The sequence below is a fragment of the Leptolyngbya sp. DQ-M1 genome, assembly GCF_039962505.1.
Taxonomy (GTDB): domain Bacteria; phylum Cyanobacteriota; class Cyanobacteriia; order Leptolyngbyales; family Leptolyngbyaceae; genus Leptolyngbya.
The window spans coordinates 1-57,671 of the sequence record NZ_JAMPLJ010000007.1 but is presented as its reverse complement, the minus strand read 5'-3'; the positions used below and the strand labels follow the sequence as shown (position 1 = coordinate 57,671).

General features: G+C 47.3%; 42 protein-coding genes and 4 pseudogenes (1 of these 46 running past the window's edge). 34 read left to right on the top strand and 12 right to left on the bottom strand.

Annotated features, from left to right (window positions below; all coding sequences use genetic code 11):
* From NC981_RS19980 to NC981_RS19930, 11 genes are all read left to right on the top strand, one after another.
* Positions 1 to 2,115, top strand: partial view of an NHLP bacteriocin export ABC transporter permease/ATPase subunit gene (locus tag NC981_RS19980; protein WP_348244543.1) — the 3' portion only. The gene continues 780 nt to the left of window position 1, outside the view; the window shows 2,115 of its 2,895 coding nt (coding positions 781–2,895); the start codon falls outside the window, past its left edge; it ends in the stop codon at positions 2,113 to 2,115.
* 4 nt (positions 2,116 to 2,119) lie between these two features.
* Entirely contained in the window at positions 2,120 to 2,920 is an 801-nt protein-coding gene (locus NC981_RS19975) for a helix-turn-helix domain-containing protein (RefSeq protein WP_348244542.1), read from the top strand.
* Positions 2,921 to 2,997: 77 nt separating this feature from the next.
* A complete protein-coding gene (locus tag NC981_RS19970) occupies positions 2,998 to 3,660 on the top strand; it encodes an NHLP leader peptide family RiPP precursor (RefSeq protein WP_190375283.1) in 663 nt (220 codons plus the stop codon).
* 134 nt (positions 3,661 to 3,794) lie between these two features.
* Positions 3,795 to 4,988, top strand: coding sequence for a radical SAM family RiPP maturation amino acid epimerase (locus NC981_RS19965; RefSeq protein ID WP_348244541.1), 1,194 nt, complete (start codon positions 3,795 to 3,797; stop codon positions 4,986 to 4,988).
* A 6-nt stretch (positions 4,989 to 4,994) separates the two neighbouring features.
* Positions 4,995 to 8,309, top strand: coding sequence for a type 2 lanthipeptide synthetase LanM (lanM, locus tag NC981_RS19960; protein WP_348244540.1), 3,315 nt, complete (start codon positions 4,995 to 4,997; stop codon positions 8,307 to 8,309).
* The gene (locus NC981_RS19955) at positions 8,306 to 9,025 is read left to right on the top strand and encodes a hypothetical protein (protein WP_348244539.1); all 720 of its coding nucleotides are present in this window, start codon (positions 8,306 to 8,308) and stop codon (positions 9,023 to 9,025) included. Before lanM ends, NC981_RS19955 begins: the two co-directional genes overlap by 4 nt.
* 19 nt (positions 9,026 to 9,044) lie before the next feature.
* Entirely contained in the window at positions 9,045 to 9,590 is a 546-nt protein-coding gene (locus NC981_RS19950; RefSeq protein ID WP_348244538.1) for an aspartyl/asparaginyl beta-hydroxylase domain-containing protein, read from the top strand.
* Between the two features lie 8 nt (positions 9,591 to 9,598).
* Positions 9,599 to 10,483: a GNAT family N-acetyltransferase gene (locus NC981_RS19945; RefSeq protein ID WP_348244537.1), complete on the top strand. Its 885-nt coding sequence runs from the start codon at positions 9,599 to 9,601 to the stop codon at positions 10,481 to 10,483.
* Positions 10,480 to 11,256, top strand: coding sequence for a hypothetical protein (locus NC981_RS19940; protein WP_348244536.1), 777 nt, complete (start codon positions 10,480 to 10,482; stop codon positions 11,254 to 11,256). Before NC981_RS19945 ends, NC981_RS19940 begins: the two co-directional genes overlap by 4 nt.
* Positions 11,257 to 11,261: 5 nt before the next feature.
* Complete coding sequence (locus NC981_RS19935; RefSeq protein ID WP_348244535.1) at positions 11,262 to 12,149, top strand: GNAT family N-acetyltransferase; 888 nt, start codon at positions 11,262 to 11,264, stop codon at positions 12,147 to 12,149.
* Positions 12,146 to 13,207, top strand: a complete 1,062-nt coding sequence (locus NC981_RS19930) for a cupin-like domain-containing protein (RefSeq protein WP_348244534.1) — start codon at positions 12,146 to 12,148, stop codon at positions 13,205 to 13,207. Before NC981_RS19935 ends, NC981_RS19930 begins: the two co-directional genes overlap by 4 nt.
* 68 nt (positions 13,208 to 13,275) lie before the next feature.
* Here the strand turns inward: NC981_RS19930 and NC981_RS19925 are convergent, their stop codons facing one another.
* Entirely contained in the window at positions 13,276 to 14,265 is a 990-nt protein-coding gene (locus tag NC981_RS19925) for a cyclic nucleotide-binding domain-containing protein (RefSeq protein WP_348244533.1), read from the bottom strand.
* A gap of 337 nt (positions 14,266 to 14,602) precedes the next feature.
* Positions 14,603 to 16,345, bottom strand: coding sequence for a ShlB/FhaC/HecB family hemolysin secretion/activation protein (locus tag NC981_RS19920; protein ID WP_348244532.1), 1,743 nt, complete (start codon positions 16,343 to 16,345; stop codon positions 14,603 to 14,605).
* Between the two features lie 346 nt (positions 16,346 to 16,691).
* On the opposite strand from NC981_RS19920, the gene NC981_RS19915 reads away from it, so the two are divergent.
* The 4 genes from NC981_RS19915 (at position 16,692) to NC981_RS19900 (ending at position 24,708) form a co-directional block, all read left to right on the top strand.
* Entirely contained in the window at positions 16,692 to 20,588 is a 3,897-nt protein-coding gene (locus NC981_RS19915) for a CHAT domain-containing protein (protein WP_348244531.1), read from the top strand.
* A 161-nt stretch (positions 20,589 to 20,749) separates the two neighbouring features.
* Positions 20,750 to 21,520, top strand: a complete 771-nt coding sequence (locus NC981_RS19910) for a DUF928 domain-containing protein (protein WP_348244530.1) — start codon at positions 20,750 to 20,752, stop codon at positions 21,518 to 21,520.
* A gap of 106 nt (positions 21,521 to 21,626) precedes the next feature.
* Entirely contained in the window at positions 21,627 to 22,406 is a 780-nt protein-coding gene (locus NC981_RS19905; RefSeq protein WP_348244529.1) for an MBL fold metallo-hydrolase, read from the top strand.
* 25 nt (positions 22,407 to 22,431) lie between these two features.
* Positions 22,432 to 24,708 (top strand): adenylate/guanylate cyclase domain-containing protein, encoded by a 2,277-nt coding sequence (locus NC981_RS19900; RefSeq protein ID WP_348244528.1) that lies wholly within the window; start codon positions 22,432 to 22,434, stop codon positions 24,706 to 24,708.
* Between the two features lie 598 nt (positions 24,709 to 25,306).
* Here NC981_RS19900 and NC981_RS19895 read toward each other — a convergent pair.
* From NC981_RS19895 to NC981_RS19880, 4 genes and pseudogenes are all read right to left on the bottom strand, one after another.
* Complete coding sequence (locus NC981_RS19895; RefSeq protein ID WP_348244527.1) at positions 25,307 to 26,293, bottom strand: homocysteine S-methyltransferase family protein; 987 nt, start codon at positions 26,291 to 26,293, stop codon at positions 25,307 to 25,309.
* A 565-nt stretch (positions 26,294 to 26,858) separates the two neighbouring features.
* Positions 26,859 to 27,443 (bottom strand): transposase family protein, encoded by a 585-nt coding sequence (locus NC981_RS19890; protein WP_348244526.1) that lies wholly within the window; start codon positions 27,441 to 27,443, stop codon positions 26,859 to 26,861.
* A 43-nt stretch (positions 27,444 to 27,486) separates the two neighbouring features.
* Positions 27,487 to 28,149 carry a hypothetical protein gene (locus tag NC981_RS19885; RefSeq protein WP_348244525.1) on the bottom strand — a complete coding sequence of 221 codons (663 nt, stop codon included), beginning with the start codon at positions 28,147 to 28,149 and terminating at the stop codon, positions 27,487 to 27,489.
* Between the two features lie 65 nt (positions 28,150 to 28,214).
* Positions 28,215 to 28,475 (bottom strand): annotated as a pseudogene (locus NC981_RS19880) (IS6 family transposase); the annotation flags it as partial.
* 408 nt (positions 28,476 to 28,883) lie between these two features.
* On the opposite strand from NC981_RS19880, the gene NC981_RS19875 reads away from it, so the two are divergent.
* Positions 28,884 to 31,112: an ATP-binding protein gene (locus NC981_RS19875; RefSeq protein WP_348244524.1), complete on the top strand. Its 2,229-nt coding sequence runs from the start codon at positions 28,884 to 28,886 to the stop codon at positions 31,110 to 31,112.
* Positions 31,113 to 31,191: 79 nt separating this feature from the next.
* Here the strand turns inward: NC981_RS19875 and NC981_RS19870 are convergent, their stop codons facing one another.
* From NC981_RS19870 to NC981_RS19855, 4 genes and pseudogenes are all read right to left on the bottom strand, one after another.
* Positions 31,192 to 31,713, bottom strand: coding sequence for an SET domain-containing protein (locus NC981_RS19870; RefSeq protein WP_348244523.1), 522 nt, complete (start codon positions 31,711 to 31,713; stop codon positions 31,192 to 31,194).
* Between the two features lie 240 nt (positions 31,714 to 31,953).
* On the bottom strand, positions 31,954 to 32,811 hold the full coding sequence (locus tag NC981_RS19865) for a hypothetical protein (protein ID WP_348244522.1): 858 nt from the start codon (positions 32,809 to 32,811) through the stop codon (positions 31,954 to 31,956).
* A gap of 727 nt (positions 32,812 to 33,538) precedes the next feature.
* Positions 33,539 to 33,637: pseudogene (locus tag NC981_RS19860) on the bottom strand (IS6 family transposase); the annotation flags it as partial.
* Positions 33,638 to 33,999: 362 nt separating this feature from the next.
* A pseudogene (locus NC981_RS19855) lies at positions 34,000 to 34,095 on the bottom strand (IS5/IS1182 family transposase); the annotation flags it as partial.
* A gap of 194 nt (positions 34,096 to 34,289) precedes the next feature.
* Here NC981_RS19855 and NC981_RS19850 point away from each other — a divergent pair.
* Both NC981_RS19850 and NC981_RS19845 read left to right on the top strand, forming a co-directional pair.
* Complete coding sequence (locus NC981_RS19850; RefSeq protein WP_348244521.1) at positions 34,290 to 36,251, top strand: adenylate/guanylate cyclase domain-containing protein; 1,962 nt, start codon at positions 34,290 to 34,292, stop codon at positions 36,249 to 36,251.
* Between the two features lie 87 nt (positions 36,252 to 36,338).
* Positions 36,339 to 37,115: a DUF928 domain-containing protein gene (locus NC981_RS19845; RefSeq protein WP_348244520.1), complete on the top strand. Its 777-nt coding sequence runs from the start codon at positions 36,339 to 36,341 to the stop codon at positions 37,113 to 37,115.
* Position 37,116: 1 nt separating this feature from the next.
* Here the strand turns inward: NC981_RS19845 and NC981_RS19840 are convergent, their stop codons facing one another.
* Positions 37,117 to 37,518 (bottom strand): hypothetical protein, encoded by a 402-nt coding sequence (locus NC981_RS19840; protein ID WP_348244519.1) that lies wholly within the window; start codon positions 37,516 to 37,518, stop codon positions 37,117 to 37,119.
* A 456-nt stretch (positions 37,519 to 37,974) separates the two neighbouring features.
* Here NC981_RS19840 and NC981_RS19835 point away from each other — a divergent pair, with 456 nt between their 5' ends.
* The 3 genes from NC981_RS19835 to NC981_RS19825 all read left to right on the top strand — a co-directional run bounded on the left by NC981_RS19835 (position 37,975) and on the right by NC981_RS19825 (position 41,082).
* Positions 37,975 to 38,208: a DUF928 domain-containing protein gene (locus NC981_RS19835; protein ID WP_348244518.1), complete on the top strand. Its 234-nt coding sequence runs from the start codon at positions 37,975 to 37,977 to the stop codon at positions 38,206 to 38,208.
* A gap of 110 nt (positions 38,209 to 38,318) precedes the next feature.
* Positions 38,319 to 38,843, top strand: coding sequence for a tetratricopeptide repeat protein (locus NC981_RS19830; protein ID WP_348244517.1), 525 nt, complete (start codon positions 38,319 to 38,321; stop codon positions 38,841 to 38,843).
* 88 nt (positions 38,844 to 38,931) lie between these two features.
* On the top strand, positions 38,932 to 41,082 hold the full coding sequence (locus tag NC981_RS19825) for a CHAT domain-containing tetratricopeptide repeat protein (RefSeq protein WP_348244656.1): 2,151 nt from the start codon (positions 38,932 to 38,934) through the stop codon (positions 41,080 to 41,082).
* A 467-nt stretch (positions 41,083 to 41,549) separates the two neighbouring features.
* Here the strand turns inward: NC981_RS19825 and NC981_RS19820 are convergent, their stop codons facing one another.
* The gene (locus NC981_RS19820) at positions 41,550 to 42,419 is read right to left on the bottom strand and encodes an alpha/beta hydrolase (RefSeq protein WP_348244516.1); all 870 of its coding nucleotides are present in this window, start codon (positions 42,417 to 42,419) and stop codon (positions 41,550 to 41,552) included.
* 80 nt (positions 42,420 to 42,499) lie between these two features.
* Here NC981_RS19820 and NC981_RS19815 point away from each other — a divergent pair.
* The 13 genes and pseudogenes from NC981_RS19815 to NC981_RS19755 form a co-directional block, all read left to right on the top strand.
* Positions 42,500 to 43,758 (top strand): annotated as a pseudogene (locus NC981_RS19815) (IS256 family transposase).
* A 428-nt stretch (positions 43,759 to 44,186) separates the two neighbouring features.
* Entirely contained in the window at positions 44,187 to 44,972 is a 786-nt protein-coding gene (locus NC981_RS19810; RefSeq protein WP_348244515.1) for a Coq4 family protein, read from the top strand.
* A complete protein-coding gene (locus NC981_RS19805) occupies positions 44,969 to 46,705 on the top strand; it encodes a fatty acyl-AMP ligase (protein ID WP_348244514.1) in 1,737 nt (578 codons plus the stop codon). The genes NC981_RS19810 and NC981_RS19805 overlap by 4 nt, the downstream gene beginning before the upstream one ends.
* 109 nt (positions 46,706 to 46,814) lie before the next feature.
* Positions 46,815 to 47,669, top strand: coding sequence for an acyl-CoA desaturase (locus NC981_RS19800; protein WP_348244513.1), 855 nt, complete (start codon positions 46,815 to 46,817; stop codon positions 47,667 to 47,669).
* A 79-nt stretch (positions 47,670 to 47,748) separates the two neighbouring features.
* Positions 47,749 to 48,018 carry an acyl carrier protein gene (locus NC981_RS19795; RefSeq protein WP_348244512.1) on the top strand — a complete coding sequence of 90 codons (270 nt, stop codon included), beginning with the start codon at positions 47,749 to 47,751 and terminating at the stop codon, positions 48,016 to 48,018.
* Positions 48,019 to 48,126: 108 nt separating this feature from the next.
* Entirely contained in the window at positions 48,127 to 49,020 is an 894-nt protein-coding gene (locus NC981_RS19790; RefSeq protein ID WP_348244511.1) for a cyclopropane-fatty-acyl-phospholipid synthase family protein, read from the top strand.
* Positions 49,021 to 49,156: 136 nt separating this feature from the next.
* Positions 49,157 to 49,627, top strand: coding sequence for a lipocalin-like domain-containing protein (locus NC981_RS19785; protein WP_348244510.1), 471 nt, complete (start codon positions 49,157 to 49,159; stop codon positions 49,625 to 49,627).
* Between the two features lie 122 nt (positions 49,628 to 49,749).
* Entirely contained in the window at positions 49,750 to 50,820 is a 1,071-nt protein-coding gene (locus NC981_RS19780; protein WP_348244509.1) for a fatty acid desaturase, read from the top strand.
* Positions 50,821 to 50,864: 44 nt separating this feature from the next.
* Positions 50,865 to 52,226 (top strand): NAD(P)-binding domain-containing protein, encoded by a 1,362-nt coding sequence (locus NC981_RS19775; protein WP_348244508.1) that lies wholly within the window; start codon positions 50,865 to 50,867, stop codon positions 52,224 to 52,226.
* 28 nt (positions 52,227 to 52,254) lie between these two features.
* Positions 52,255 to 53,859, top strand: coding sequence for a DUF4070 domain-containing protein (locus tag NC981_RS19770; protein WP_348244507.1), 1,605 nt, complete (start codon positions 52,255 to 52,257; stop codon positions 53,857 to 53,859).
* A gap of 109 nt (positions 53,860 to 53,968) precedes the next feature.
* Complete coding sequence (locus NC981_RS19765) at positions 53,969 to 54,847, top strand: SDR family oxidoreductase (protein ID WP_348244506.1); 879 nt, start codon at positions 53,969 to 53,971, stop codon at positions 54,845 to 54,847.
* On the top strand, positions 54,835 to 55,653 hold the full coding sequence (locus tag NC981_RS19760) for an SGNH/GDSL hydrolase family protein (RefSeq protein WP_348244505.1): 819 nt from the start codon (positions 54,835 to 54,837) through the stop codon (positions 55,651 to 55,653). The genes NC981_RS19765 and NC981_RS19760 overlap by 13 nt, the downstream gene beginning before the upstream one ends.
* A gap of 609 nt (positions 55,654 to 56,262) precedes the next feature.
* Positions 56,263 to 57,671, top strand: a 1,409-nt coding sequence (locus tag NC981_RS19755; RefSeq protein ID WP_348244504.1) for an FAD-dependent protein, incomplete at its 3' end; no start/stop codon positions are given.

The window sequence follows — 57,671 nt, the reverse complement described above, 5'->3', positions numbered from 1 at the left end:
ATCCCGAAACAGAAGCGGTCTTTTTTTGAAGGCGATGCCTTACTGATTGCGATGGGTGCAATTGGTCGATCGCTCAACATCGAGATCCGTCCCCCGGCAAAATCAGAAAATTTATCGCGGCTGAAAGATCCCTTAGAAGCGATCGTGCGATCGTCTCGAATTCGCAGCCGTCGGGTGTTGTTGCGAGGTGATTGGTGGCGGCAAGATGCGGGCGCACTGCTCGCCTATCGCAAGGCGGATCAATCTCCGGTCACTTTGTTACCGATTCGGGGAGCGCGTTACGACTTGTTTGATCCCACAGACCAATCCCGATCGCTTGTGACTCCTGAAGTGGCTGCAACTTTAGCCCCGGAAAGCGTGATGTTTTACCGCCCCCTACCCGCAACATTGCTGAATGCGGGCGATTTAATCCGATTTGCAGGCAGAGGACGCTTCAAAGACTTTGCCACTGTAATCGTGATGGGTATTGTGGGGTCGGTATTGGGCATGGTTGTACCCCAAGCGACTGGAATTTTGATGGATTCAGCAATTCCGAACAGCGATCGTAGCTTAGTGCTTCAGCTTGCATTAGGACTCGCAGCGACTGCATTTGGTTCGACGATGTTTCAGCTTACTCAAACGTTTGCAAGTTTGCGATCGGAAACCGCTTCAGATGCAACCACGCAAGCTGCGGTGTGGGATCGATTGCTTAATCTCCGCATGGGATTTTTTCGGCGGTACTCGGTTGGAGATTTGCAGTCTCGCGTCACCGCAATCAGTAGCATTCGGCAACAGTTGAGCAGTACGACTTTAAGAACCCTGTTTAGCGGATTTTTCTCGCTGCTGAATCTGGGATTGCTGATGTTCTATAGCTTTAAGCTGTCGATCGTAGCCATCGTCGTCGCGCTGATCTCGATCATTGTTACCACTGTTTCAGGCGTGCTGCTGCTTCGTAAACAGCGTCCGCTGCTAGAGCTACAAGGAACCATTTTTGGTTTGGTTGTGCAATTGATTAATGGCATCTCGAAGCTGCGGGTTGCCGGAGCTGAAGAACGAGCGTTCGCTTACTGGAGTCGTCGATATAGTCAGCAGATTAAGCTAGAGATAAGCACTCAATTGATCGAAGATGTGGTGATATTGTTCAATACAATCATGCCGACCTTAACCTCGATCGCGCTGTACTGGTTTGTGGTAGGAATGCTGACAAAACCTGAGACTGCATTAGATGCAGAGCCAATGTCAACAGGTACATTTCTAGCATTTAGTTCTGCATTTGGAACCTTTATTAGTGGTGCTACCAGTCTGAGCAATACCACTCTCAGTATTCTGTCAGTAATTCCGCTTTGGAAACGAGCCAAGCCGATTCTCGAAGAACTTCCAGAAGTCGATCAAAGTAAAGCTGATCCAGGTAGACTCGCTGGAGGTATTAAGATTGATCATGTAGTGTTTCGCTATCGAATGGACGGAGCACTGACGCTTGATGATGTCAGTTTAGAAGCAAATCCCGGTGAATTTATTGCCTTGATCGGCCCTTCTGGAAGTGGTAAGTCAACCATTCTGCGACTTTTACTGGGGTTTGATACTCCAGAGCTAGGCAGCATTTTCTATGATGGACAAGATTTGGCAGGGTTGGATATCTATGCAGTGCGTCGTCAAATTGGTGTTGTTTTACAAAATGCCCGAATTAACTCTGCCTCAATCTTTGACAACATTGCGTCTGGCGCTCAAGTCACAATGGACGAAGCCTGGGAAGCCGCACAAATGGCGGGATTTGCCGAAGATATTCAGGCAATGCCGATGGGAATGCACACCGTCATCAGCGAAGGTGGCAGCAATCTTTCTGGTGGACAACGGCAGCGATTGATTATTGCACGAGCGCTGGTGCTGAAACCTCGGATTTTATTTTTTGATGAAGCGACCAGTGCGCTAGACAACCGGACTCAAGCGATCGTTAGTGAAAGCCTCGATCGACTGAATGTAACGCGGATTGTGATTGCTCATCGCCTCAGTACGATTCGTAATGCCGATCGCATTTATGTCTTGCAGGCAGGGAGAGTCGTGCAGGTCGGAAATTTTGATCAGTTAGCAAAGCAGAATGGCTTGTTTTCTCAGTTAATTGCTCGGCAAGTGGTGTAGGAAAATGAACAAAATCTTGGTAATTGAAACTGAGAGGAAAGCTAGAGAACAGTTAATTCAATGTCTTGAAGCTGAAGAATTTCACGCGATCGGCTGTGAAACCGCACAGATGGCAATGCAAACAGCACATCAATGGTTGCCTCATTTGATTCTCTGTGGCGTGAATTCCTCGAATCTGGACGGATTTGAGCTTTTGGCTTCGCTGCGTCAACAGACCGCAACGTTACCTATTCCTTTTATTTTTCTAAGCGATCAAGCGACTACAGAGGACTATCGCCGGGGGATGGAACTCGGTGCAGATGACTATCTGATTCAGCCTTCGATCGCAGAATTACTGCGAGTGATCACAGTCCGCATCGATCGCCAAGCCAAACTAAAGCAATGGTATGCCGCTCAATCGACAGTTCCATCAGATTCAACGATTTTTCCCACTGTGTCTGCCCGGCTTCAAGTTGTATTTGACTTTCTCGAAGCGCATTACACAGAAGAGATTGGGCTAAAAGATGTTGCTGAGGCGGTTGGATATTCATCGACTTATCTAACTCACCTTGTCCGCAAGCAAACTGGGCAATCATTGCATAGTTGGTTGATACAGCGTCGAATGAAAGCTGCATCGGCTTTATTGATTGAAACAGATCGCTCCATTGAGGAGATTGCGCGATCGGTGGGCTATTTGAATGTTTGCAATTTCTTTCGCCAGTTTCGGCAAATCTATGGACAAACCCCTCGATCGTGGCGAAATCAACACCGAGGGACTTGCGATTTCTTAGTTCTCGAACGGGATCGAAAGAAATGCAATGTTTAACCAAGGAAACGCAACACTGGAATGAGTGCGATCGCATTTAATAGCGAAGAGCCTCAATCTATATTAGGAGCTTGACAATGCAAACAATTCAAGAAGCACTAGAGCAGGTATGGAGCGATGAAGCGCTCAAAAATCGCTTATTGAGCGATCCGAAGCCTGTCTTGTCTGAGTTTGGTTTGGACATTTCCGACCAAGTTGACGTTAAAGTGCATGAGAACACGGCAAACTGCCTCAACTTTATTTTGCCTGAGCAAGCGATTTTTGAAGGGGCTGACCCTGAAGCGCTTGATCCGGTTGCAGGGAAAGTGATGAAGCGAGCCTGGGCAGACAGTGAGTTCAAGACGCAATTGCTAGCTGAGCCGAAAGCTGCAATTCAAGATGCGACGGGCGTAACGCTCCCAGAAGAGATGACCGTCAATGTCTATGAAAACACTCCAGAAGTGCGCCACATGATTTTGCCTGCGAACCCGAATGACTCAGAACTGAGCGATATGGATCTTGAAGGGGTTGCGGGTGGACTGTCTAAAGGCGCACAATGGGGCGTCGGCTGTGGATCTGCTGGTGCAGTTACAGGAGTCGCTGCCGGAGGGTTCGGAATCGCTGCTGCTGCTTTAGCCTTTAGTGCAGTTGGAACAGCCGTCACTGGAATTATTGCTGGCGGTTTAGGAGTTGCAGGCGGTGTAGCATCGGGTATCTCAACAGCAGGTGGCACAGTTGCAAGTTCAAAGGGCAAGTGCTAATCCCTAACTTGCGTCAAGCAGCATTTCGATCGTCTGAATGAGTTCCTTCGAGCCAAGTCAGACATTGTGCTGAATCCTAGCTCCCTGAAATCAGTGTTTGAAATTGGGGAGCTATTTTTAATCAGATGACTTTTATGAGTGCTTCCCTTTTTTCTAGTAACATTGGCTTGATTGATGCGGTATCCCTGCGCCAGAATTTGAAGCAATGGGCAGGAACACAGACGCAATCTTGGTGTGATCTGTCGGATGCAGCGTTGCAACAACGCCTCTCGACTACGAGCCATCTCAAACGATTCTTGGAAAAATATTGCGTCGATCGTAGCTTTCGGGAAGCGCTGCAAAGCAATCCGGGTGAGGCGATTCAACAAGCTGGACTTGCCGTAGCGATACAAGATGTTGAATCACTCTGGACGCATCAGTCTGGAACGATTTCCGAGACGCTTCAGCATTTCTTTGCATTTGGTCAAGAGCGATTACATTGGTCGGAACTCCGATCAATCAGCGCTCAATCGAGTCATGCCAAGTATCGAGCTTGGCGATCGCGGCGAATTGAGCGCACTCAGTGCGAGATGCCTGCGATCGCTGCAAATCTAGCGCACGTTCCTGTGTGTTTTGAACTGAGTCAAGGTTGCTCAGTGGGTTGCTCGTTTTGTGCGATCTCCGCTTCGTCGCTACAAAATAATTTCTACTACACACCGGAAAATGCAAAGCTCTGGAGATCGATGCTTCAGGTACTACAAGATTTACTTGGAACGGCTGCCAGTGCAGGATTTTGCTATTGGGCGACTGATCCGCTTGATAATCCTGATTATGAACAATTTGCGGCTGAGTTTCATGATGTTTTAGGAATTTTTCCGCAAACTACCACAGCACAACCAACGAAATATCCTGAACGGTTGCGATCGCTGCTCAAGCATTCGCTCGAAAAAGGATGTAAGTTGAATCGGCTATCAATTTTGTCAGCCAAAACGCTCGATCGCGTGTATAAAGAATTCACGGCTGAAGAGTTGGCGTTTGTCGGGATTGTGCCACAAAATCCAGAAGCAGTTGTGATCACGCAGTTTCCGTTTAAAGCTGAACTTGCTCCCAAAATTAATGCAGGACGGACATTCGGGACAGTGCGAAAACAACCTGTGATCGACGGCACGATCGCTTGTGTGAGTGGATTTTTGATCAATCTCGTCACGCGATCGATTCAATTAATCAGTCCTTGTAAAGCAACACCAGAAGTTCCTCGTGGCTACATTGTCTATGACGAAGAAACCTTCACAGATAGTGCCAGTTTGCGATCAATTTGCGATCGCATGATCGATCAACATATGTCCTAGCTGCCCATGATTGCCCAACCCCTGCAAATTTCCATTGCTCGATCGCTGACGGAAAAAGCCTTACTTCCCGATGAATGGTCAACGATTTGTGATGCTCATTTATCGAGCGATCGACAGGGTGCGGAACAGTTGTTCCTTCGCTGGCAGAAACGGTTAGGGATGCGACAGGCTGATCCAAATGCGTTCGAGAAACGTTTACAGCAGTTAGAACTGGATCAAGACAGTGCGATCGCGTTTCTGACACCACGGAAGCTTCCTGAGGATGCATCCCTTCCAGATTGGGCGATCGTGTTAGAAGCCATTCTACAAGTTGACAACTTTAAGCAACCGATTCTTAGTGTTGCACAACTGCAAGCCTGGACAGAAGCAGAATTGCAGCAGTATGATATCAATCTTGACGCACTGCCATTGTTTCCACAGTTTCTACATCCTTTTGTCACATGGGCACTGCGGGAAATTCAGTCACAGCAACCAGACTTATTAAGTTGGAATGCGATCGAAACGATCGGACGATATCTAGTTTGGCGATTGTCGGAGCTATCAGCACGCACTATTGCTTATGAAGTCAAGCAACACAGCTTCAAAGGCAAACTGCTGGGTGACACTCCAGAGCTACGGTATCAATATTTTGCTGAGCAAGTTTTAGGAAATTCAGCAGGACTCACAGAGCTATTGCTGCAATATCCAGTATTAGGGCGGCTTTTAGCCGTTGCAACTCAACAAGTTGCCAGTTCAATCATCGAATTACTAACACGATTTAAGCAGGATATAGTCGATCTGGCTCAAGTCTTTGACTGTGATCGTACTTCGTCGATCGCAGCATTGTTTCCCGGATTGTCTGATTCCCATCAAGGAGGGCGAACAGTCTGTCTTGTTCAAGTGAGCGATCAAACTAAACTAATTTATAAGCCTCGGAGCTTAGCGATCGATCATGCCTTCTATCACTTGATCGATTGGTTAAATCAAACCGGAAGCACACCGACATTTAAGACACTCAAAATTCTTGATCGTGTTGAATATGGCTGGACAGAATTTGTTGCGACTCAATCTTGTGATTCTGAAGCAGCGATCGCTCGATACTATCAACGTCAAGGCGGGCATGTTGCGCTGGCTTACTTCCTGTGTGGCGTGGATTTTCACTATGAAAACTTTATTCCATGTGGTGAATATCCAGTTCCGATCGACTTAGAAGCGCTACTGACGAGTGGAGTTCATGTTCCCGCACGTGAATGGAAACATCTGCCGAAGTATCTTTTACCTTCGAGTTTGTTTTCGATGCTATCAACCGGAATGTCAACCTATTGGCGGTCTGGAGATTTTGATCAGATTCTTTTTGCTGCCAGTGGGATCAATGGCAGTGGAGATCGCCCCTGGCATACTGCGGTTTCAGCTTGGAGCAACATCAATACCGATCGACTAACACTCAAACGCACCGCTCAACCTCTGCATTTTGATCAGAGCTTACCGCGATTGAATGATCAGCGAATTTCGGTCGATCGCTTTTTACCTAATGTTGTACAAGGTTTTGCTGCGGTTTATCGAACGTTACTTCAGCATCGCAAGTATTTACTTTCAGAAGAAAGCCCATTGCAGGCATTCTACTCGGTTCAAACTCGTGTTTTAGTGCGCGACACGAGCGATTATTCTGGATTACTAGCCTGGAGTGTAGCACCCGATCAGCTTACCAGTGGTGCAGCCTTTTTTGTGGCATTAGAGTCTTTGAGTGAACTGAGTCCGACCTGTGCCAGTCTAGCTCCGACTCAAGCGATCGTCGATGAAGAACGGCAGTGTTTACGCTGGCTCAACATTCCTAGTTTCTATGGGTCGCCTGCTTCGATCGACATTTATTCTAGTGAGGGCACCCTCTATCCTGCCTTTGTTCAACAGCCAAGCTTTCAACAGATGCAGCAGCGTTTAGAAGATGCTTCTGAAGAAGACTTAATTTGGCAAGCGGAACTTTTGCGGGTTTCGTTAGCCATGGCACTGAATCTAGAAGCAGCCCCGAATCAAACCTCAAAACCCGCTTGGCTGAATCAAACATTGAATGCTGAATGGTTACAACTCAATGGTTGGGTTCCATTAAATGCTGCGGTAGCCGAAACAGAAGCCACTGATCCGATACTGAAGTTAGAGACGCACCTAAGCGCGATCGCAGAAGTTCTGACAAATCTAGCCCTAAATCATATGGAGGGTAGTAGTTGGCTTAGTTTAGGACGAACTAACAACTCTGCAATGGTCGCTCCAGTGCATCATTATCCGTGGCACGCAGCGGGAGCAGCAGGAACAAGCTTATTGTTTGCCAATCTCGCTCGACACACCGGAAACGAACAATACGCCCGTTTAGCGCGAGGAGGAATGAAATTTACTTTCTCAATGCTAGAGCAATTCAGCCAAGCGGGATTGTGGAATGACCTTCCCGTTTCGGGATATCACGGGATTGGGTTAGGCATCTATGCTTTGACGGAAACCGGGCGATGCCTCAACGATCGCAGCTTGATTAAGCAAGCTCTGTCGATCGCTCTCAAGCTAACCCCAGAGAAGCTACTGCGAGAAACTAATCCAGATATTCTGTGTGGCGCGGCTGGAGGATTGCTCACCTTGCTGCATCTACACCGACTGCATCCAGATCAAAGATTAGTCGATCGAGCCATTGATCTTGCCACTCCGATTCTCAAGTCCCAAGCTTCGGGAGCAGCAGCCGGATGGTTTATTCCTGAGTTTGAGCGTCCGTTGATGGGAATGGGACATGGTGCGGCAGGAATTAGCTATGCGTTGTTGCAGCTTTATGCAATAACAGGTGATTCACGCTTTAAGGAGTCGGCTCAGCGCGGAATCGCATTCGAGCAGCAGAACTTTGCGATCGAGCAGCAAGATTGGGCGGATTTTCGTCAGCCGATTGGACACACTCAGTTTATGACAGGCTGGTGTGCAGGCGCTCCGGGAATTGGTTTAGCACGATTGGGAAGCTTGGGAGTGCTGGAAGATGAAGCGGAGATTTGGATGGATATCGAACGAGCGATCGCAGCAACTCAAAAGCATCTTGGCAAAGCACAACATCATTTATGCTGTGGTGAAGCGGGGCGAATTGTGTTTCTGGCAAAAGCAGCCCAGCAATTAAATCGCCCGGAATTGTGGGAAGCTGCAATCCAAGCCGCAGTTGCAACTACGACATTTTATGAGCGGCGCGGTTACTGGCGATTGCACGAGTTTTCAGAACGCAGAATCATTCCTGGCTTACTCGATGGCGTTGCTGGTATCGGGTTGATGTTGCTCTGGTTACTTGATCCAAAATCAACTTCTCAAGCTTGGATGTTGGCATGATGAAACCCTCGACACAAATAGATGCCTTTCAAACGTTTCACAGCATTCCGATGTTGAGTGAATCCGAATGTCAAACGATTCGCTCAGTGATTTATGAATTGAAGCAGGATTGGACACGGCGCAATCCGTTTCTACCGTTTTACACGCTGGGAGCAGCAAGCTATCTCGATGCTGCTGAAAATGAGCAATATCCGCAATCTGCACAGCGATCGAATCTATTACTCTCTAGTCGGTTTGCTTGGTTGTATCAACGCTTAGGAACTGTTCTTGCTCAACATTTAGGAGCACCAATCAACTACAATCACTCGTTTGCACTACCTGGGTTTCATATCTATCTATCGTGCGTTCTTTTTGAGTTTCCGATCGCTTCGATTCACATCGATTTACAGTATCAACAATTGCAGTGGGATGCAGAGGATACGAATTTTACCAATCCAATCTCCTTCACCTTACCCATCTCACTCCCGCAGTCGGGTGGAGGGTTGAATGTTTGGAATGTTGAGCAATCAGAAATGCCCGATTCAGCCGCATTGCAGCAACTCATTCAATCTCGTGAGCAGCGCTTTTACCCGTATGAGATTGGATCATTGGTTGTGCATTCTGGATTGACATTACATCAGGCTGCACCGGGTTCTAACTTAAAACCAGATGACGATCGAATTACGTTACAAGGACACGGATTATTCAGTCGTGGATGCTGGCAACTATATTGGTGATTCGCAAAGGTACATTGTTATGTTTTTTGACCCCGCTCACTTTCCATTTACTGCTTTGCTCGAAGCGAATTGGTTGATCATTCGTCAGGAGCTTGAGCAACTTCAAGCGGCTCAGTTCATGCCGTGGGCAGAACGATTTTTGTATCAGGGGGCTTGGGAGGTCTTCGGCTTTTATGCGTTTGGACGCAGACTCGATGAGAATTGTCAGCGTTGCCCTCAAACTACAGCAATCCTTGAGCAAGTTCCCAACCTGACCACCGCAGGATTTTCTTGTTTACAGCCAGGAACCCACATTTTGCCGCATACAGGCTATACCAGCGCGGTTCTGCGCTGTCATCTGGGATTAGTGGTGCCTGAAGGCTGTTCGATGCGCGTTGGAACTGAAACTCGACAGTGGCAAGAAGGGAAATGTCTGGTCTTCGATGACACGATCGAACATGAAGTCTGGCATCGCGGCAACACAAATCGGATTGTTTTGCTGCTTGATTTTAAGAAGCCTGAGATAGTGCAACCGATTGATCTAACCGTGCCGAATAGCGTGGCTCAAATGATTTCATCTCTCTAGGTTTAACTATGATTACCTTTGAATCATTAAACTTGTTTTCTGCGCCTCCGTTTCGGACGATGACTTTCCCGAAGTTCCAAGCAATGCTGCAAAGCGTCGGCTTAGGTCGTCAGATGATCGCGATCGGTGCCAGCGAGAATAATCAACCTGTTGGACTGATTCTCGCAGAAGTTCAAGCACAGTCCGCAAAAATCCTTTCTCTGTTTGTCAAAGCTGAGTATCGCAATCAAGGTATTGCCACTCGATTAATCGATCGCATCGAGCAAGCCTTAATTAGCCTCGGTTGTCAGGAAACTTACTTAGTTTATGCAGCGGGTAAGCAAACGGCTAAAGCACTAGAACGAGTTTTAGAAAAATGTGGTTGGGCTGATCCTGAACCTCGAATGCTGATTTGTCGCTGTACTCCGCAAGCCATGCAGCAAGCATCTTGGGTACAACGAGCGGTTTTACCACGATCGTTTGAGATTTTTCCTTGGACGGAACTGACTTTAGCAGACCGAGCCGCATTGTTAGGCGCAGATTGGTATCCCTCTAGCTTGAGTCCATTTGAGTATGAAGCCTCAATGGAACCCCTCAATAGTTTAGGATTACGCTATCAAGGCGAAGTTGTCGGCTGGATGATTACTCAGCGGCTTTGCCTCGATACACTTTGCTATAGCTCTAGCTACATTCGTCCTGATTTGCAGCAACGCGGGCGAATCATTCCCCTCTATGCCGAAGCCATTAACCGCCATTGCACTCGACCTGATATTCCAAATGCATCTTGGGTTGTGCCTTATATCCACCCAGGAATGGTGCAGTTTGTGAAACATCGCATGGCAGACTATATCACCTCAATGGATGAATATCGCCGATCAACAAAAACCTTCCCCGCACTGGTTGCCAGTTTATGATCACACTCAATTCCGAAGTCGTTCAATCGATCAACATTCTGGCGGCATCAGATTGTGCGCGGGTCAGGGAAACGATCGCAGCACTACGACCGCACTGGATTCAACGTCATCCGATCGCACCGTTTTATACGCTTGGAGCATCCAACTATTACGACATTGCTAACAATCTAGAGCGTCCTTATCCTCACATTGCTGCTCAAGCGAATCCTGTTTTACGGAATCATTTAGGCTGGCTCTACGACCAACTTGCTGAGACACTTTCTCAAATGCTACAAGCCCCGGTTTGCTATCCGGAGGGCTTTGCCCTTCCAGGGTTTCACATTTTTGAATCGTTTCCTGGCTTTGAGCAACCGCAATCACTGCTGCATGACGAATGGTTTCAGCAACGGTACAATCCAGGTGTGATTGCTACGCCCATTCACTGTGATACGCCGCATTTATTGTTTAACTGGGGCGCCTCCTACAATGACATTGATTTCAATCATCCGATCTCGTTTACCCTGGCGATCGCACTTCCCCAAAACGGTGCTGGAATGTATGTTTGGGATTTGCATCGCAGCGAAACGCTGGGTCTCTCTCAAGAGAAAGTTCGCAACCTTCTAGACACCCGCGACAAACAGCTCTATCGCTATCAGATTGGTGATGCGGCTGTGCATTCTGGATATTACTATCACCAAGTTGCACCCTTTTGGCAAGCTCAACCGGATGATGTCAGAATCACGCTGCAAGGACACGGATTAAAGTGTCGCGGTATTTGGCAACTGTATTGGTAATTGATATGCTGACTCTAGAGCGCCTGAATTCGATTACAGCCTTTCCTTATCAAGCCTTTACCTTTCCTGCATTTCGATCGCACCTCCAATGCTTAGGAACTTCCTGCATTGCCATCGGAGCGGTAAAAGAGGGTTGTCCGGTCGGGTTAATTCTGGCAGAACTTTCAGCAGACTTAAAGCGAGCAGAAGTGCGATCGATTTTTGTGATGCAATCGGCTCGAAATCAAGGCATTGGAACCGCACTGCTCGGAGCGCTGGAACAATCTCTAGCCGATCAAGGTTGTGCTGAAGTTCAGCTTGTCTACATGACCGGGAAACCTTCGGCTTCGATTCTGGAGCGATTGTTAGAAAAGTATTGTTGGACAGTCCCGCAAACTCGAATGCTTGTGGGACGATCGACGATTGATCGAATGGCTCAAGCCCCCTGGATGGCTCAATCTCATCTGCCTGCAACCTTCACGATTTTTCCCTGGGATCAACTCACGCATGAAGATCGATCGTACTTGCAACACCAACAAACCACCGCCACTTGGATTCCCTCCGATCTTGCCCCTTTAGAACAAGAACCGATCGAATCGCTCAATAGCTTAGGAGTCCGTTATCAAGAAACTATCGTGGGCTGGGTGATCACGCATCGCTTAAACCCAGATACAATCCGCTACACCTGTAGCTTTATTCGGGCGGATTTTCAGCGTCGAGGGCGGATCATTCCGCTTTATGTTGAAGCGATTCGACGACAAGCGCAAGCAGGAATTCGCAACGGAATTTGGACAGTTCCGCTTCGTCATACTGCCATGTTTAATTTTGTGCAAAATCGGATGGCTCCTTATATGACCTCGATCGCACTAACAAAAGGAGCTACAAAATCACTCAGTTCGGAGCAGTCAGGATGAAAACGCTAGACAACATTGAACGAATTTCCGCGCTTTCAGTGCAAGTGTTTGAACAAGACTATCTTCTCAAACAGAAACCTGTCGTTCTCACCGATTTGTTTGCATCGGATGCAATGAATGAATTGAGAACGATCGAGAGTGCCAAAATCCACCTAAGCTCAATGCCGTTAGAAGTCCAGGAAGAGTTTACTTCGTCAGTTCTCAAAACCTCGATTTTGCTGGATCAGCGTGAAAAGAAGCTTTGGTCATTTCAACAGTATCTTGACTATATTGAAGCTAATCCAGACACTCGCTTAATGGCGACAGAAGGACTGACTCCGCCTGAGATCCGACAACGCTTCGATTTCCCGGACTATGCTCGAATCAATGGAGATGAGACTTTCTCTGATGTTGCATCGCTGCTGTTTCTTGGGAATGCGGGTAACTATGCTCATCTCCACTTTGACGGGGATTATCGTCAAGTGTTGCTTCATCAAGTATTTGGCACAAAGCGGGTGATTCTGATTCCTGCGAACCAAGCGCAGAAGCTTAGTCCCATCGGCAATTTTAGTAATGTTTTTCTAGAAAACTTCTCTGAATCCGACAAAACTGCTTTTGTTCACTATGCAAACGGCTATGATTTTCTACTTTGTCCGGGTGAAACCGTGTTTATGCCTGCTGGCATTTGGCATTACTTAGAATACTGCGAGACGGGAATGTCGTTTAGCGTGCGCTTTGGTCGAACCGAGCAACTTCGATTTTTTGGAGATAAACTTCACGCTAATTTTTACTTACAGAACCTTGCAACTCATTTCATCGCTCAACAGCATCCAGCAATCTTCGAGGAGATTCAGTCTGCTTATCACAAGATTTACCCAACGCCTGTTGCTAAAGCACAAGCCCTACAAGCCTTGTTTGAATTGATTTATAGTCGGTTGTGTTCAACGAGCATTCAAAAGATGTATGCGTTCACAAATTTCGATGCAATCAATGAAAGCCTTTTACAAGCGGAAGCACAGCGTTTGTATCCTTCCCCCGTCTCCATTCAATCTTTGCTGATGGGTTGGAGTGGTTTCTAAGCTCATTGATCGTTAACGTGAAAGAATGTGAGCATGGCGGTAGAGACGGCTCTACCATCCCTCACTTCTCACCGACGGAGTTGCTGAATAATCCAGTCAAAGCGAGTCCCTGCGATCGCAGTGCCCTCAAGAATATCCAAATCAAGTTCGTCTTCTTCGAGTTCTTCAGCATCTTGTGCGATCGCGGCAGAGGCAATGCCGCTCCGAATTAGCAGATCTTGACAGCGACTCGACAGAACTTGTGCGGTTGCCTGATAGAACCGTCCTGCAAACGCTGCATCTTCTTGAAGTTTCATGGCAAGTTGAGCCTGCGAGATCCGGAGCACCCAGGTTTCATCTACCGCTCTAACGCTCGCTGAAGCAACTCCGCCATCGACAAACGATATCTCTCCCAAAATATCGCCTTTCCCCCGCTTCGCCAGTTCTCGTGTTTGACCTGCGATCGAAATATCAATGCCAACCGTGCCATCAAGCAGTAAATACACGGCGGGCACAGGCTGACCTTGCTGAATCAAGATTGTGCCTGCTGTTGATTTTTCAGCACTGCCATTTGCCATCATCCAAGCAATATCCGCATCATTCAGCGTTGCAAAAAACATCAGAACTTTGCGGAGCGGTTCTCCTTCTCGAATCTGCCGATGTACCAAAGATGTACTCAAATCGCGCAGGTATTCAGACAAGTTGATGGCGAGGAGTTGATAAAAACGGGCAGCAAATCCACGATCGCGACTCAACTCGGTCTTAAGTCTTGCTTTTGGAATGGCTAACACCTCTGACGATTGCTCTGCAAGAATGCTGATCAGCGCAGGTTGATCGCTCAGTAAGCTTGTTGCTCCTGCAAGTTCGCCGACTGAAAATAATTCAGAATGCTCATAGTTCGCCCAAGATGCAGCGAGTTGACCTGTCAGACGCAGAAAGATGTGATCGATCGCTGTGCCGCTTTGGATCAACAGCGTGTTGGGTGCGTAAGTCGATCGATGCGAGAACTGAATCAAGGCTTCTAAATCCTGATCGTGCAGGATACGAAGCACCGGGAGAGATGAAGTGAGTTGGTTCACGATGATCTAGAGCAGTAAGTTTTTGGATGAGTAATGTTAGTTTTCAGGCTTCTGAGGTCTTCATAATACCCGGATTGATAAATTTTGAATCGCTTGATTTGGCTCAAGGCAATTCCAATGTATCTGAAGCTGATATTCCGCTTTTCTTGAATCTCGTCAATGATAAACCTACTCAATTTGGCATTGCTGAATGCAAGTATGGTTTGCCCTCATCCCCAACCCTTCTCCCTAAGGAGAAGGGAGCTAGAAACCTCTTGTTCCCTCTCCCTGGGGAGAGGGCTAGGGTGAGGGCGAATCCGAAATTCATACTCAAATTCAGCAATGCCCTCAATTTAAGTCAAAAACGATAACCCACACTAAAGGTAAATCCTTGGTCTTGAGCATTGTTTCCACGATCGCTGAGTTTGACAAAGGGCACTGCATAATCTGCTCGAATCGTTAAACGCGGAATCGGCTCCAAAATCAGCCCAATTCCGCCTGATGATAAAAAACGTTGACTTGGCAACAGATTCGGATTGTCTGAGCGATTCCAAACTGTGCCAAAATCCACAAATGGAACGAGTTGTAGAACTGGAAGTCCTGCTGCATTCCGTTGAACGGTGATGCGGTCTTCAACTGAAACTCGAAACCCGTTATCTCCCGATCGCGCATTCTGACGAAAGCCGCGAATCGTTTGTCCGCCCCCGATGATAAATTGCTGTGAAGGCAGCAAACTATCCGGTGATAGTTGAATTGCTGCTTGAGCAATCAAAAGATGATCATTGCTCAATCGCTGAACGCGTTGAACTTGTCCGAGCCAGCTAAAAAATCGCCCGTCTGGAATCGGGGAGTCGTTTACGGTCGCGTTAAAAACATTTAGACCGAAGTTGAATTGCGATCGCAGTACCCAAGCCCCTCGCGGATCGCGGCGCACATAGTCCTGTCCGAACTGCAAAACTCTAGTCCGACTGTTGCCTTCTGCATCCGCACCAATCCCAAATGGAAAAGGCGTATCTTGAAACAAGAAGGTTTGACCATTCTGAACAGTAAAGCCGAGCGAGAGCGCTAGTTCCTCACGCGGCGATCGGATCAAGGGCTGTCGATAGCTAATTTCATGGAGAGCCGTGTTGCTGCGAATACCAAATGCAGAGAAGTTGGGAGCAATAATCCTGCCTCGACTTGGTGCAATTCTCAACTGAACAACACCATTCATTGCATTCACAGGCAGTTGATAGCTAAAGTCGAACGAATTTGAGCCGCCTTGCGCTGTGCGATAGTAAGATGCACTCAATTCGTCACCAGAGCGAGCTAAGTTTTGATAGCTTACAGTCGTACTGAATCGTTCAGATCCGACACTTGCTGGAGAAAAGTTGTCTGCACCAATAAAGCCTTGAAGTTGTGCGGCTTCTTTGATCTGTATGGCTAGGATGCTTTGTCCAAGATTCTCGCCAGGTTTGAGGCTCGCTTCTACGGTTTCAAATAATGGATCAGCTTTAAGTAATTGCAGTTGGTCTTCTAAGCGATTTTTGTTGAATGGTGGCTTTGTTCCGATTTGTAAGCGATCGCGGACATACTGTTCACGCAAATGCTGTAAACCTCGAACCTCAATGGTCTCGATCGATCCTTCAATGACTCGAATCTGAACAACGCCTTCTTTGACGGTCTGATCAACAAGAATTGCTCTAGAGGTAATGAATCCACGCTCCAGATAAAGCTGTGTGATCCCATCTGCAACCGATTGCAAGTCTTCTACTGTGGCGGATTTGCCCTCGATCGGCTGAGTAATGCGCTGTATCTCCTCAGGCTTAAGCACTGTGCTACCTTGCACTTCAATTCGACGCACCAGAACTTTAGACGATTCTGGAGTTGTTTCGTTCGTTGGAGTGGGTGCGGGTTGCTGATTGTTAGGTAAAGCCTGTTGTAACGGGTTTGTTGCTGGTAGCGCCTGTGCTAGAAGATAACTTGAGATAGATTCTGCTGAAGCAGGACGAATCGACCATAAGCTCAACAGCGTACTAAACAAGAAAAGCTGACACCGTACCATAGAAGCCTCATATATAATCCAGAGAAACACACCGGGATTGTTGGATTCGGCTTTCAAGATACTCGGAAAACTGATAATTGGCGCACTTTTCCTTGATTCTCAGGAGAGGCAGCGATCGACTGCAATTTCAAGGGCATTCAACAGTAAAATATCCAGAATTCCTTTAACTCTGCGTCTTAGTTCTAAGCGTTTCTACGGTTGCTCTCCCATCTGCTAACCCTCCTTAATATCTGTCATTATGGCTCTCGCTACACACGAAAGCTGTATCTAGCTTCGCTGTGAAACAACTCTAGCTCTACAGGAACACTGAGCGACAGTTGCGATCGCAGTTTGGTTGCCTGCCCAGAGTCGCTTGTCCTGATTATCGATAAAGCCGATGATTGCTTATTACTCCAGCTTCCTGATGACTGTCCTGAAAAAACTTCCGTTCGCGATCGCACTCATTGGTGTAGCGGGTCTAAGCCAGACTGCAACGGCTCAAATTGTTCCAACCGGAGGAACAATTTCAACACTCAACGGCAATCGATTTGATATTACTGGGGGAGCGCGATCGACGGATGGCGCGAACCTGTTTCACAGTTTCACCCAGTTTGGGTTGAATCAGAACCAGATTGCCAACTTTCTCTCTGATCCCACGATTCAGAATATTTTGGCGGGTGTGAACGGGAGCAATCCATCCATCATTAATGGATTGATTCAAGTGACAGGCGGCAACTCTAATCTCTTTTTGATGAATCCGTCTGGTATTCTCTTTGGCAATACGGCTTCGCTCAATGTTCCGGGTTCTTTTACTGCGACGACTGCTCCGGGAATCGGTTTTGGGGGAAACTGGCTCAGTGCAACCACCACGAACTATTCAGCCTTAAACGGCAATCCTGATGCTTTTGCCTTTCCCTTTGCGTTGAGTGGCGCGATCGTCAACACCGGAAACCTCACGGTTCCCAACGGAAATCTGACGCTGCTTGGGGGAACTGTCGTTAGCACTGGCACGCTTGCGGCTCCGAATGGGCAATTGTTAGCCGCCACAGTTCCAGAACGATCGCTGGTTCGCCTCAATCCAACTGGAAGTTCTCTCAGCTTGGAAGTTGTTCCATCTCTGGTCTTTGCTGCTCCATCGGTTGCCACACTTCCGCAACTGCTCACTGGCGGAACGGGCACGAATGCAACTCGCTTGACGCTCAATCAAAACGGGGAAGTTGAACTAACCGGATCAGGATTACGGATTGGGAATGGTGATGTTGCAGTGAGAACTCTTACCGCTAAAGCAGCAACCCTATCCGCCGCTCAAACGCTTACCCTGTTTGAGAGCCAGTTTCAAACCACTGGAAATCTCAGCCTCTTTGCGAATGATACTGTCAGAGTGCGAGACAGCGTGACCAATCCGGTACTGATCCGATCGCAAGGTGATCTCTGGCTTCGCGGCAACCAAGGAATTGATATTCTGGCGCTCAATCATCTTCAACAAACGCCCTTTGTCAGTGGTGGCAACCTGACTCTGATGAGTGATGGCATCATCTCTGGAGATGCTCATTTTGCCAGTCGGGGTAACTTCACGCTGCAAACCCTGAACGGCAATCCAGGAACATTCCTGAGCTTGTACGATCCGATCATTAGTGCAAATGGAGATGTCTCTTTCGGAGATTACACCGGAGCCTCTCTCAAAGTCGAAGCGACAGGCAGCATTAGAGGCGGCAACATTACGATCACTCAGCCCGATGTGGGGCTTACTGGATCTGATCCAGATATTGAAATTCTTAGCACTCGTCCTGCTGTCATTCTTCGAGCAGGCTTAAGCACACTTGCGAATCCGGTTAGTAGTTTCCCGGTGACAGCGGAAACCTCAACTTTCGAGCAGAACGCGCCAACCACTCCTGCGAATGTCAGCGTTGGCAATATTAGAACAGGACTGTTTTTTAGCTCTACTTCTCTAGATACGGTAATCATTCAAGCTCCCGGCACGGTCACTACAGGGGCGATCGATACCTCTGCAAATACCACGATCGATGCACTTGGTGGCGGGGTGAATATTAGTGCAGGCGGAGATATTGTGACAGGGGCGATCGACACTTCTGCGGTGAGTGCTTTCTATACCAACATTACGGTCGGTGGAGCCGTGAGCTTGACCTCCACTAACGGAAACATCACCTTTGAAAGTATTAACACTCGCGCAATATCCGGGGGTGGTTTTTTTGGAGGCGGGGAGCGACCACCGATAGAAGGGGAACTACCAACAGAAGGGGAACTACCGATAGAAGGGGAATCACCAATAGAAGGGGAACTACCAATAGAAGGGGAACCATCGACATCAGGAATTGGAGGCAGTGTTCAACTCTTTGCGCTAAATGGTACTGTTCGAGGAACTAAATTCGTGCCCCTGTTTCCAGCAGACACAATTCATACACAGTCCAATGCGTCGAGTGGAATCGTCGAAATTCGTCATGATGGTGGCATTTCCAATGCTCCGTTTGTGGTTGGAGATGCTGCAACAAATGGAACCGCAGGCGCAATCACAACCGATACTACAATCTCGCCGACAACTGCCTTCGGAACAGTTGGATCAGTCACTCAAAGCAATGTGACATTCACGTTTAAAAATGATGCACCGACTCTCAGCGCAAACACAACACTGTTCCCGGTTGAATCAGGACAGTCAATTACTTTTACAACTCGCGATCTCGCTCCCCTAGTCACAGATGTCGATCGTGATGCAACAACATTGTTTCTGAACCTTCCGCCCGGAGCAACTTTGAGAATCAATGGCGTTCCAGTCCAAGGGTCAACCGTGCAAATCTCCGCAGATCCTCAAACTCCTCAAACCTTTGAATACACTCCTCCGTCTGGAACAACAGGCAGCTTTTCAGCCTTTACGCTTACTGCATCCGATGCTGTCGCGACCTCTAACCCTGTGACTGTGCAAGCGACGGTTACAGCCGCACCAATTCCTCAACCGGATACCCCAACTGAGCCGAGCAATCCACCACAAGAAGCCCCAAAACCCAATATTGATCCGGATGAGTTTGAACAGGAGTCAGAGGAGAGTTTAGATGAAATTCCCACGGTGAGTAGTTCAGACTCGTTAGAAGTTGATCCCTTCATGAGTGAAATTGATGAGGAGGTTTCACAAGGGTTTGAGGATTATTTAGAACTCGATGAAGTTGAACCGAAAGAGCTACCAGATGTTCGATCGGATCTTTCAGATGTAGAAACCAATACTGGCATTAAGCCTGCATTAGTTTACGCCTTGTTTGTACCCAGCGATATTTCTCAAGCGGAATCAACAAGGCGCTCTCAGGCTGATCGCGATCGCGACCAGCTAGAACTGTTTATTGTCACCGCAAAGGGCGCTCCGATTCGCAAGCGAATTCCTGGAGCAACGCGCAGCACAGTGGTCAAACTCGCGCGACAGTTTCAAAAAGAAGTCTCCGATCGCAATCGAGTCCGCACGACAACTTACCTTGCTCCAGCACAACAACTTTACCAATGGTTAGTTGCACCACTAGAAGCTGAGTTTAAGCGCCGCGACATTCAAAGCTTAGTGTTCATCACCGATGCAGGACTGCGATCGCTGCCCTTTGCTGCCTTGCATGATGGCACGGGCTTCTTGATCGAGCGTTACAGTTTGGGATTGATGCCGAGTATCAGTCTCACCGACACTCGCTATAGCGACATTAGAAAATCTGAAATTTTGGCGATGGGGGCATCGCAGTTTCCTCAAACCGATCAAGCTCCTTTGCCTGCTGTCCCGCTCGAAATTAACACCGTAACGACGCTGTGGCGCGGAAGAGGCTTTTTGAACACTGCATTCACGCTAGAAAACCTGAAATCTCAACGAAACAGCAATCCTTATGGAATTGTTCATCTTGCAACTCATGCCGAATTTCAACCCGGCACACTAAAAAATTCTTATATCCAACTCTCGGACACAAAGCTCCGGCTCGATCAAATCCGACAACTCGGTTGGAACAAGCCACCCGTTGAACTGCTGGTCTTGAGTGCTTGCCAAACGGCGTTAGGCGATGAAGACGCAGAACTGGGTTTCGCAGGTCTCGCTGTTAAATCTGGGGTCAAAACAGCAATGGCAAGTCTTTGGTCGGTCGATGATCAAGGAACACTAGAGTTAATGACAAAGTTTTACCAAGCTTTAAAGACCTCACCGATCAAAGCAGAAGCACTCCGACAAGCACAGCTTCAACTTCTAAAAGAAAAAGACAGCTTACGTTCTGATGAGTCGGCAACGAAACAAACATTCTCTCATCCCTACTACTGGTCGAGTTTTACGATGATTGGAAGTCCTTGGTGAAGGATGCCATAGCTCACGATCGCCTCATCCGTCCTGCGAAATTTCCACATTTTTGATCCGGCTGAATTTCTAACCTGAGTAGCCCTCGCGATGACCTTTGATTGCTGTCCTTTCTAGGATGACAGCAGCGCTCTGTTCGCAAATCGTCACTAAACAAATCTATGAAACTGTTTCAATCTCTCTTAATGATTCCCTTGGCGCTTGGAGCATTCTCGGTTCCAACCGTTGCTGCTCCAACTCAGCCGCGATCGTCGCAACTGTCCACTCCGACTCTGATTGCCCAAGCATTTAAACCACCAAAGCGCGGTGCGCCGAAGACTACAGCAGGTGGAGCGACGCGAGGACAGTGTGATGCAAGCCGTAAGAGCCTAACTCCCTTACTGCCCAAAGATAAGTTTGGCTTAACGGTTTCAGACCGTCCCACGCTGTTTTGGTCACTACCTCAAGCGGTGAGCGGCACTGCTCAACTCACGATTCTGGGTGACAAAGAAAGTCGTGTGGTGTATGAAACGACGATCGCACTCCCAAAAACGGCAGGCATTTTTCAGTTCACTTTGCCGCCGGATGCTCCCGCGCTCGAAGTGGGTCAGCAGTATCGCTGGTTTCTGAGTATCAACTGTAAGGTAGACGGCACAGGCAACGAAATCAGCGTCGATGGGTGGATTGAGCGAATTGCAGCCAATCCAGAACTCACCCAAGCACTGAAAACAGCAACTCCGAGAGAACAAGTAAGGCTCTACGCAGAAGCAGGAATCTGGCACGAAGCCTTAACGATACTCGCTGCATTACGCTTGAGGCAACCGAGCGATCTCAGGCTGAACATGAGTTGGAGAGAGTTGCTGCGATCGGTCGACCTTTCTGCTGTGATGTCTGAACCCTTGGTTAATACTTGTCAATCTATGGTTAACAGTCATCAATCTACCCAACGTTAGTGTAGCTTTTTAGCGCTTGAATGTTGTTCTAGTGAAGACTAGCAACATTCAAGTCTTGCAATGCTGATTGCTGCCTGAATTTTAGATGCCCTATGTTGCTTTTACTATGCCAAACCTACTATTTCTCGGATCAGGATCAGCATTCACGGTTGGCGGAGATAACTTTCACTCCAATATGCTCTTAACGAGCGATCGCGGACGAAAACTTTTAATTGACTGCGGCTCTGATATTCGCTTTTCACTCTATGCGGCGGGACTGTCTTATCTAGAGATTACTGATATTTTTATTAGCCATCTGCACGCTGATCACGCGGGCGGACTAGAGTTTATCGGCATGACGCGGCGATTTGATCCACGCTGCGATCGTGCCAATCTTTATCTCAGCAAAGATATTGCGAGTGAACTTTGGGACAGAACCTTATCCGGTGGAATGCGATCGATTGATCAAGATATTGCAACACTGGACACTTACTTTACAGTTCATCGCATTGGTAAAGGAGAAGGGTTCATGTGGGAAGGAATTCGATTTGAACTCGTACGCATGATTCATGTCGATACAGGATTTTATGTCATGCCGAGCTACGGTTTATTCTTTGAAGTTCAGGGCGTAAAAGTCTTTATCTCAGGAGATTCACAGCTTTGTTTACAGCAGAACTATCCGTTTTATGAGCAAGCTGACCTGATTTTTCATGATTGTGAAACCGCGATCGCCCGAACTCCGGTTCATGCTCATTACAGCGAACTGATCACATTACCAGAACGTTTTCGCCGCAAAATGTGGCTGTATGGTTATCAGCCTGGACTCTTACCTGATGCTCAAAAAGATGGATTTTTAGGGTTTGTTCGACGAGGACAACAATTTGAGTTATCTCTAATCACGGCTTAACATTAAAGCACTAGGAGCAAACGCGATGATTTGGACGAGATTAAAACGACAACTCTGGCATTGGCGCGGTGTAGTGATTGCAGTCCCCAGCGTAACGATTCTAGTGCTTGGATTGCGGTTTCTGGGTGCACTGCAAATGTTAGAACTTGCAATGCTCGATCAGTTCTTCTTGATGCGCCCATCTGAGTCGAGAGAGTCTCGGATTGTTATTGTCGAAATCACAGAGCAGGATTTACGCAACATTAAGCGGACGCAACTCTCAGATGCAATGCTTGCTCAAGTCTTGACCAACATTCGGAATCAGAAGCCGCGAGCGATCGGCTTAGATATCTATCGGGATCTGCCTGTTGAACAAGGTATCCAGAAGCTCAATCAAGTGTTTTCAACTACTCCGAATCTAGTTGGAGTTCAGAAGATTGCTGAAAGTGTCGATAGTTCCGCAGTTGCGCCACCACCGATTTTGAAGCAGCGCGATCAAGTCGGCGCGAATGACTTACCGATCGATGGGGATGGCAAGATTCGCCGCAGTTTGCTTTATTTGGATGATTCAGCAGGCAATACGGTGTTTAGTTTTAGCTTTAAGCTGGCTTTGCTCTATCTGGAAAAGCAAGGTATTCAGCCCGAACTGACTCCAGATGAGAAAATCAAGCTAGGTCAGGCAATTTTTCCCAGTTTTGCTTCAGATGATGGTGGATATCAACGAGCAGAAGCGGGAGGATATCAAGTTTTGCTCAACTATCGCGGGCAGATTCAGCAGTTTCCAACGATTTCGTTGACTGAAGTAATACGGAATCGCATCCCGGCTAAGTTGATGCGCGATCGCATTGTATTAATCGGCAGTACGGCTGAGAGTCTCAAGGATTTGTTCTACACACCTTATAGTAGCAGTTTGCTCACTGCACCCAAACGCACGCCAGGCGTGGTGATTCATGCTAACGCAATTAGCCAAATTCTGAGTGCTGCACTGGAGAAGCGATCGTTGATTCACGCTTGGAACGAGCCAGTTGAGAGCGCTTGGATCATCGGCTGGGCGGGTCTAGGGGTGCTTTTGATCTGGTGCAATCGATCGACCAATCAATCCTCTAAACTGAGCGATCGATATCGTCTAAGTTTGATTATCGCAAGCATTCTCACGGCTGGAGGCGGGTTAGTCTTGGTGGGCTACGCTGCATTTCTACAAGGACTCTGGATTCCAGTAGTACCGCCTTTGATAGCTTTGACGGGTTCAGCAATGTTTGTGACTGCTTATATTGCTCGAACTGCGGCAGAGATTCGTAAAACCTTTGGTCGCTACTTAACCGATCAAGTTGTCGCCAGTTTGCTCGAAAATCCGGAGGGGCTGAAAATTGGCGGAGAACGGCGAAAGATTACGATTTTGACCTCGGACTTACGCGGCTTCACCGCAACTGCCGAACAACTTCCACCCGAAGAGGTCGTGAAGATTCTAAACATTTATCTCGCTGCAATGACCGATGTGATCACAGCTTATCAAGGCACGATCGATGAATTCATGGGGGATGGCATTTTAGTCTTGTTTGGTGCGCCAACGCTCCGAGCTGATGATAGCGAAAGAGCGATCGCTTGTGCCATTGCGATGCAGCAAGCCTTGATCCCGGTGAACGAAAAACTTCAACAACTGGGCTGGTCAGCTTTAGAAATGGGCATTGGGATTCATACCGGGGAGGTTGTGGTTGGTAATATCGGCTCAGAAAAGCGCACGAAGTACAGCGTGATTGGGAGCCATGTGAATTTAACCTATCGGATTGAATCTTTTACGATCGGCGGACAGATTCTGATTTCAGAATCGACTGCACAGGACGTCAGCGATGCTCTCGTGTTTCGAGAAGTGCAGCAGGTGCAAGCGAAAGGCATTAAGCATCCGATTACAGTTTATGATGTGAGTGCAATTCGGGGAACTTACAACTTAGCTCTGCCAGAACGCCAAGAGTCCCTAGTTTCACTGCCCCGATCGATTCCGCTTCAATATGCCGTTTTAGACGGTAAACAGATTAATGGCACTTGGTTTAAGGGAGCTTTGATCCAGCTTTCTGAACGGGGTGGAGAAATTCAGATCGCCGACCTCAATCCGGAGACATTTCCCGCAGTGCAAACCAATCTCAAGCTTAATCTTTTTCTACCAGATGAACCAGCTTTTGCTGAGGAAGATATTTATGTGAAAGTCCTGAAAGTTTCATTGAACACAGGACTAATTCAGGTTTATTTCACAGCAAGGAGTCCTTACGTGAAGCTTCATCTAGAACAACTCTTTACTCTGAGTCTGCAACAAAGCCACACCTGTTAACCGTCGCGATTGCTATAGCAATCCTAATTGACTCGTGAAAAGATGCCATACAGTTGAAGCTTGGGGAAACTAAACACCTGTTGATGCAGGACAAACTCAAATAATTACTTGATCAGTGCAAAGGAAGTGGGGTAAAAAGTTTGTATTTAACAATCAGCACCTCAGATACCATGAACTCAAAGTTTTTTCTTGAATAGATGATAAAGCCCTCGTTTGCTGCTCACACGCCAAATGTACAAGACCAATTGAAGCAGGATAAAACATTGAAAGCCAAAACCGAATTAACGCATCCTACCTGTTTAAGACTACCTAAAATCTTTGCGACAGAACTGCATTTGCTGAATTGGGTCTTCTTGCTTTACCGAAGGACAAGATTGAATTGTTCTTCGGTAAAGCTTTTCACAATTTCTCCTGACATGATCTGCCCTGGAACGACGACATCAACAGTGAAGATGCCACTGGGGGCAAGAGCTTGAAAGATGCGCTGAAACAGTGAATCTAATGCAGCGTCATGGGTCGTAGGAAATTGTGGTGTCCGTAGGTGAGACAGGGTAGTGCATAGGTTGTTCTCCAATAGTCAGAGAAGGCTGTAGATTGGTTAAACTCGTTGCATCAATGTTGCAGATGAAACATATGTCCAGAATAGAGGTAGGCAGGCTTTACAGATGGCTTCGACGTGGCGATCGTCCGTCCCGCAACATCCTCCCAGTACGTTTAAGTTTGGAAGCGTAGCTTTTAGCGAACGATATTGGCTACCGAGTTCTTCGGGGTTTCCATCGTCCAGCGTTTCTGATTCATTTAGCTCTACGTGACTCTTAGTCGAAGCGTTAGCTCGCAATCCACGAATCCGCTCTAGCCAGGGTTCACCTTGGGTTAATGTGCTGGCAAAGTGAGTTGGATGGGCACAGTTAATCATGTAGTAGGCAGGCTCGTGATTCGTTACAGCATCAACTTGTGCGATCGCATCTTTCAAACTCTGTCCAGTCGGTAATTTGCCATCTGTCTCTAGGGTGAATGAAATTACGACAGGCATCCCAATCGCTTGAGCTGCTTGAACAATACCGATCGCTTCTTCAACGTAGTTCATCGTAATTGCTGTTACTAAATCAGCATCCGCATCGCGAAACGTTTCTATTTGGCTCCGATGATAGTCTGCTGCTTCATCCACTGTCATGGCATCCCCAGGAATATAGCCATCTCCGCGAGGACCAACACAGCCACTAATCACCATCTGACATTGCTCAGTTTCGTATTCCTGTCGAATGTCGTGTAAGAGCGCGATCGCTTTGCGGTTCATCTCTACGAGTTCCGCACTAGAGTAACCGAGTTTAGTTCCCCAATCTGGATTTGCCCGCCAAGTTGCACTCTCTAGAATGAGTCCAACTTGATAGTTTTGAGCCATTGTTGCGTAAGTGCGGAAGTAGTGAGTCAAAGATTGATAACCTGCTGAGTGCTTCAACAAATCAAAAGCAGCGAAATCAGGCAGATCGATTTCTTCCTGGAAAATGAGCGTAGTTTCTAGTCCGCCATCGGTAAGGAATAGATCATTTGAGAGTTGCGGTAAATTAGCTCGATATTGTGCCATGTTAGTTCTCCTGATTGTTCTTGAGTTTTAATTATTTCTGAGACGGTTATGCTTTACACGTTCGGTTTCATCTACCTATGCAATCCAAGTTGCAAATACGAATTCAATTTCTAAGGTTTCTCCAATGGCTAATTGTTGCTATTGCTAGGAGAAGTCTTGGAGCCGCGACCTAGTTCTAAGTGTTCTTATGAAATTGTTGCAGAACTCCCTTGGGCATTGGGCAGGATGTAGTGGTGCCATTTATCTGGAGACACGTCATGCGATCGTGCTTACCCGACTGTTTCGTAAATTGAATTCGCATCGCCATCTTCTCCTGGAGCGTTGAACCTATAGTGTTGAACCTAAGTTAGCGGGAGTAGCGTTCTTAAAGCGTTCCTAAACCGTTCAAGCGGCGACCGGTTAAACGGTTTAGGTGCGATCGCTGAATTAGTGCGTCAATATAACAGCGATGTCATCATGAAGACCAGCAGCTATGCTTGAAAAACTGCCCAATTTTTGACAAATCTTGACTTCATGTTTCTAAAGTTCACTTCTTCATTAGACCTCTTGCGTGAATCAACGTGAATCAAGAACTGCGAGCAAGCTCAATATTGACGATCGCGGCGATGAGATTAAACCGCAACCCAAACCGTCGTCTCCGAGCACTGCGCGACGCAAGCAAGTGCGGGTAACGTTCTGCCAGAATCCGCCAAATTTTAAAGCGACGATTCGTGTGTTCTGCCACAATTCGCAAACTCGCAAGCATCTGATTGTAGTGCCGCTCCTCCTTGTCGAGCTTTGATTTTGCTGACTTCTTGGTCGGGGTGCAACTGTAGGGATGCAATTTCGCTAACCCTTGATAGCCTGTGCCAGCGAGACACAACTGTTCGGGAAGCATGGGGCTGCGGTACTGCTTGAAGACTCGGAAGTCATGCACTCGTCCCTTGCTAAACGCGGTACAAATAATTTGCCCCGTCGATTGATCCACCACGACTTGTGCTTTTAGGGTGTGCTTGCGCTTCTTGCCGCACTTGGCTTGTCCGCCCCGTTTTCCTGCTCGGTCAAGGTCGGGGCGCAGCCCCTCAACCATCTGCTCAAAGGTTTCAGGATGCACCCCGCATCTGCGTTTGAAAGCACTCGGCTTGAGCGTCTTGAGTTGTTCGTAGGTCATGAGTTTGTCCTCCTTGACCTATTTCTACTACCCCCGCATCGATTCACGCAAGAAGTCTATTGATGCCAACTTGCCGGGTTCGTTGAAAACTATAAGTTAAAGTCGGTAATAAGTTATTCTGCACATTCAGCACGGTCTGTAGCGGAACATTGACATTCAGCGAAGTATTGCGTGTTTGAGTTTTGAGAACGGTAGGAATGTTGGCTAAGTTGTCCTCATTTTGACTGGATTGATATTGAATCGTTGCACCTGCGATCGAGGCGTTAAAGCCGTACTGAGTTTGTAGCCGATCCGCTGTAACACTGGCTCCAACCGTACCGAACTGTGGTTCAACCCGTTCGTGACGAAAATTCAGCGACAGTCCTAAAGTGCGAGCTGCGTCAAGTCTGACATCTTTAAGCAGGTCATAACTTGCCTCAGCATACCAAGCGTTTCGCGTGACAGGTTCAACTTTCACAATGTCTAACTGATCTGTAAGTTGCGGATCACTTGATGGATTCGTGAAAGTGCTCCGTACAAATCCAGCATCCGCTTTGAAGCGACCAGAAGCATCATTTGCTAGCAAGCGAAAGCCAATACCACGACTCTCTTCTGCATCCACGACCTCTCCTGCATTGAAGTTCCCAACAGGCTGACGCAAGCCTCGCATCACCGTTGTTTCTAAACGCACCCCTCCCGCTTGATTTTGTAAGAGTTGAACGCCCAAAGTTACAGCCGTGACAGTATTTCTTGAATTGTTGAGTCCGAGAAGGTTATCGAAACCCACAATGCTCCTTTCACCTGGAGGTAGGTCTCATCCACCCGCCAGGAATCGTTGGTCTGGTTCAGGTGCGATCGAACTCGTTTGTCCAGTTCTGGGGCGTAGCTCAATACTCACTGATAAATGGTGGAATAATCCACTTCCACCCCTTGCTCCGCCATCATCTCTTCTAGGTTCCGATAGCTCAAGGGATAGCGACAATACCACCGTATATTCAGCAGGATGATTTCTGGCAGAAAGTGCCGCCACTTAAACAAGGATTGGGCAACCATTTAAGATAAAGTGAAAGAAAATTGAGCCTCCCCACCCTACCATTTTTGCGACACAACCCTTTTTGCCGCCTCATGTAGATTTAACACTATTCCGAAATTCTGCTTTGTAAAATTCTGTGGGAGAGTAGCCTGATTTTAGGGAATGTTGATTGATGAGATCGGCGCTTTAGTGGTTCTCTTCAATGTTGAAGTAGAACACGAATTAGCCCTCAGACAGCAATATAGCAATTCTAATTGGTTTGTAAATTGCATAAATCCTGCCCTCACCCTAAATTTCTCTCCCTCAGGGAGAGGGACTAGATTCTTGCTCCCTTCTCCTCTAGGGAGAAGGGCTAGGGATGAGGGCAGATCGATTTCATAACTCAACTAGGATCGCTATAGTTCTACAATTTCTACTTGCCCTGCTCTATGAAATCGAGTTCCCATCAACCCAACCAGTCCCTCACCCGTAGTACCTTAATAAAGATGGGGTTTAGTTTAGCAGGTGTGATTATTGCTGCAACCGGGATCAGCTATGTTCATCTAACACACTCCATCCAAACAATCATCCTGTCGGATTTAGAAAAGTATAGCCTTGATCGCGGCAAGCACGAGGAAACTCTATTTAAGCTTGCGGAAGATAATCATCAACAATTTAAGCAGCGATTTCTCAAGAATCTCAAGAAGATGGGAGAACAAGACCCACAGCAGAAATTCGCTGAATTAGCAATTCCGTGGTCTGATGGAACTCACCGCAATTTTCCTCAGAGTCGCGCCATTGAAACGTTTGATACAGAACTTTATCCGCATCTCTTCATTGGCAAAAATACTTCAATTAACGCAGAGTTACGTCGTCACACGATCGTCGCTTATGATTTGCTGAGTTATTACGGTGCTGCTTGGCATAACCGATTCACAAACACCTATGTTATTACCCCGGAAAATGTGGAAATTGGGTATTTTCCTGGTTTTGCTTGGGGCTTAGTGGCAAAACCTGATTTGTACTTGCCCAAAGAAGAGTTCTTCCACATTTCAACTCCAAAGCAGAATCCAGCTCGCGAGACGAAATGGACGGGGCTTTTCTTTGATGACGTTGCTAAACTTTGGATGGTGACAGCCGCGACTCCGATCGATGATGCTCAAGGCAACCATATTGCAACGATCGCCCATGATGTTGTGTTAAACGATCTGATGGAGCGAACTGTTAAAAATACGCTTCGAGGAACCTACAACATCATCTTTCGTGAAGATGGGAGACTGATTGTCGATACTGCTCGAATGGAGCAAATTAAACAGAAGCAAGGTAATTTCAACATTCTCGATACTGGAGATGCCCATCTCAGACGTATCTTTGAGGCTGTTAGAACTGCAAAATCAGGGCAAATCATTATTGATAATCCCTCAGAGCACGAGTTCCTTGCAGTCACAAAACTAAGTGGGCCGGATTGGTATTTTGTCGTCGTTTATCCTAAAGCATTAATTAATGAAATTGCGCTAAATAACGCTAGAACCATTCTAATGGTCGGCTTAATTGCGCTGGTGATTGAAGTGCTACTGCTGTATTCCATATTACACAAGCAGGTCACGCAACCGCTCAAGCAATTACTGGTTGCAACCGAGCAAGTCGCAGATGGCAACTTTGAGATTGAGTTCAGCTTTAAACGGCAAGATGAGATTGGTCGCTTAACTACGACTTTTACCAAGATGGCAAATCAGCTTCAAAGCTCTTTTGCATCCTTGGAGCAACAGAAAGATGAGTTAGAAATTCGTGTACAAGAACGGACACAAGAACTATCACAAACCTTGCAAGAGTTACAGCAAACACAAAGCCATTTGATCCAAAGCGAAAAGATGTCTAGTTTGGGGCAGTTAGTGGCAGGCGTTGCTCACGAAATCAATAATCCTGTTAACTTTATTCATGGTAATCTTGCCCCTGCATCCGACTATGCTCAATCCCTACTGAAATTACTTGCGCTGTATCAGCAGGAGTATCCCAAACCAACTCCAGCCATTCAAACTGAAATTGAAGAGATCGATCTCGAATTTGTACAAGAGGACTTACCCAAGCTCCTTGACTCAGTTAAGCTTGGCTCAGAGCGAATTCGCAACATTGTTCTATCACTGCGTAACTTTTCCCGCTTGGACGAGGCAGAGCTTAAAAGCGTTAACATCCACGAAGGTCTAGAAAGTACGCTGTTGATTCTGCAAAATCGATTGAAACCAAAACATGATTCTCCAGAAATTCAAGTCATCCGAGACTACGGTGAGTTACCACTTGTAACTTGCTATGCAGGACAGCTCAATCAGGTGTTTATGAATCTTTTGGCGAATGCGATCGATGCCATCCATGAACAGCGAAAACACCGCTCCCTGGGAGGAGAAGCTCATCTCGATCAAATTCAGATTCGGACTGAGGTGATTCAGCAACAATGGGTCAGAATTGCGATCGCAGATAATGGCACCGGGATACCGGAGGATATGCAATTAAAGCTATTTGACCCCTTCTTTACCACCAAGCCTATCGGGCAGGGAACTGGCTTAGGTTTATCAATTAGTTACCAAATCATTACTCAGCAACATCAGGGTAAGTTGTACTGCCACTCTGTCCCAGGACAGGGGACAGAATTTGTGATTGAGTTTCCCCTTCATCTTGCATAAGCGAGCAATAACGCCGCGATCGAGTGTGTTAAGAGCAACGATATAGCATCATCACTCTCAACACGCTTGATGTTAATGGTTACGATGCTCGCAAAATGTTTAACTCTCTAGCCTGTCCGATGTACCATTTGGAAAGGTAATTCGCAACGCCGTTTTGATGCAGCTTTTCTTGTTTTACCTTTGACATCTCTGTAAATCCAAGACTACGCCCTTCACAATGGGCAGAGCGACAACGGCAGCTCTGAACTGCGATCGACAGAGCTTCTGTCATTCCGTAATGCCAGCACAGTTCTTCACTTACGAGAATATCTCTCGTTGCGTAGAAGCTATATCCACCCAACTCATTGTCTCGGATGACCAAGTTGAAATCACAGCCATGATTAATCAATCGAGCAGGTTCATCTAACTCCACATGGCGTTCCCAGTCAACCTGAAAGGAGTGTTCAGTTCTCATTGATGTCACTTCGATCGGACAACCGACACAAACCAATGTTCCAGATGGAATAAAGCATTGAGCAAACACACCCTTCCCTTTGCCTTCCACCTCTTGAACTTTGAGCATGGAGGCATGATTATGACACGAAATAGATTGAGTAGACATAGGGTAAGTGAATGAAAGGACAAACAAACGTTGCAATCTCGCTAGTGACGTTCCCAATTCTCAAGCTCGCTCTCAGGTTAGTATATTTTGCCTGCAAATGGCAATACTAATGTCAATTGAAATGTGAACGCTGCAGCAATAGATTTTGTATGAAATATGCATGCAGTATTGGGCAACAAAATCTCTCCTGCTTATGGAATAACAAGCAGCGATTGCTAAATTAGGCAGAACTGACTGGGCTTAGATTGCTACTAAGAGTGGTGATAAACGACGTAACTCTTGATGCACCAGTTGAAAGAATCTCTGCTGAGTCTGATTGAATTGAGCAAATCCCTGATCTGCCCACTCTACAATTTGTGCTTCGGAAGCATCAGCATATTGCACCACTTGATTCAGTGCTAACAGCGCTCCGTCTGAATGTTTTAATTCCACGCCCTTTGTTCCAAAGGTTCCATGAATCACAATCCAATACCAAGGGCTAACGCTTCCCGCCTCAAAGTGCAGCTTGTTTTGTTTGATAAACTGACCGAATTGCGTCTGACGTTGCTCTGAATAAAGCACCTCATTGATGATGCTACATTCGTATTCTCCAACGATTTCGGCTCCAACATGGAAGCCCATTGCTCGTACCATGCTGCTAAGATCGTCGGATTGGGCATCGTATCCCTCATTTACAGCTTTCAGAACCCCTGCAAGCCAATCGCCGGATGTTGCTACATCCTTGATCTCTGCTTGGGATAGACCTGCATACTCTGCCAATTTATCCAGTAGTCCGTAAGAAAGCGTTCTATGAGAGACATTCGTTCTCGGATCACGAAACTCTTCCAGGGCAGCAGTGAGTACGTTAGCTGCTACATCCATTGCTCGCTCTGCATGGGCTGCAATTGCACAGTTTGGATCATATAGCAATTTACTAGATCCAATGATGCCTGCCAATCGCGGCACTAGAAAACTATAGCTTCTGCCATAGTGGACAAATCGGTGCATGAACAGATACAACGCTTTTGGGCTGCAAACGGCTTCTCTACAGGCTGCTTCCATCACGGCATTAACAGATGGAACATCCAGTGAACTCTTGAAACTTTGAGTTGTAATCATGCCAGCTTTCTACCTCAAATTGCGATATTTAGTCGTGACATTCCTAGTCACAGTCAACCTGCTCGATTGAAGTTTCCATCAAGAGGTAAGCATGAGCTTAACCAGCACCTTTGCAATGTAAAGGTAGGACGATCCTGCACTCGGCTGAGAATACTAGTCTTCAAATGTTCAATCTTGGCTCAGTCAAATTACTAGAAGTTGCCCTAAGTACAGTAAAGGACTGCGAAATCTTGGAACTACGACTTAACTTCAGGAAATAACTCTGTCTTCACAAATTTTTAATGATCTATTGCGAAAGCGCAAACCGTAATTTCACTTATATTTTTTATTACAATAGTGTATTCACTTAATATTTTTCGTAACTTTTGATGTTAAAAATTAAGATTAACCCGTGTAAATGCTGATGAAGCCTATTGAGAGCTAGCTGATTGTCAGGCGTTTGAGCATCAATCGAATAAAGTACAAATTTAGTTTTGCTGTGGCAAAGCATAGGGTTGTGTCGCAAAGACTTTAAAGTGACAAACAAAGTGACAAACGAACTGGTCTCGTTTACATTGCTTTAAGCACTCACCCCAAAGATTTCATTGATGAAGTCCACTTGGGATACACTGTCCCCTCGTTTGATTTCTTTTACTTGTCCTTTGCGAATCATATTCATCACTACAATCCCTCGCAATGTTCTCCTTGCCGTGTTGAACGGCCGAAATCACAGCATCGGCTTCACAATTCGTTTCACGTTGCGACGGTCTTGCTCAATGGTGTTGCTCAAGTATTTGACTTGCCGCAGCTCAGTCTCTGCTTTCAACGTTTTATCCTGTATGAAACGTCAACTACCGGTACTTGTCCAATTTTGGTGATCTAGCTTTGAGGGTACTGTCAACTTAGCCGGTCATCATCAGAAATAAGCACAACAATCCCTCAATGCCCCTCAATGCTCAGTTCGCTCAATTTACACAGCAACTTTCAAGCAAGTGATTTCTCGCCAACACTTTGAGGGGTGGCGCAGTTCTTCCCGGTATCGTGTTGTACTCTGTTCATGTTGCTTGGGGTGAAAGTGTGCTCGAATCGGGTCACAAGCAGAAAGAAATCGTTACAGTACATTGATTTAAAAACAAAGAATCTTCCAAGATCCTTCCAGTCTATTATTCAAACCTGGGACAAACTATCAAAGTAGAGCGAACATTTGCCAAAGGCGGTGCGGATAATTTGTCCGATCGCTTGGTTGACAACTATTTGCGCTTTCAGCGTGTGTTTTCGCTTTTTGCCACTGTAGTAAGCTCTTTGGTTTTTCTCGGGCGTTCGATCTGCCTCTCGGTGCGTGTTATCGACGGTTGCGAACTCGCCTAGGAGCACCAAAAGCAATTACAGCCATCACTCACAAATTATACTTAATATATAAACTACTCCTTTCCTCTGAAAGAGTAAGCTTTGCTGGGGAAGAATTATCAGAATGGTAATCATCCTTTTCCCGCTTCCTTATGCTGCTATCACTTGCTCAAACAATCCGAAAGTTTGGTGTGCTTTGGATCACAATTCCCAGCGCGGCAGGATTGATCGTGCTTCTGCGGTCTGCTGGGGCATTACAATCTTTGGAATGGATGGCATTTGATCAATATGTTCGGCTGCGTCCCCGAGAAGTAACCGACGATCGCGTCATAATTGTTGGCGTAAACGAAAACGACATTCGGCAACTCAAGCGTTATCCGTTTGATGATGCTACCCTCGCCAAGTTGTTGACGAAGATTAAGCAGCAAAAACCAAGAGCGATCGGTTTAGATATCTATCGGGATCTCCCAGTAGAACCAGGATACTCAGAGCTGGCTAAAGTATTCGAGACAACCCCTAACCTAATTGGCATTGAAAAAAGAGGCGGAAGTACAGAAGTCGAGGTTGCACCTCCCCCCATCCTGAAACAGCGCAATCAAACTGCTTCAAACGATGTGGTACTCGACGGCGATGGGAAACTGCGTCGAGGTCTACTTTATTGGACAAGCCCCAATGGAGAGCAATCCCTGGAAAGTTTGGGATTGCGCCTTGCAATGCTCTATTTAAAAGCTCAGAGAATCACACCCCAGCCAGCGACAACCAATTCACAGTATCTCCAGCTTGGGCGCGGCATCTTTCCCATTTTTGAATCAAACGATGGTAGCTATGTCTCAGCGGATGCAGGCGGCTATCAAATCTTGCTGAACTATCGAGGTGCTTCTGGCAAGTTCCGCACAGTGTCGCTGATGGACGTGCTGCAAGACCGACTGCCTGCTGATCTGATGCGTGACTCGCAAGAACAACCCTTTCGAGACAAAATCGTTTTAATTGGAGTGACGGCTCGAAGCATCAAAGATGTCTTCTACACTCCCTATAGCGGTGACTCGATCACGACTCCAGAGAGAATGGCAGGCGTTGAGGTACAGGCGAATCTAGCCAGTCAAATTATTAGCGCTGCGATCGACGGGCGCTCGGGCTTCCAAGTTTGGACAGATGCAATTGAAGCAGTTTGGATTCTGCTTTGGTCGGGTGTGGGAACGGCGTTAGGCTGGATGGTGCGCTCGCCGCGTTGGGCAGTAGCAGGCATGGTAATTGCAGTCGGAGGGCTAGGGATAGGGAGCTTTGCAGCATTCGGCTTTTCCTGGTGGATTCCTGTTGTCCCACCCGCCTTAGCGCTTCTCACGTCTGCGATGGTCGTCACGGTTCACATTGCCCACTCAGAACGCCGCGATCACCAAACCGTGATGAATCTCTTTGGGCGATATGTAACCCCGACGATTGCTGAGACAATTTGGCGCGATCGAGATCAACTACTGTCCCAAGGTCGCCTGCGGGGACAAAAACTCACGGCAACGGTGCTATTTACCGATATTAAAAACTTCAGCACCATTGCCGAACGTACCGACCCCGAAACGCTGATGATTTGGCTGAATGAATATATGGAAGCGATGACGGAAGTGGTGTTGAAGCATGGGGCGGTGGTAGATAAATTTATTGGGGATGCGATTATGGCGGTCTTTGGTGTTCCGATCGCTCGTAAAACCAGTCAAGACATTGCTCAAGATGCTTACAGTGCTGTGCAATGCGCGATCGAGATGTCCTCTGCACTAGAAGCACTGAATCAACGCTGGGCACAGCAAGGACATCCCACGATTCAAATGCGGGCAGGCATCTCTACAGGCACAGTCGTTACAGGTAGCTTAGGAGGTCAGCAGCGCATGGACTATACCGCGATCGGCGATAGTGTGAATGTGGCAGCACGGCTCGAAAGTTTTGATAAATCGATCGAGGGCGGACTCTGCCGAATTTTAATCAGCGAAGAGACGTTTACGCGGGTTGAAGGTCAATTTCCCGTGCAAGCCGTCGGGACAGTTCAACTGAAAGGGCGTGAACAACCGACGAACGTTTATCAAGTTTTATGGGAATCCTCGAAGAGTGAGAGTGGCAGAGTTTAGCGTCTGTACGACAGGAGGGAATTACTCCAAAACTTGCCCATCCTTGCAACCGAGCCAGCTAATCACCCTCTATTGACTCACAAGACGATGACTTCTGATTCCCCCAAATTCAGGCTGGTTCACCCAATATTTCTTGGAATCGGGACACTTTCTCTCGTTGCTCTACAAGGTGTATTGCCGCTAGATCTCCCCTTACCCAGTCCTGTCAGCTCATTGCAACTTTCCCCCGCAAACGCTCAATACAATCCCCCTAAACGTCCGGGCTTCGGAAGTAGTGAAGGCACGGGAACGCGAGGAGACAAATTACGCCTTTGCGGTGAGAGAAAGACGGCTTCTTTTACCACCCTCGCACCGACCAACCATATTGGAGAAACGATCTCATCTCGTCCAACTTTATTTTGGTATCTATCCAGCCGACAAACTGTGGAACTTAAGCTAATGCAGCCAGGCGTGCAAAAGCCTGTGTTTGTCACTACGGTACAAGTAGATAAGCCTGGTATCGTCTCACTTGAATTACCGAAAACTGCGCCTGAGCTAGTACCTGAGAAAGTTTATCGCTGGTCGATCGCTGTCGTTTGTGAAGATGGCACGAAGGATGCTTTGAGAATGGCGTTGATCCGACGGGTTGCGCTGATTCCAGAGGTGAAACAGCGATTGGCGATCGCGCAATCCGATCAGGAGCGGGGTCAAGTCTACGCAGCCCAAGATCTGTGGTATGACGCAGTGACAATGTTCTCTAAAGCGGCTACGGCGAATCCCAAAGATCGAACGGCTCCTGACAAACTCCTGTCACTGCTCGATCAAGTGGGATTTGAGAAGGTTACGGAGCAGGAGCGCAAAAAGAACCAGCCGATAAAACGTTGAACTATGTCGAGATTGCTGCGATCGCCTCTCGTAGTGCGTGTTCCGCCTTGGAATACTGTTTGACTTGATAATAGGCAGAAGCAAGATGGTGTAGCAGCAGACTCAATATTGGTGTTTCCTGCTTTGCTCGCTGTCGTGCAACTTGCTGTTCAAACAGCCGAGCGGCAATCTCTGGCTGTCCCTGTAAGAAGTACGCCTTTGCGATTCCCTCTCTCGCTCTTTCCGCTTGACGCTCATCTTTTAGTGCTTCAGCCTGACGAAGCAATTTTTGAAATCGCCCGATCGCTTTTGCATATTGCCCATTGTCTAGATCGTCTTCTGCTTGGTTCAAGCTGAGCGATGCTTCTAAAGTGGGATGAGCAGGCTGGCGTAAATTAGCAGGTTTGGGCGCTGCCCAACTCACCGCGCTGGAGGGGACGATCGTTGTGGAGCAGCTATTAGGGACAGCGCGGTGAAAACGGCTACCCTGGGCAAAGGTTTGTGCTGAACGGGCATAAGCCTGCTTGAGGATTAAGGATAATTAGAGAAAAGAGCATCAATTTATACCCAGTTAACCCTGAAATAGCTGAACTAAATCTAACTTGAGAAAATCGGTTCGACTAGAAGCTAGAACGGTCTGATACCAAATTGATTTGTGGATGCGACAGATTCTCGCCCCCTAAATCCCCCATTCTGGGGGACTTTGAGTATGATCTGTCGCGCTCTATGTTTAATTCGGTATGAATGTCAAAGCTCCCATCGCTGGATTCGCTCCTCAGTCCTTCGGTAGAGCTTAAATCTATACCGTTGGAGGACGTTTGGGAAGTAGCAGATTGTGCCAGTTTCCGTAGGAGTATACGGAGAGAAGCGAAGTAGGTGAATGCTTCCGACGTTCGATAATGGCGGAGCGAGGGTTGTGCAACTTCGGTTACGAGTTAGTCCTAATCCGTCCTTGAGTCAGCAGATTCAGCAAGCAGAGTTTCGACAGAAAGTTCGGCTCTATGCGGAAAATGGAATTTGGTTTGACGCGGTGGCTACTTTAGCAGAAGCGCGATCTGTGAATCCTAAAGATGCAGAGTTAGCAAAAGATTGGGAACAGTTATTACAGGCTTGAAATTAGAAACTTTTGCGACGGCATCTATTGAAGCTAAAACTCAGTAGAGCGATCGCTCCGAGCGAGCAATGCAGTCACACGATCGACATAAATCCATCCGGAAAGGAACTATGTTACTCAAGAAAATTAGCTTCTCTATCTGTTTTACGCTGCTCCTCACCTGGCAGCCTTTGTCTTGCCAACAGTTCACAGCGATGAGTGCAGAGCGCAAAGCCGAGAAAATCGCTCAGTCTAGACCGATTTCACGCCCGATCGCGCAACCTCTCACACTCTATCAACCACTCCAGCGCTTGCAATGGGAAGGAGAAAAAGCAAGTAAAACCGGAATTGCTTACTTTCCGATCGAAGGATTGCCAGACATCTCTATTTCTGAAACTGATCTAGACGTAGCTCGCAAATTGCAAGATCCAAAGCAAATTGCTAAGACGTTAGCTGCCTTAGGATTATCACGCCATGTTCAAGGTGAGTATGACAAGGCGATCTACAACTATCAGCAAGCCTTGAAAATTGCCCACAACTTAGATTCAACCTTAGAAACAACGCTATTAGGCAATCTGGGACTGGCTCATGTGCAGTCTGGAAATTATTATGCTGAAGCCGTTGATTATTTAGACCAGTATTTAATACCAGATTGATTTGTGGATGCGACAGATTCTCGCCCCCTAAATCCCCCAGAATGGGGGACTTTGAGTATGATCTGTCGCATTCTATGTTTAATTCGGTATAACTGCTACTCAAGATCATAAAAAACTCCAAGCATTCGGAAATTTAGCTAATGCCTACTTTGGAGCAGATCTATATGTGAAGGCGATCGAGCTTCACCAGAAGCGTCTTACCCTATCTCGCAAATTCAATGATCAAGTAAGCGAAGCTAAAACGTTCGGTGATCTGGGCATTGTCTATCAAGCGCTTGGAGAGCGTGCCAAAGCGATTCAATATCAAGAACAGGCGCTAACCCTAGCACGGAAAATCAAGAATCAATCGATAGAATCGTTAGCCCTGGGAAATTTAGGCGTAATTTACCAATCTCAGCGCAACTATGCCAAAGCAACTGAGTACCAGCAGAAACGTCTCACGCTAGCCCGTCAGATTCAAGACCTAAGAGGAGAAGCAGAAGCTTTGGGAAATTTGGGCGGGATTGCTTATTTTCAGGGAAATTATCAAGGCGCGATCGCCCAATATGAGCAAGCCTGGAACATTGCCTGGAACAAACTCCGTGATGCCGAGCTGATCTATCGAATTCGGGGCAATCAAGGGCTTATCTACGCGCAAATGGGTAATCCTGATAAAGCCTTAGAGTTCTACGGGCAATATTTGCGTTACGCCTCCTCACGCAGCAATCGACGAGAAGAAGGAATTGCCAGGATCAACGCTGCCGCAGTCCGGTTCCAATCTGGTAATTTAGACGCAGCCGCAAAAAATCTTCGAGCAGCGATCGAGACCTGGGAATCGCTGCGATCAAGGCTTGGCAACAATGACAGTTTCAAAGTTTCTATCTTTGAAACGCAAAATGCGCCTTTTAGCAATCTCCAAAGTGTTCTCGTCGCTCAAAATCAACCCGAAGCTGCCCTCGAAATTTCTGAACGCGCCCGCGCCCGCGCCTTTGCCGAACTCCTCGATCGCCGTCTTTCTGTGCTTTCGTCCCGAAAAGAAACACCTCGATCGCCACTCGCTTCTTTGACGATCGCGCAAATCAAACAAATCGCTCAAAAGCGCCGCGCTACTCTGGTCGAATACTCGATCATTCCTGCCCAGTTTAATGTAAATGGCAAGCTAGAAACGCGCGAATCAGAGCTGTTGATCTGGGTGATTCAACCGACTGGAAACATTACCTTACGTCGAGTTGATCTAAAACCGCTTTGGCAATGTCAAAATACTCAGTCTTGCGCTCCTGAAGAACTATCTGATCTAGTCTCGCTGGGTCGGGCAACACTGAATGAGGACATTAAAGCCACTCAAGACGCTGCACATCCCTTGCGACGGTTGCATGAACTTTTGATTCAACCGATCGCAGATCTGCTCCCCAAAGATCCGAATGCTCAAGTCACCTTTGTGCCTCACCGATCGCTCCTGCTTGTGCCATTTACTGCCTTACAAGATGCGCAAGGCAAATTCTTGATTGAACAGCATACTATCTCGGTCTCGTCATCAATTCAAGTTTTGGAGCTCACTGATCAATTAAGAAAAAAACTAGAAACTTTTGGTAAGAAACAGACAGAGAAAAAATTAACCGAAGCTCTAATTATTGGAAATCCGGTCATGCCAAAAGTAGTGACCGAAATCGGAGAACCTCCTGAACAACTGCCACCTTTACCCGGATCAGAGCAAGAGGCAAAGACGATCGCTCAAATGCTCAAATCTTCTGCACTGGTTGGCGAAGCCGCAAAAAAATCGAACGTACTGCAACGAATAAATCGCTCTCGCCTGATTCATCTTGCCACTCATGGCTTGATGAGTGATTTTGTCGGATTGGGAGTGCCGGGCGCGATCGCGCTTGCGCCAGATACGATCGCCACCGGAAACCCTTCTTTAGAAGAAAATGGATTGCTGACTGCAAATGAAATTTTCGACCTCAAACTGAAGGCTGAATTAGTCGTTCTGAGCGCGTGTAACACCGGACGAGGCAGAATCACCGGAGATGGCGTAGTTGGCTTATCTCGTGCCTTGATTGCCGCCCAAGTCCCAAGCGTTGTCGTTTCGCTCTGGGCAGTCCCCGATGAATCAACCGCAGTATTAATGACGGAGTTTTATCGGAATTTGCAGCAACAGCCAAATAAAGCCCAAGCCTTACGTCAAGCTATGTTGGCGACGATGAAGCAATATCCTGCCCCCTTAAATTGGGCAGCATTCATGCTAATTGGCGAAACAAATTAGAAATTGACTGCATATTCCAGAAAGCCTGAGGTAATAGACCAATAGTGGCCGCGACACAACCGCAGAAAAGTTTACAACCATTTTCCGGCAAAGTCCGAATTCGATCGCAAAAGCTGGACTTACTTACAACGGCGCATCAATGGATGGTTCCACCGTCGATCACTCAGTCGTCTCTTCAGTCTGACGATTCTTCTAGTCTAAACTTCTAGCAAAACGCGATCGATTCATCATACCCGCTATCCAGAAGCATTAGTGTCTGTGCAACGAGTGTCCCCATCGGCTCGCAAGCAACACAAAAACAATTCAAACGGCTCCACTCGCTCAATCGCAATTCTCTTTCCCTACACTCCTATTCAACGATTCTGTGATCAAGAGCCGTTCTGATCCATTTGCTAGCGCTCAAGCACCCCGTTGGCTCTTGATCTTTAAATTAGGTCTAATAGGTGCCGGCGATCGTGATACGTTGTTCAACTTGCTTGAGTGACCCAGCTTGTTAGAACTTGCTGATACTCGGCCAAACGTTCTGCAAAAAACATATGCCCCATTCCCGGTAAAACTTGGAGTTCTACTTGGGGAATCGTTTTCGCGAGATGCTGAGTCTGACGATGAGAAATTACAGAGTCGCAGTCCCCTGCCAGGATTAATACGGGCGACTGAATGCGAGACAGTTCTTCTGATAGATCCATGCTTGCAAAGCTATGAAATAGATAAGCTAAATCGTCAGGGTTGTGGTGAATAGCCTTGGAATAAACTGCAGTGAGGGTAGGCTCTAGGCTAGGCGCATCGAAGTAAGTGGAGCGATCGCCCGCAAACAGTCCACTTATCCATCGATAGAGTACTGGATTTAACGTTGATAATTTGTATATCAGCTTGAAGAGCCAAATGCCTAAATATCCCATGCAACACAATCGCTGAAGCCCTCCCATGACACCGTTCCATTGCCCATTTGCAGAGCCAGAAATGCAGAGAACACGGCTGACTGAAGTAGGATAATAAGTCGCTAGACTGAGAGCTGCTAGTCCCCCTGCCGAGTACCCAACTAAAATGACAGGACGATCGCCCACAACTGCTTGAATTGCTCTGTGAAGCTGGGTAGCAAGTTGCTCACAGGTAAGGGGAAGAACCTTAGTCTCAGGAAGTATCTGGGATGGATAATGGGCAGGCAAGTTGATGAAGTAACAGGGGGTTGTTGCCAGGGTAGGGGGTAACGTTGGGAGCCAGAAATCAGCTACTAATGTAATGCCATGGATAAACACAACAGGAATACTAGAGTATTCTTCGTTGTGTGTAAGAATTGATAGACAATGACCATCGGTCTGAATACTATGTTGTGCCATCGAGTTATGATTCGATCTAGTGTACGAAAAATAAGGCGTATCTTGCTGAAAAACAAAAAAGATCAGGCGAAGAATACATCATGAACAACCATAACTTGATTGAGTTAAAAACACCAGCGACAACAAAAAACATTCACAGATGCACTCATAGCATTGATTCGGCAGGGCGCACAACAAATCATTGCTCAAGTGGTCGAAGCAGGACTGCAAACCTTTCTGGATCAGTATCAGCATTTATGCGATGAACAAGGGCGCAAAGCTGTGATGCGAAATGGGCATCTACCAAAGCGCACTATCACCACCGGAGTCGGAGGAGTTGCCGTGCAAGTGCCAAAAGTGCGCGATAGAAGCCAGAGCGGAATTAAGTTCAATTCGAGCTTGTTACCGCCCTACTTGAAGCGCTCCCGCTCATTTGAGGAAGTCTTGCCGTGGTTGTGCCTCAAAGGTATCTCGACTGGAGATTTTGAAGAGGCATTGAGTTTATTGTTAGGGGTGAATGCGACTGAATTGCCATCGAGTACTATCAGTCGTCTGAAGGCAAAGTGGGTGGACGAACATCAAAACTAGCAAAACCGCAGCCTCAAAGGGAAGTGTTATGTGTTCGTCTGGGCAGGTGAGGTCTACTTTAACATCCGAGCCGAAGATAACTGACAGTGTATTTTGGTGCTGATTGAGGCGACGGATACGGGACATAAAGAACTGCTTGGGCTCGAAATCGGATTTCGAGAAGCTGAGTTGAACTGGAAAAGCTTGTTGTTACGGTTGAAAGACCAGGGCTTAAAGGAAGCTCCAGAACTTGCGATTGGCGATGGAGCATTAGGATTTTGGAAAGCATTCATCAAGTCTCTCCGCAAACTCAAGTGCAATAGTGCTGGGTGCATAAAACGGCGAATATTCTCAATGTGCTACCTAGTTCGCAACAACCACAGGCAAAGAAAGCACTCAAAGATATCTATCTGGCGGCAACCAAAGTAGATGCAGAAATTGCCTTTGACCGTTTCATTGAAACTTACGAGGTGAAGTATCCCAAAACGATCGAATGTTTGATCAAAGACCGAGAAGCAATGCTGGCATTTTATAACTTTCCAGCGGAGCATTGAATGCACACTCGGATTTCCAACCCCATTGAATCCACTTTTGCAACCGTGCGTTTGAGAACCGATAAAACCAGGGGTTGCGTTTCCCAAGCCAGTATCTTATCGCTCTGTTCAAGTTGGTGCCGTCAGATCAGAAGCGATGGTTGCGAATCGAGAAATTTAATCAATTGGCGGAGGTGATTGAAGGCGTGAAATTTACCGACGGAATTCGCGTTGATGAGCATGGGCACGCCGCAGCGTGAGCCGAAGGCAACGTTTAAAGCAACGGAAAGATGCAGCGTAATCCTCCCGTACATCACATTTGGCAATATTTGACAATACTTCTTATGACATAGTATTATCCCTCCTAGCAGTTCAGTAGTGCGACTTGCCAACTAGTTGTGCTTCATCAAAAGTCTCCTTTGATTTGCGAGTGGGAGCAATCCTCCTCCCCGATTATTCCCTACTTTTCGTTGGCATCTCCCCTAGTTCTCCTCGATTGCCTGATGTAATTCAAATCAACCACGAAATAATCCTCACTCAAATTTTTTAGATGATTGATGCACCACTTCTTCTAAATCTGTTCAAGGTTCACTTACAAGGTTCCATCGCTACTTAACTACTAAGTTTGAACAGGTTTAATTTCGTCTGCTGATTTGCACTCTGCTCCCTTCTCTATCAACTTTAAAGCATGAACTTCATTAATTCCCTTAAGCACCAGCTTAAAACTCTTGTCATCGGCTATCGCTTCATGCAGGTTGTTCAAGCTCCCTACGGGGCATTCATCCAGATCGGCAAGTATGCAGATGCTTTGATGGATGAACATGGTATGCAGCTCATGATCAGAAGCCTTGCTCGCACGCCTCAAGGAAAACAGGCATTAGCAGAACGCCGCTATTTAGGGGCAGTTGATCTCGATGCCTTGCTCCAGCTTCCTTCTGATACATTAGGTCACCTCTATGCGGCACACATGAAGCGCAATGGGCTGTTGCCTCCTCCGGTTCGTGAACCCGCGCCCAACGATTACATCTATTTGTTCAACTATGTTTCTGAAACTCATGACATCTGGCATATCGTGACAGGCAGCGATACAACAAAAGCAGGGGAACTTCAGGTTGAAACTTTCTCGCTAGCACAGTTCTATCCTTCTCGTTTCTGGGTTGCCCTGTTAGCCAAGAACTTCTTGAAGATCGCGCTTTACGAGATTGAACTTTGCGAAGAATTGATGGCAGCCGTGGTGCGGGGCTGGATTATGGGCAGACGGGCAAAATCTCTGTTTGGTATTCCTTGGCAAGAACTTTGGGAAATGCCGATCGATCAAATTCGAGCTGAGTTGAATATCAATCCTTTTCTGTCCACTGAAATCGAAGCGACACTGGCACAATCCAACCTTGATACTTCCATCAGTTTCACTTCAGAAACCGCCTCAAATGCTTCCTCCTCTTCACTCACTCCCGCTCTACGAATTGGCTCATGATGACCGAACCCTCAACTTTTGTGGATCTGCTACAGGAACGCGCCGCCTGTTATCCCGATCGCATTGGCTACCGTTTTCTCGATGAATCTGGAGTTGAACAATCTAGCTTGACTTACCTGGAACTGCATCAGCAAGCAACAACGATCGCTGCTGCATTGCAAAGTCAGGGCGCTAATCAAGCGCGTGTGCTTCTACTCTATCCACCTGGACTCGACTTTATCGCTGCTTTCTTCGGCTGTTTGTACGCAGGAGCGATCGCGGTTCCTGCCTACCCACCTCGTCCGAATCGATCACTCAGTCGCCTGCAAGCCATTGTTGAGAATGCCCAACCTAAGTTTGCGTTGACGAATCAGCAGGTGTTGTCGATTGTAAAACCGCAATTGAACAATCTACAAGACCTACACGATCTGCAATGGATTGCCACCGACGGACTCTCTGAAATCTCGCGGTCTGAATGGCGAATGCCGGAAATTAGCAAAGAGTCGATCGCGTTTCTGCAATATACCTCTGGCTCAACAGCAGCTCCTAAGGGCGTGATGGTTACTCAGGGTAATCTGTTGCACAACTCATCTCTGATTCATCAGGCATTTGGGCATTCATCTGAGAGCTGTGGTGTAATCTGGTTGCCGTCCTACCACGATATGGGATTGATTGGAGGCATTCTCCAACCGATGTATGCCAATTTCCCTGTCGTGCTGATGTCTCCAACTACCTTTTTGTACAGACCGTTTTACTGGCTTCAGGCAATTTCTCGGTATCAAGCAACCACCAGTGGTGGACCCAACTTTGCCTATGACCTTTGTATGCAGCGCGTGACCGAAGAACAGCGTGCCAGCCTTGACCTCAGCCGTTGGGAAGTGGCATTTAGTGGCGCAGAACCCGTGCGGGCAGAAACGATCGAGCAGTTCTCTAATTTCTTCGCGCCTTGTGGATTCCGCCGAGAAGCTTTCTATCCCTGCTATGGTATGGCAGAAACAACGCTGATTGTTTCGGGAGGCAATAAGGCAACTGTTCCTAAGATGCAATCTGTTGATCAGGATGCTCTGAGTCAAAATCAAATCATTCTTGCTCCTGCTGGAGAAACAAAAACTCAAACTTTAGTAAGCTGTGGTCAACCTCTGTCTGACCTTAACGTCATTGTCGTGAATCCTGATATGCAAGTGCGCTGCCTACCGAATGAAATTGGTGAGATTTGGGTTTCTGGTGCCAGTGTTGCTAAGGGATACTGGAACAATGTTGGAGCAACGATCGCTTACTTTCGCGGTTCCCTCTTTGAAAGTGAAGATTTCTTCTTGCGTACAGGTGATTTAGGGTTTATGCAAGACGGAGAACTCTATATAACTGGACGGTTGAAAGACTTGATTATTATTCGAGGGCGCAACTACTATCCCCAAGATATTGAAACAACGATGCAGCAGAGTCATCCAGCTTGTAAGGGGGGTAGCGGGGCAGTCTTTACGATCGAGCATCACGGTGAGACACGCTTAATCGCTGTGCAGGAAGTGAATCGCCAGCATTTCCGCAATCTCAATATCGAGGAAGTGACGGGTCAGATTCGGCAGGCAGTCCTACGAGAGCATGAATTACAGATTCACACCGTCACGCTAATTAAACCGAGCAGTATTCCCAGAACTTCCAGTGGTAAGATTCGTCGCTTCGCCTGCCGCAAATATTTCCTTGCACAGAAGCTAGAAGTTGTGCCCACTCAAACTCAAATTCCTGCTCCCGTTTAGATTTAGCAGTTAGCCGATGAGGAACCCGAATATGCAAGCTACAGTTTTTCCCGATTCAGAGGAGACGCCCCTTAAGAAGAGACTGATCAGTAACAGTTACATCAAACTGATGCAGAAGCGCCATTTCTTACTGTGTGATGTCGTGCCTCTGATTGGATGTACGATCGCGATCGCTCTACTGTGGCATGAATCGCTAACTCTGATTGACAGCATCGTTTTTCTTGGAATGTGTTTTCTGACTAGCACAGGTATTACCGTTGGTTATCATCGGCTCTTTACCCACCGTAGCTTCAACGCTCATCCCGTCATTCGTCAGCTATTAGTTATTCTGGGTTCGATGAGTGCTCAAGGCCCAGTTCTGTCCTGGGTTGCAAACCATCGTCACCATCACCGCTTCAGCGACCAACCTGAAGATACCCATTCTCCCCATACTACGCCTAATAAGTTACTGGGGTTGTGGTATTCCCATCTGTTCTGGAAATGGGAGTACGAATATCCAAATCCTGTCTACTATGCACCGGAACTCTTGCGAGATCAGGCAATTCTGAAAGTAAGCCGCTGGTACTATAGCTGGATTGTTTTAGGGCTGGTGTTTCCTGCGATCGTCACTGGAATCGTTACGCAAAGTTGGATTGGAGCTTGGCACGGCTTCTGGTTAGGAGGTGTGATTCGTCTCTACTTCGCCCAACATACGACCTGGTGCATTAACTCAGTGTGTCATCTATGGGGGCAGCGTCCTTTTCAAACCAGCGATCGCAGCGTGAATAACATTTGGTTAGCGTTACCAACCGCTGGGGAATCCTGGCATAACAACCACCACGCTTTCCAGAACTCCGCAAAGTTTGGACTTGACTGGTGGCAGATTGATCTCGGTTACTGGGTAATTCGGCTACTGGAAATGACTGGACTGGCATGGGATGTGACTGTTCCCACAGAAGCCATGATTCAAGCCAAAAAGATTTGAACAAAGGTTCAAGAAAGTTCCCACCCAAACGGGTTCTCATTCGATCTCAAATTAATTCCTCATTTCTAGGAGAATCACCATGCAAGCTAATGTTTCTGTTTCTACTCAAGCATCTCCTACAGCAGATGTTATTCAAGGCTGGATTGTCGATTTCGTTGCAAAAGTGTTGGACATTGAACCTGCTCAAGTTGATACGAAAGCTGCTTTTGATCAATACGGTTTAGATTCAGCAACCGCAATTAGTTTGATTTGCTATTTGGAAGACCAATTGGGACATGAACTGAATCCTACCCTCCTGTATGATCTTCCGTCGATCGAAGTTTTGGCTCAACGCCTTGCTGCGGATTAGCTCCCGCAATCAGTCTCAACCTTGACTAAATTCGCAAACTGAGATGATTCATCAGTTCAATCAACATTCAATCAACAATAGTTCCAATCAAGCATCACAGGCAAAACTATGAACGCTGCAACTTCTACACTGTCACCCTCTACCGGAGCTTCTGCTGCTGCAATCCAGCATCACTACGATGTCGGCAATGATTTTTATCAACTCTGGCTTGACCCTACGATGGTTTATTCCTGTGCGCTTTGGGAAGAAAACGAACCAACTACCAATCTGGAGAAAGCACAGATCCGCAAAATTGATTACCACATCGAACAGGCAAGAGCGCAAGGGAAAAAGCGGGTGTTAGATATCGGCTGCGGCTGGGGCGGTATCCTCAAGCGATTGGTCAATGAACATGGTGTTCAACAGGCGATCGGTCTGACCCTAAGTGAAGCACAGGCAGACTGGGTGCGCTCACTGAATCATCCTCAGATCGAGGTGAATTTGGAAGGCTGGCAGAACTATGAGCCGACTGCCCCGTTTGATGCCATTACATCGGTTGGTGCATTTGAGCATTTTGTGAAGCCAGAACTATCCAGTGCAGAAAAAATCGAGGTCTATCGATCGTTCTTTCAACGCTGCCACGGATGGCTGAATCCCGGTGGTTCGATGTCGCTGCAAACAATTGCTTACGGAAAGCGCAAACCGGAAGAAGTGCAGAAGCTACCGGGTGCAAAGTTCGCCAACGAAGAAATCTTTCCTGAATCGGACTCACCCCGCTTGGCAGAGATTGCAGAAGCCGCAGAAGGCATTTTTGAAATCGTCACGGTGAGAAACGATCGCCTGGATTATGTAAAAACGCTGGAAGTTTGGCTGAAGAATCTGAGAGCACATCGCGCCGAGGTAGTTCAGGCGGCTGGAGAGGCGGTGTTCCGGCGCTACGAACGTTACCTCTATCTGGCACTGCTTGGATTTCTGACTGGCGATCTGCTGCTGTTGCGTCTCACTCTGCGGCGCATTGGGTAATGGGCGATCGTAGGACTTGCTGCCCACACTCGAATCAAATTTGCTTTCAGTAGGTCTGATTGACCGAAAAGCTTGCAAGTGCAAGGCTTGTACTCATCTCTGAATTCATCTCTCAACTTATAGCCTAAAGGAAATCATGTCTAATCAAATCGTTGGAACCTGGAAACTGGTAAGCTGCGAAACTCGAACCACTGACGGTCGAGTGTTTCAACCCTTGGGATCTGATCCCGCAGGTTATATCGTCTACACCGAAAATGGCTTTGTGTCGGTAGCAATTATGAAGGCAAACCGCCAACGATTCCTAGCGGGAGATATTGCCGGAGGCACGCCGGAAGAAAAAATTGCAGCAGCAGATTCCTATATTTCCTACTGCGGCAGCTACAAGCTGGAAAATAACAAAGTGATTCACCACGTTGATATCAGTTTCTTCCCGAACTGGGTTGGCATTGATCAGGTTCGCTTTGTTGATCTGGATGGCGATCGTCTTACCCTCAGCACGCCTCAAATGATGGTTTATGGCATTGAGCAAGTAGGCTACCTGATTTGGGAACGGGTAGAAACCTTCCAGCCCCAAGTTCCAGTTTATGCAGACGCGACTGCTTCATGAGTCAGCATCATAGTCGCTGATCAGTTCTAGAGGATGTTTGAACAAAGGACAATACAGGGCAATACATCCTCTCCCTTCTTTTTCTCCAGTTGATAGGTGCTACCCAGAACTAGACTACAGCCATGTATACAGCTTCAAATTTCTCATCGTCTGGAGCAACTTCTTCTGAAGCTGACTCTACCAATCACCATACGGATGCTGACTATATTCGAGTGATCCGTCCCTTGCTTCCAAAAGAGGCATTTCAACGCAAGCCAAGTTCTGTTCTCTACTTTTTATTTTGGCTTGCTCTTGTTGTGGCTAGTATTTTTCTTGCTCGATCGACTATAAACCCAGTCTTGCTCGTCTTCGTTTCCTTGCTCTATGCTCACAGTACAGCCGGATTAACCCTCTTTGCTCATAATTTAAGCCACGGTGCCGTATTGCCCCAGGGATTATTGAAAGATTGCTTAGAAGTGCCCTCATGGGGCTTGAGTCTTATTCCAAGAACAATGTGGATTCATGTTCATAACCAGACGCACCACCCCTATACAGGCACATTGAAAGACCCCGATCGTCCCTGGTTAGACTTTGAGGAAACTTGGTTGCGAAAAGTTTACAGCTTGGTTTTTTATCCTCAAGGATTCAAGCGGTTTCCTTGGCTGTTTAATCCCATTCAGATGATCCACTTCGTGAGCTATATCAGCCGCAACATCATTGGAGTTTTCTGGACAGAGAAGAGTACCTATCATTTTGTTCCCTATCAAAAGCCCTACACGCAGAAGGAGCGGCTTGCAGTCATTGGAGAACTTGGAATTATTACTGCGCTGCAAGCATTACTCTTTGTAAGCCTAGGCTGTGATTTCAGGAGGTATTTCTTTATTGGTATTTTGCCTCCGCTATTCGCATCTTCTTTTCTCATGGTTTACATTAAAACCAATCATTTTCTCAATCCAGTTACACTAGAAAATGATTCCTTGACCGCCACAACGTCTGTTATCGTTCATCCAATCTTTAATCTGCTGCACAGCAATTTTTCTTATCACACAGAGCATCATCTATTCCCATCAATGCACTCGGATTATTATCCTCTGGTGAGCCAACTGCTGAAGCAGCATTTCCCCGAACAGTACAATCAGATCCCCATTGGAGACGCTTGGAAACAGCTCTGCAAGCGATCGACCTTTGCCACTCTAACAAGTTTACAGAAATAGAAATCCCACTCTGCAACCCTTTTTATTCTCAGGAGAAAGTAGCTATGACTCTCGATCGCGTTTGTATTATTGGTGCAGGTTCCTCTGGAATTGCTACAGCCAAGATTTTGCATCAAAAAGGAATTCCCTTCGACTGCTTTGAAAAAGGTTCGGGGGTGGGTGGCAACTGGCGTTACCTGAATGATAACGGGATGTCTTCCGCCTATAAATCGCTTCATATCAACTCCTCGAAGCGGAATATGGAGTATTCAGACTTTCCGATGCCAGATGACTATCCCGATTATGCGAGACACAGCCAAATTCTCAATTACTTCGAGGCTTATGTTGATCACTTCGGATTCCGCCACAAAATTACCTTTAAAACTGAGGTAGTTCGAGTTGAACCGCTCAGCGATGGCACCTATAACGTTACAACCCGGAATGATGCAGGTGAACGAACTGAATCCTATAAAGCTGTGATTGTGGCGAACGGACATCACTGGCATCCCAAGTATCCTAACTTCCCTGGCGAGTTTTCCGGTACGGTGATGCACTCCCACCATTACAAAACGCCGGATGGTATGGCAGATAAAAACATTCTGGTGGTCGGGATTGGAAATTCTGCTTGTGATATTGCCTGTGAAACCGCTCGAATTGCCAATCAGACTTTTCTATCAACTCGGCGCAGTGCTTACATCCTACCGAAGTATATGCTAGGTCGCCCGCTAGACAGCTATCTGACCCCCTTCTTCTTTGCAATGCCCCTGTGGATGCGCCGAATTTATGGACAAATACTGCTCTTCCTCTCGCGAGGTTCCCAGGCTGAATTGGGTGTCCCTGTTCCCAAACACCCGTTCCTCAGCGAGCATCCCACGATCACATCGGATCTATTAAACATGGTGGGCTATGGCAGAGTCAAAATGAAGCCCAATGTCAAAGAACTAGCAGGCGATCGCGTTCGGTTTGAAGATGGCACAGAAGAAGCGATCGATGTGATTGTGTACGGTACGGGCTACCAGATTTCTTTCCCCTTCTTTGACAAGAACTTTATCAATCCAGAGAACAATCATCTGCCACTCTACAAGCGGGTCATTCATCCCAGCTATCCCAATCTCTACTTCATCGGACTATTTCAACCGATTGGAGCAATTATGCCGATCGCAGAATGGCAGTCTAAATGGGTTGCTGACATTTTGGCAGGCGAGGTTGTATTGCCTAGTCCGGTGGAAATTAAACGGGAAATGGAGATCGAAGAAAAGCGCGTCAAGCAGCAATATGTAGACTCCCCACGCCATACGATGCAAGTGGATTGGCATCCCTATGTTAATCAGATCAAGCGAGAAATGAAACGCAAGGCTAAAAAACAGCCGCGATCGCGTGTTGTATCCCAGACGGGTCATGAAACTGTATCTGAGCATCTTGTTTAATTTTTAATTCAGGAAAAATGAGGCTCTAATGAAAGTACTGCTGGTATATCCGCTCTTTCCGAAAAGTTTCTGGTCGTTTGAAAAAGCCCTGGAGTTAGTGGGCAAAAAAGCTCTCATGCCCCCGCTTGGACTAATTACGGTTGCCGCCATTCTTCCCCAGGACTGGAACTTTAAGCTGGTGGATTGTAACGTGCGTCCAGTATCGGAGGCGGAGTGGGAGTGGGCGGATCTGGTGATTATTTCTGCCATGATTGTGCAGAAGGAGGATTTTTGCCGTCAGATTCATCTCGCAAAGCAGCATGGGAAATCTGTAGCAGTTGGTGGACCCTATCCCACGGCTCTTCCACAGGAAGCGAAGGCAATGGGCGCAGATTACCTGGTTCTGGATGAGGGAGAAATTACCCTTCCCATGTTTGTGGAGGCACTGCAACAGGGCGCGCTTCAAGGAACATTTCGGGCAACAGAAAAGCCTGATATCACCCAAACCCCCATTCCTCGCTTCGACCTGTTGGAGCTTTCAGCCTACGATTCGATGGCGGTTCAGTTCTCACGGGGCTGTCCCTTCCAGTGCGAATTTTGCGACATTATTGTGCTGTATGGACGCAAACCTCGCACCAAAATGCCGTCGCAACTGATCCTAGAACTGGAAGCCCTTCATAAGCTGGGCTGGCGGGGTCGCGTGTTTATGGTGGACGATAACTTTATTGGCAACAAGCGCAATGTCAAACTGCTATTGCTGGAGCTGAAAGTGTGGATGGCAGAACATGGCTATCCCTTCAAGTTCTTCACCGAAGCATCAGTCAACCTGGCAGAAGATCAGGAGCTAATGGATCTGATGGTTGCCTGCAATTTCTATGCCGTGTTCCTGGGAATTGAGACTCCCGATGAGGAAAGTCTGAATCTGACGAAAAAGCATCAAAATACTCGTAATTCGCTCTACGACTCTGTGACTGCCATTATCAAATCTGGGCTAATGGTCATGTCTGGATTCATCATCGGCTTTGATGGAGAAGAAACGGGAGCGGGCAATCGTATCGTTCAATTTGTGGAGGAAACCAGTATTCCGATCGCCTTTTTCAGTATGTTGCAGGCACTTCCCGACACCGCCCTCTGGCATCGCCTGGAAAAAGAAGAACGGTTGCGGCTGCAATCTGGCGATGTGAACCAGACCACGCTAATGAACTTTGTTCCCACTCGCCCCATCGAGGAAATTGCTCAGGAATATATTGACTCCTTCTGGAAACTCTATGATCCTGCTAAGTTTCTCGATCGGGCATATCGCCACTACTTGATGATGGCAGAGCCAAATCACAAATCCAGCGCACCGAAAATGCAGTGGCTAGAAGTCAAGGCTTTGTTTAAGATCCTCTGGCGACAAGGTGTCGTTAGCCAAACACGCAGGCTATTCTGGAGAAACTTCTTCGGCATTATGCGTCACAAGCGTAGCCGTCTGGCAGAATTTATTGCGGTTTGTGCCCGGCTTGAACACTTTCTGGACTACCGCGAAATTGTTTGCCGTGAGATTAGCCAGCAGCTAGAGGAATTTAAAGCCAACGAAGCCAGAATTGCCCAGGAAAAGGACACTGTACCCCAAATAGACGCTATGCCCCAGACTGTTGAGCTGATTGCTTAGTACAAGACCTGCCAGAACTTTCCAACTTTGCCTCCAAGCCCTTCAACGTTCCACAGAATTGGAGGATTCAGGAGGCACAAAACCCTCAAATTTGTCTCAAAAAACCACTATGATTCACCAACCTTTTCATTCCGTTCGTCCTTCTGGTCGATCGTTTCAAAATCAGGTTGTGATTATTACCGGAGCCTCATCCGGCATTGGCGAAGAACTGGCTTACCAGCTTGCAGTTCAGCAGGCTCGACTCGTGCTGGCTTCCCCGGAAACTGAAAAGCTAGAAGCAGTCGCGTCCCGGTGTCGAGAGCGTGGCGGTGAGGCACTGGCTGTTCCGGCCGATGTCAGCGATCGCCATCAGTGTCAACAGTTAATTCAGCAAACGATCGTCACCTACGGTTGCATTGACACTTTAATCAACAATGCGGGCATCACGATGTATTCCACTGTCGAGGAGATTGAAGATATTCATCTGCTGGAACACCTGATGCAGATCAACTATCTGGGTAGTGCTTACTGTACCTACTACGCCTTACCCTTTCTTAAACAGACGGGTGGACGAGTTGCCGCAGTTGCCAGTGTGGCTGCTTTGAATGGGGTTCCAACTCGCAGCGGCTATGTTGCCAGCAAACATGCCATGATGGGATTCTTTGATTCCCTGCGAATTGAACTGATGAATTCAGGAGTGAGCGTCACTGTTTTGTTTCCTGATATTGTAGCGACGGGAATGCATAGTCATGTGATTGGGGCAGATGGTCAGCCTCACGATATCAGCCATACCGTGAACTATCAGAAGGCAATGACAACCCAGGTCTGTGTCGCGCAGATGCTCCGAGCGATCGCCTCCCGTAGACGGCAACTCATGATGTCCAACCGTGCCCAATTTGGGCGATGGGTTAAGCTTCTCATCCCAGCGTTAACTGATCGGATTGCCAAACGAGCCGTTACTGCCACCGCAGCCCAGAACCAGGAGCTCAAGAAACAATGCCTAGCCTAATCGACCACTTCTATATTTTTGGGGACAGTCTTTCAGATAGTGGCAGTCTGTTTGAGATAAACGGTAGAACCTATCCGGCAGATCCCCCCTATTTTCAAGGACGGTTTTCTAATGGTCGCGTCTGGGTGGAATATCTGGCAGAGCAGTTCGGCATTGCTCCAGAACATATCACTAACTATGCGCGAGGTGGAGCAACCGCAAGCCGGGTCAGTATGCTCGCTCCCAATCTTGGGGTGCAGTTGCAGTCGTTTCTCCAGTCCCATGTCCAGATAAGCTCATCTGCACTGTATATCTTCTGGATTGGTGCAAACGATTATTTTCAGGGAGAAACGAACCCAGTCCTACCCGTAGAGGCGTTGACCAGGGCGATCGCTGAAGTGGCAAGATTGGGAGGTAGAAGAATCCTGGTGGCAAACCTGCCGGATTTGGGACAACTTCCCGCCACACGCATTCGTGATAATGCTGAAGCTCTCAGTGCATTGTCCAAGGCACACAATCTCAATCTATGTCGCGCTTTGGAGCGAATTCAGGAGGAATTACCTGCTGCCCGAATTATTTTACTGGATGCCTGTAACCTCTATCAGCGCGTTATGACCAATCCCCTCCCGTTTGGCTTGACGAATACTCAGCACGCTTATCTCAGCGGTCAGTTTAATCATCAATCCCCAGAGCATTTTCTATTCTGGGATGGCATTCACATTACCACTGCTGCTCATAAACTTATTGCAGAAACGGCGTTCAATATCTTGGTGCAACCAGAAGCCGAAACCGCTCAGTTAAATTCCAATTCCTATCTATATCTTTAGCCAGCATCGTCAACTTAACTAGATTTCGCTCTAAATCAATACTTCGGACAGTTTTTAGGGAGACTCGACAGGAAAACTATTCGTCCCTTAAGGTGCTGATAAGTAAAAACGCGCCGGACGAATAGCCATATGGAAATTGTACAGAGCCAACTTGCAAAAGTGGGTCATCTTGCAAACCGCAATTGAAGCTGCTCGTGACCTTATTCACGACGATTGTGGTGATGTGCGGCAGGTTGAACTTTAGCAATCTCAGTCGATACAGCGATTCGAATGAGAAAACCTATCGACGGCAGTATGAGCACTCCTTCGACTTTGTGAAATTGAACTTAAGCATTGTGGAAGTCAGTCTTGAAACCGGGCAAGGTCTCCTTGGAGTGATGGATAGCTCATTTATCCGCAAAAGTGGCAAAACGACCCTTTTCAGCCTGACTGGTACTACAATGGCAGCGCCAGTCAGGCTGAAAAGGGGGTTGGAAGTATCGCTGATTAGACTTGTGAATCTGAAGACCGAGCAGAGCTATGCCGTAAGCGCCCCTACACCGGCTACGGTGTTGTATAGGTTGTGTCGCGGAGACGTTATCCTGAACTTTGTCGGTTGGACTCTGGATTATGCTGCGACTTAGTGAAATAAAGCTCCCGTTAGATCATACTGAAGCGGAAATTGAAAGCGCCATTCTCGATATGCTGCACCTTACAGCGGAAGAATTGGTTGGGTATTCCATTTTTAAGCGTAGCTATGATGCCCGCAATCGAGGGGAAAAGATTACTGCGGTCTATATTCTGGACGTAGAAATAAAGCAAGAAAAACGAGTGCTGCAACGGTTTAAGAAAGATCGGCGGGTGAAAGAGACACCAGATATGAGCTATCGGATCGTGGCTCAAGCTCCGAAAGGATTTACAGAGCGCCCGATCGTGATTGGCACGGGTCCCTGTGGGATGTTTGCGGGACTGATGCTGGCGCAGATGGGATTTCGCCCGATTCTGCTGGAGCGGGGGAAACAAGTCCGAGATCGCACGGCAGATACATTTGGCTTTTGGAAAAAGAGAGCCGACTTTAATCCAGAATCAAATGCCCAGTTTGGCGAAGGCGGAGCAGGAACGTTCTCCGATGGCAAACTCTACAGCCAAGTTCGCGATCCGCAACACTATGGGCGGAAAGTGTTGACGGAATTCGTCAATGCGGGCGCTTCACCGGAGATCCTGTATGTGAATCGTCCGCATATTGGGACATTTAAGCTGGTGGGAATCGTTGAGAAGATGAGAGCCACGATCGAATCCTTGGGCGGTGAGATTCGCTTCCAAAATCGAGTCGAAGAGGTCTTGATCGAGAATCGGCAGGTGCAGGGCGTTCGCTTAGACAGTGGAGAAATCCTTGAAGGTCGGTATGTGGTGCTAGCGGTTGGACACAGCGCCCGCGATACGTTCCAGATGTTGTTCGATCAAGGCGTTTATATTGAGCCGAAACCGTTCTCGATCGGGTTCCGGATTGAGCATCCGCAGCCCGTGATTGATCGCGCCCGATACGGACAATATGCAGGCGATCGACGATTGGGAGCAGCAGATTATAAGTTAGTGCATCATGCCAAAAATGGGCGATCGGTGTATAGCTTCTGTATGTGCCCCGGTGGATTGGTCGTTGCTGCGACTTCAGAGCCAGGTCATGTCGTCACGAATGGCATGAGCCAGTATTCTCGCAATGAACGCAATGCCAATAGTGGAATTGTCGTTGGCATTACGCCCGAAGATTATCCAGGCAGTCCTTTAGGCGGGATTGCCTTGCAGCGACAGTTGGAGATGCGGGCGTTTGAGTTAGGGGGCAGAACCTATGAGGCTCCAGGGCAATTAGTGGGAGACTTTATTGCCGATCGACCGTCGCGCGAGTTTGGCAGTGTGTTGCCGTCCTACGCGCCGGGTGTGCATTTAGGAGATTTGGGATCGAGCTTGCCAGAGTACGCGATCGCGGCAATCCGCGAAGCCCTTCCCGCCTTTGAAAAACAGATCGCAGGGTTTGCGATGCC

Bases quoted from the DNA above. Each gene is read 5' to 3' on its own strand.
- NC981_RS19975 (WP_348244542.1), top strand. From the start codon at position 2,120: ATGAACAAAATCTTGGTAATTGAAACTGAGAGGAAAGCTAGAGAACAG.
- NC981_RS19970 (WP_190375283.1), top strand. From the start codon at position 2,998: ATGCAAACAATTCAAGAAGCACTAGAGCAGGTATGGAGCGATGAAGCG.
- NC981_RS19965 (WP_348244541.1), top strand. From the start codon at position 3,795: ATGAGTGCTTCCCTTTTTTCTAGTAACATTGGCTTGATTGATGCGGTA.
- lanM (WP_348244540.1), top strand. From the start codon at position 4,995: ATGATTGCCCAACCCCTGCAAATTTCCATTGCTCGATCGCTGACGGAA.
- NC981_RS19955 (WP_348244539.1), top strand. From the start codon at position 8,306: ATGATGAAACCCTCGACACAAATAGATGCCTTTCAAACGTTTCACAGC.
- NC981_RS19950 (WP_348244538.1), top strand. From the start codon at position 9,045: ATGTTTTTTGACCCCGCTCACTTTCCATTTACTGCTTTGCTCGAAGCG.
- NC981_RS19945 (WP_348244537.1), top strand. From the start codon at position 9,599: ATGATTACCTTTGAATCATTAAACTTGTTTTCTGCGCCTCCGTTTCGG.
- NC981_RS19940 (WP_348244536.1), top strand. From the start codon at position 10,480: ATGATCACACTCAATTCCGAAGTCGTTCAATCGATCAACATTCTGGCG.
- NC981_RS19935 (WP_348244535.1), top strand. From the start codon at position 11,262: ATGCTGACTCTAGAGCGCCTGAATTCGATTACAGCCTTTCCTTATCAA.
- NC981_RS19930 (WP_348244534.1), top strand. From the start codon at position 12,146: ATGAAAACGCTAGACAACATTGAACGAATTTCCGCGCTTTCAGTGCAA.
- NC981_RS19915 (WP_348244531.1), top strand. From the start codon at position 16,692: ATGACTGTCCTGAAAAAACTTCCGTTCGCGATCGCACTCATTGGTGTA.
- NC981_RS19910 (WP_348244530.1), top strand. From the start codon at position 20,750: ATGAAACTGTTTCAATCTCTCTTAATGATTCCCTTGGCGCTTGGAGCA.
- NC981_RS19905 (WP_348244529.1), top strand. From the start codon at position 21,627: ATGCCAAACCTACTATTTCTCGGATCAGGATCAGCATTCACGGTTGGC.
- NC981_RS19900 (WP_348244528.1), top strand. From the start codon at position 22,432: ATGATTTGGACGAGATTAAAACGACAACTCTGGCATTGGCGCGGTGTA.
- NC981_RS19895 (WP_348244527.1), bottom strand. From the start codon at position 26,293: ATGGCACAATATCGAGCTAATTTACCGCAACTCTCAAATGATCTATTC.
- NC981_RS19890 (WP_348244526.1), bottom strand. From the start codon at position 27,443: ATGACCTACGAACAACTCAAGACGCTCAAGCCGAGTGCTTTCAAACGC.
- NC981_RS19875 (WP_348244524.1), top strand. From the start codon at position 28,884: ATGAAATCGAGTTCCCATCAACCCAACCAGTCCCTCACCCGTAGTACC.
- NC981_RS19870 (WP_348244523.1), bottom strand. From the start codon at position 31,713: ATGTCTACTCAATCTATTTCGTGTCATAATCATGCCTCCATGCTCAAA.
- NC981_RS19865 (WP_348244522.1), bottom strand. From the start codon at position 32,811: ATGATTACAACTCAAAGTTTCAAGAGTTCACTGGATGTTCCATCTGTT.
- NC981_RS19850 (WP_348244521.1), top strand. From the start codon at position 34,290: ATGCTGCTATCACTTGCTCAAACAATCCGAAAGTTTGGTGTGCTTTGG.
- NC981_RS19845 (WP_348244520.1), top strand. From the start codon at position 36,339: ATGACTTCTGATTCCCCCAAATTCAGGCTGGTTCACCCAATATTTCTT.
- NC981_RS19835 (WP_348244518.1), top strand. From the start codon at position 37,975: ATGCTTCCGACGTTCGATAATGGCGGAGCGAGGGTTGTGCAACTTCGG.
- NC981_RS19830 (WP_348244517.1), top strand. From the start codon at position 38,319: ATGTTACTCAAGAAAATTAGCTTCTCTATCTGTTTTACGCTGCTCCTC.
- NC981_RS19820 (WP_348244516.1), bottom strand. From the start codon at position 42,419: ATGGCACAACATAGTATTCAGACCGATGGTCATTGTCTATCAATTCTT.
- NC981_RS19810 (WP_348244515.1), top strand. From the start codon at position 44,187: ATGAACTTCATTAATTCCCTTAAGCACCAGCTTAAAACTCTTGTCATC.
- NC981_RS19805 (WP_348244514.1), top strand. From the start codon at position 44,969: ATGATGACCGAACCCTCAACTTTTGTGGATCTGCTACAGGAACGCGCC.
- NC981_RS19800 (WP_348244513.1), top strand. From the start codon at position 46,815: ATGCAGAAGCGCCATTTCTTACTGTGTGATGTCGTGCCTCTGATTGGA.
- NC981_RS19795 (WP_348244512.1), top strand. From the start codon at position 47,749: ATGCAAGCTAATGTTTCTGTTTCTACTCAAGCATCTCCTACAGCAGAT.
- NC981_RS19790 (WP_348244511.1), top strand. From the start codon at position 48,127: ATGAACGCTGCAACTTCTACACTGTCACCCTCTACCGGAGCTTCTGCT.
- NC981_RS19785 (WP_348244510.1), top strand. From the start codon at position 49,157: ATGTCTAATCAAATCGTTGGAACCTGGAAACTGGTAAGCTGCGAAACT.
- NC981_RS19780 (WP_348244509.1), top strand. From the start codon at position 49,750: ATGTATACAGCTTCAAATTTCTCATCGTCTGGAGCAACTTCTTCTGAA.
- NC981_RS19775 (WP_348244508.1), top strand. From the start codon at position 50,865: ATGACTCTCGATCGCGTTTGTATTATTGGTGCAGGTTCCTCTGGAATT.
- NC981_RS19770 (WP_348244507.1), top strand. From the start codon at position 52,255: ATGAAAGTACTGCTGGTATATCCGCTCTTTCCGAAAAGTTTCTGGTCG.
- NC981_RS19765 (WP_348244506.1), top strand. From the start codon at position 53,969: ATGATTCACCAACCTTTTCATTCCGTTCGTCCTTCTGGTCGATCGTTT.
- NC981_RS19760 (WP_348244505.1), top strand. From the start codon at position 54,835: ATGCCTAGCCTAATCGACCACTTCTATATTTTTGGGGACAGTCTTTCA.